At 59.1% G+C, this 56,971-nt stretch carries 56 protein-coding genes, 2 tRNA genes and 1 pseudogene (2 of these 59 only partly in view); 38 read left to right on the top strand and 21 right to left on the bottom strand.

The genetic code is table 11. The features are described from left to right. From ACZ500_RS16635 to ACZ500_RS16610, 6 genes are all read left to right on the top strand, one after another. On the top strand, positions 1–1,701 hold the 3' portion of the coding sequence (locus tag ACZ500_RS16635) for a hydantoinase/oxoprolinase family protein (protein ID WP_464228513.1). It extends 420 nt beyond the left edge of the window; the window shows 1,701 of its 2,121 coding nt (coding positions 421–2,121); the start codon falls outside the window, past its left edge; the stop codon is at positions 1,699–1,701. Positions 1,702–1,722: 21 nt separating this feature from the next. Next, a complete protein-coding gene (locus tag ACZ500_RS16630; protein ID WP_464228512.1) occupies positions 1,723–3,786 on the top strand; it encodes a hydantoinase B/oxoprolinase family protein in 2,064 nt (687 codons plus the stop codon). 191 nt (positions 3,787–3,977) lie between these two features. Then, entirely contained in the window at positions 3,978–4,916 is a 939-nt protein-coding gene (locus tag ACZ500_RS16625) for a uroporphyrinogen decarboxylase/cobalamine-independent methonine synthase family protein (protein ID WP_464228511.1), read from the top strand. A gap of 321 nt (positions 4,917–5,237) precedes the next feature. Then, a complete protein-coding gene (locus ACZ500_RS16620) occupies positions 5,238–6,560 on the top strand; it encodes a phenylacetate--CoA ligase family protein (RefSeq protein WP_464228510.1) in 1,323 nt (440 codons plus the stop codon). 43 nt (positions 6,561–6,603) lie between these two features. After that, complete coding sequence (locus tag ACZ500_RS16615; RefSeq protein WP_464228509.1) at positions 6,604–6,798, top strand: hypothetical protein; 195 nt, start codon at positions 6,604–6,606, stop codon at positions 6,796–6,798. A 194-nt stretch (positions 6,799–6,992) separates the two neighbouring features. Continuing rightward, complete coding sequence (locus ACZ500_RS16610) at positions 6,993–7,724, top strand: 2-phosphosulfolactate phosphatase (RefSeq protein ID WP_464228507.1); 732 nt, start codon at positions 6,993–6,995, stop codon at positions 7,722–7,724. Positions 7,725–7,751: 27 nt separating this feature from the next. On the opposite strand, the gene ACZ500_RS16605 is transcribed toward ACZ500_RS16610, so the two are convergent. Then, positions 7,752–8,159 (bottom strand): type II toxin-antitoxin system VapC family toxin, encoded by a 408-nt coding sequence (locus ACZ500_RS16605; RefSeq protein WP_464228506.1) that lies wholly within the window; start codon positions 8,157–8,159, stop codon positions 7,752–7,754. Then, on the bottom strand, positions 8,137–8,340 hold the full coding sequence (locus ACZ500_RS16600; RefSeq protein ID WP_296992848.1) for a type II toxin-antitoxin system VapB family antitoxin: 204 nt from the start codon (positions 8,338–8,340) through the stop codon (positions 8,137–8,139). The genes ACZ500_RS16605 and ACZ500_RS16600 overlap by 23 nt, the downstream gene beginning before the upstream one ends. Positions 8,341–8,589: 249 nt before the next feature. Between ACZ500_RS16600 and ACZ500_RS16595 the strand changes: the two genes are divergently transcribed. Then, positions 8,590–9,732: a CaiB/BaiF CoA transferase family protein gene (locus ACZ500_RS16595; RefSeq protein ID WP_464228505.1), complete on the top strand. Its 1,143-nt coding sequence runs from the start codon at positions 8,590–8,592 to the stop codon at positions 9,730–9,732. 18 nt (positions 9,733–9,750) lie between these two features. On the opposite strand, the gene ACZ500_RS16590 is transcribed toward ACZ500_RS16595, so the two are convergent. From ACZ500_RS16590 to fusA, 6 genes are all read right to left on the bottom strand, one after another. Continuing rightward, positions 9,751–11,376 carry a BamA/TamA family outer membrane protein gene (locus ACZ500_RS16590; protein WP_464228504.1) on the bottom strand — a complete coding sequence of 542 codons (1,626 nt, stop codon included), beginning with the start codon at positions 11,374–11,376 and terminating at the stop codon, positions 9,751–9,753. Positions 11,377–11,784: 408 nt separating this feature from the next. Continuing rightward, positions 11,785–12,342, bottom strand: a complete 558-nt coding sequence (locus tag ACZ500_RS16585) for a DUF4276 family protein (protein WP_464228502.1) — start codon at positions 12,340–12,342, stop codon at positions 11,785–11,787. Further along, complete coding sequence (locus tag ACZ500_RS16580) at positions 12,339–13,526, bottom strand: AAA family ATPase (RefSeq protein ID WP_464228501.1); 1,188 nt, start codon at positions 13,524–13,526, stop codon at positions 12,339–12,341. Before ACZ500_RS16580 ends, ACZ500_RS16585 begins: the two co-directional genes overlap by 4 nt. An 11-nt stretch (positions 13,527–13,537) precedes the next feature. Next, entirely contained in the window at positions 13,538–13,669 is a 132-nt protein-coding gene (locus ACZ500_RS16575; RefSeq protein ID WP_464228500.1) for a hypothetical protein, read from the bottom strand. A 638-nt stretch (positions 13,670–14,307) separates the two neighbouring features. Beyond that, positions 14,308–14,808, bottom strand: a complete 501-nt coding sequence (locus ACZ500_RS16570) for a MogA/MoaB family molybdenum cofactor biosynthesis protein (protein ID WP_464228499.1) — start codon at positions 14,806–14,808, stop codon at positions 14,308–14,310. Then, positions 14,809–16,887 carry an elongation factor G gene (gene fusA / locus ACZ500_RS16565; RefSeq protein WP_464228498.1) on the bottom strand — a complete coding sequence of 693 codons (2,079 nt, stop codon included), beginning with the start codon at positions 16,885–16,887 and terminating at the stop codon, positions 14,809–14,811. 706 nt (positions 16,888–17,593) lie between these two features. On the opposite strand from fusA, the gene ACZ500_RS16560 reads away from it, so the two are divergent. The 23 genes from ACZ500_RS16560 (at position 17,594) to ACZ500_RS16450 (ending at position 36,347) form a co-directional block, all read left to right on the top strand. After that, a complete protein-coding gene (locus ACZ500_RS16560) occupies positions 17,594–18,538 on the top strand; it encodes a tyrosine recombinase XerC (RefSeq protein WP_464228497.1) in 945 nt (314 codons plus the stop codon). A 92-nt stretch (positions 18,539–18,630) separates the two neighbouring features. After that, on the top strand, positions 18,631–19,170 hold the full coding sequence (gene hslV, locus ACZ500_RS16555) for an ATP-dependent protease subunit HslV (protein ID WP_464228496.1): 540 nt from the start codon (positions 18,631–18,633) through the stop codon (positions 19,168–19,170). A 132-nt stretch (positions 19,171–19,302) separates the two neighbouring features. Beyond that, positions 19,303–20,673: an ATP-dependent protease ATPase subunit HslU gene (gene hslU / locus ACZ500_RS16550; protein ID WP_464228495.1), complete on the top strand. Its 1,371-nt coding sequence runs from the start codon at positions 19,303–19,305 to the stop codon at positions 20,671–20,673. Next, positions 20,670–21,551 carry an acetylglutamate kinase gene (gene argB / locus ACZ500_RS16545; RefSeq protein WP_464228494.1) on the top strand — a complete coding sequence of 294 codons (882 nt, stop codon included), beginning with the start codon at positions 20,670–20,672 and terminating at the stop codon, positions 21,549–21,551. Before hslU ends, argB begins: the two co-directional genes overlap by 4 nt. A 46-nt stretch (positions 21,552–21,597) precedes the next feature. Beyond that, positions 21,598–22,827: an acetylornithine/succinylornithine family transaminase gene (locus ACZ500_RS16540; RefSeq protein WP_464228493.1), complete on the top strand. Its 1,230-nt coding sequence runs from the start codon at positions 21,598–21,600 to the stop codon at positions 22,825–22,827. 31 nt (positions 22,828–22,858) lie between these two features. Continuing rightward, positions 22,859–23,761 carry an ornithine carbamoyltransferase gene (argF, locus tag ACZ500_RS16535; protein ID WP_464228492.1) on the top strand — a complete coding sequence of 301 codons (903 nt, stop codon included), beginning with the start codon at positions 22,859–22,861 and terminating at the stop codon, positions 23,759–23,761. A 212-nt stretch (positions 23,762–23,973) separates the two neighbouring features. Beyond that, positions 23,974–25,179, top strand: coding sequence for an argininosuccinate synthase (locus ACZ500_RS16530; protein WP_464228490.1), 1,206 nt, complete (start codon positions 23,974–23,976; stop codon positions 25,177–25,179). 72 nt (positions 25,180–25,251) lie between these two features. Beyond that, positions 25,252–26,631 (top strand): argininosuccinate lyase, encoded by a 1,380-nt coding sequence (gene argH / locus ACZ500_RS16525; RefSeq protein ID WP_464228489.1) that lies wholly within the window; start codon positions 25,252–25,254, stop codon positions 26,629–26,631. After that, complete coding sequence (locus ACZ500_RS16520; protein WP_464228488.1) at positions 26,628–27,083, top strand: hypothetical protein; 456 nt, start codon at positions 26,628–26,630, stop codon at positions 27,081–27,083. The genes argH and ACZ500_RS16520 overlap by 4 nt, the downstream gene beginning before the upstream one ends. 182 nt (positions 27,084–27,265) lie before the next feature. Continuing rightward, positions 27,266–28,522 carry a diaminopimelate decarboxylase gene (gene lysA / locus ACZ500_RS16515; protein ID WP_464228487.1) on the top strand — a complete coding sequence of 419 codons (1,257 nt, stop codon included), beginning with the start codon at positions 27,266–27,268 and terminating at the stop codon, positions 28,520–28,522. Positions 28,523–28,564: 42 nt separating this feature from the next. Then, entirely contained in the window at positions 28,565–29,386 is an 822-nt protein-coding gene (gene dapF / locus ACZ500_RS16510; RefSeq protein WP_464228486.1) for a diaminopimelate epimerase, read from the top strand. Between the two features lie 128 nt (positions 29,387–29,514). After that, on the top strand, positions 29,515–30,387 hold the full coding sequence (dapA, locus tag ACZ500_RS16505) for a 4-hydroxy-tetrahydrodipicolinate synthase (protein WP_464228484.1): 873 nt from the start codon (positions 29,515–29,517) through the stop codon (positions 30,385–30,387). A 266-nt stretch (positions 30,388–30,653) separates the two neighbouring features. Beyond that, positions 30,654–31,463, top strand: coding sequence for a 4-hydroxy-tetrahydrodipicolinate reductase (gene dapB / locus ACZ500_RS16500; protein WP_464228483.1), 810 nt, complete (start codon positions 30,654–30,656; stop codon positions 31,461–31,463). A gap of 179 nt (positions 31,464–31,642) precedes the next feature. Then, positions 31,643–32,812, top strand: coding sequence for an LL-diaminopimelate aminotransferase (locus tag ACZ500_RS16495; RefSeq protein WP_464228482.1), 1,170 nt, complete (start codon positions 31,643–31,645; stop codon positions 32,810–32,812). Positions 32,813–32,876: 64 nt separating this feature from the next. Continuing rightward, positions 32,877–32,999, top strand: a complete 123-nt coding sequence (locus tag ACZ500_RS16490) for a hypothetical protein (RefSeq protein ID WP_464228480.1) — start codon at positions 32,877–32,879, stop codon at positions 32,997–32,999. A gap of 3 nt (positions 33,000–33,002) precedes the next feature. Continuing rightward, positions 33,003–33,503, top strand: a complete 501-nt coding sequence (gene folK, locus ACZ500_RS16485) for a 2-amino-4-hydroxy-6-hydroxymethyldihydropteridine diphosphokinase (protein ID WP_464228479.1) — start codon at positions 33,003–33,005, stop codon at positions 33,501–33,503. Between the two features lie 4 nt (positions 33,504–33,507). Then, complete coding sequence (locus tag ACZ500_RS16480) at positions 33,508–33,774, top strand: YHS domain-containing protein (protein ID WP_464228478.1); 267 nt, start codon at positions 33,508–33,510, stop codon at positions 33,772–33,774. Between the two features lie 294 nt (positions 33,775–34,068). After that, a complete protein-coding gene (locus tag ACZ500_RS16475; RefSeq protein ID WP_464228477.1) occupies positions 34,069–34,215 on the top strand; it encodes a hypothetical protein in 147 nt (48 codons plus the stop codon). Then, positions 34,212–34,853, top strand: a complete 642-nt coding sequence (fsa, locus tag ACZ500_RS16470) for a fructose-6-phosphate aldolase (RefSeq protein ID WP_464228476.1) — start codon at positions 34,212–34,214, stop codon at positions 34,851–34,853. Before ACZ500_RS16475 ends, fsa begins: the two co-directional genes overlap by 4 nt. Positions 34,854–34,857: 4 nt before the next feature. Beyond that, complete coding sequence (locus ACZ500_RS16465; protein ID WP_464228475.1) at positions 34,858–35,442, top strand: transglycosylase SLT domain-containing protein; 585 nt, start codon at positions 34,858–34,860, stop codon at positions 35,440–35,442. A 52-nt stretch (positions 35,443–35,494) separates the two neighbouring features. Next, positions 35,495–36,073, top strand: a complete 579-nt coding sequence (pgsA, locus tag ACZ500_RS16460) for a CDP-diacylglycerol--glycerol-3-phosphate 3-phosphatidyltransferase (RefSeq protein ID WP_464228474.1) — start codon at positions 35,495–35,497, stop codon at positions 36,071–36,073. A 73-nt stretch (positions 36,074–36,146) separates the two neighbouring features. Then, positions 36,147–36,222, top strand: a tRNA-Gly gene (locus ACZ500_RS16455). A gap of 49 nt (positions 36,223–36,271) precedes the next feature. Beyond that, positions 36,272–36,347 (top strand) — tRNA-Cys (locus ACZ500_RS16450). A 165-nt stretch (positions 36,348–36,512) separates the two neighbouring features. Here ACZ500_RS16450 and ACZ500_RS16445 read toward each other — a convergent pair. The 4 genes from ACZ500_RS16445 to ACZ500_RS16430 form a co-directional block, all read right to left on the bottom strand. Further along, positions 36,513–38,936: a glycosyltransferase gene (locus tag ACZ500_RS16445; protein WP_464228472.1), complete on the bottom strand. Its 2,424-nt coding sequence runs from the start codon at positions 38,934–38,936 to the stop codon at positions 36,513–36,515. Between the two features lies 1 nt (position 38,937). Beyond that, entirely contained in the window at positions 38,938–39,126 is a 189-nt protein-coding gene (locus ACZ500_RS16440) for a hypothetical protein (RefSeq protein ID WP_464228471.1), read from the bottom strand. Between the two features lie 144 nt (positions 39,127–39,270). Beyond that, the gene (locus ACZ500_RS16435; protein ID WP_464228470.1) at positions 39,271–39,975 is read right to left on the bottom strand and encodes a phosphatidylserine decarboxylase; all 705 of its coding nucleotides are present in this window, start codon (positions 39,973–39,975) and stop codon (positions 39,271–39,273) included. Further along, positions 39,954–40,646 (bottom strand): class I SAM-dependent methyltransferase, encoded by a 693-nt coding sequence (locus ACZ500_RS16430; RefSeq protein ID WP_464228469.1) that lies wholly within the window; start codon positions 40,644–40,646, stop codon positions 39,954–39,956. Before ACZ500_RS16430 ends, ACZ500_RS16435 begins: the two co-directional genes overlap by 22 nt. A gap of 294 nt (positions 40,647–40,940) precedes the next feature. Between ACZ500_RS16430 and pstC the strand changes: the two genes are divergently transcribed. From pstC to ACZ500_RS16400, 6 genes are all read left to right on the top strand, one after another. Next, entirely contained in the window at positions 40,941–42,329 is a 1,389-nt protein-coding gene (pstC, locus tag ACZ500_RS16425; protein WP_464228467.1) for a phosphate ABC transporter permease subunit PstC, read from the top strand. Then, positions 42,326–43,597 (top strand): phosphate ABC transporter permease PstA, encoded by a 1,272-nt coding sequence (pstA, locus tag ACZ500_RS16420; RefSeq protein WP_464228465.1) that lies wholly within the window; start codon positions 42,326–42,328, stop codon positions 43,595–43,597. Before pstC ends, pstA begins: the two co-directional genes overlap by 4 nt. A gap of 55 nt (positions 43,598–43,652) precedes the next feature. After that, positions 43,653–44,705 carry a PstS family phosphate ABC transporter substrate-binding protein gene (locus tag ACZ500_RS16415; protein ID WP_464228464.1) on the top strand — a complete coding sequence of 351 codons (1,053 nt, stop codon included), beginning with the start codon at positions 43,653–43,655 and terminating at the stop codon, positions 44,703–44,705. Positions 44,706–44,870: 165 nt separating this feature from the next. Continuing rightward, positions 44,871–45,740, top strand: a complete 870-nt coding sequence (gene pstB, locus ACZ500_RS16410; RefSeq protein WP_464228463.1) for a phosphate ABC transporter ATP-binding protein PstB — start codon at positions 44,871–44,873, stop codon at positions 45,738–45,740. 186 nt (positions 45,741–45,926) lie between these two features. Beyond that, entirely contained in the window at positions 45,927–46,601 is a 675-nt protein-coding gene (gene phoU, locus ACZ500_RS16405) for a phosphate signaling complex protein PhoU (protein ID WP_464228462.1), read from the top strand. A gap of 219 nt (positions 46,602–46,820) precedes the next feature. Further along, positions 46,821–47,108, top strand: a complete 288-nt coding sequence (locus tag ACZ500_RS16400) for a hypothetical protein (protein ID WP_464228461.1) — start codon at positions 46,821–46,823, stop codon at positions 47,106–47,108. Positions 47,109–47,214: 106 nt separating this feature from the next. Here ACZ500_RS16400 and ACZ500_RS16395 read toward each other — a convergent pair whose 3' ends face one another. From ACZ500_RS16395 to ACZ500_RS16385, 3 genes are read right to left on the bottom strand one after another with little or no spacing between them, the layout of a single operon-like run. After that, positions 47,215–48,015, bottom strand: a complete 801-nt coding sequence (locus ACZ500_RS16395) for an HAD-IC family P-type ATPase (RefSeq protein WP_464233070.1) — start codon at positions 48,013–48,015, stop codon at positions 47,215–47,217. Continuing rightward, positions 47,979–48,743: a hypothetical protein gene (locus ACZ500_RS16390; RefSeq protein ID WP_464228460.1), complete on the bottom strand. Its 765-nt coding sequence runs from the start codon at positions 48,741–48,743 to the stop codon at positions 47,979–47,981. Before ACZ500_RS16390 ends, ACZ500_RS16395 begins: the two co-directional genes overlap by 37 nt. Positions 48,744–48,747: 4 nt before the next feature. Beyond that, positions 48,748–49,305 carry a cation-transporting P-type ATPase gene (locus ACZ500_RS16385; RefSeq protein ID WP_464228459.1) on the bottom strand — a complete coding sequence of 186 codons (558 nt, stop codon included), beginning with the start codon at positions 49,303–49,305 and terminating at the stop codon, positions 48,748–48,750. Between the two features lie 297 nt (positions 49,306–49,602). On the opposite strand from ACZ500_RS16385, the gene ACZ500_RS16380 reads away from it, so the two are divergent. Beyond that, positions 49,603–50,274: an IS1/IS1595 family N-terminal zinc-binding domain-containing protein gene (locus tag ACZ500_RS16380; RefSeq protein ID WP_464228458.1), complete on the top strand. Its 672-nt coding sequence runs from the start codon at positions 49,603–49,605 to the stop codon at positions 50,272–50,274. Positions 50,275–50,499: 225 nt separating this feature from the next. On the opposite strand, the gene metK is transcribed toward ACZ500_RS16380, so the two are convergent. From metK to ACZ500_RS16355, 5 genes are all read right to left on the bottom strand, one after another. Continuing rightward, entirely contained in the window at positions 50,500–51,693 is a 1,194-nt protein-coding gene (gene metK / locus ACZ500_RS16375) for a methionine adenosyltransferase (RefSeq protein ID WP_464228457.1), read from the bottom strand. Then, positions 51,690–52,745 (bottom strand): HAD-IC family P-type ATPase, encoded by a 1,056-nt coding sequence (locus tag ACZ500_RS16370; RefSeq protein ID WP_464228456.1) that lies wholly within the window; start codon positions 52,743–52,745, stop codon positions 51,690–51,692. The genes metK and ACZ500_RS16370 overlap by 4 nt, the downstream gene beginning before the upstream one ends. Before the next feature lie 97 nt (positions 52,746–52,842). Continuing rightward, positions 52,843–54,729, bottom strand: coding sequence for a cation-translocating P-type ATPase (locus ACZ500_RS16365; protein WP_464228455.1), 1,887 nt, complete (start codon positions 54,727–54,729; stop codon positions 52,843–52,845). Positions 54,730–54,875: 146 nt separating this feature from the next. Continuing rightward, entirely contained in the window at positions 54,876–55,322 is a 447-nt protein-coding gene (locus ACZ500_RS16360) for a hypothetical protein (RefSeq protein WP_464228454.1), read from the bottom strand. 71 nt (positions 55,323–55,393) lie between these two features. Beyond that, complete coding sequence (locus ACZ500_RS16355; RefSeq protein ID WP_464228453.1) at positions 55,394–55,528, bottom strand: hypothetical protein; 135 nt, start codon at positions 55,526–55,528, stop codon at positions 55,394–55,396. A 308-nt stretch (positions 55,529–55,836) separates the two neighbouring features. Between ACZ500_RS16355 and ACZ500_RS16350 the strand changes: the two are divergent. Continuing rightward, positions 55,837–56,160 (top strand): annotated as a pseudogene (locus ACZ500_RS16350) (HMA2 domain-containing protein); the annotation flags it as partial. Between the two features lie 264 nt (positions 56,161–56,424). Here ACZ500_RS16350 and ACZ500_RS16345 read toward each other — a convergent pair. After that, on the bottom strand, positions 56,425–56,971 hold the 3' portion of the coding sequence (locus ACZ500_RS16345) for a lysophospholipid acyltransferase family protein (protein ID WP_464228452.1). It continues 1,484 nt past the right edge of the window; the window shows 547 of its 2,031 coding nt (coding positions 1,485–2,031); its start codon lies off the right edge, out of view; the stop codon is at positions 56,425–56,427.

Below are 56,971 nucleotides of genomic sequence, written 5' to 3'. Positions count from 1 at the left end.
GGGCAGGTGGTGCGTCCACTCGACGAGGAGGATGTCCGTGAGAAGATCAATTTCCTGGTGGACAAGGGGGTGAGGGGGTTCGTCGTCTCGCTCCTCTGGTCGCCTGCCAACCCGGAGCACGAGCGGCGCATCAAGGCCATCATCCGGGAGGAATACAAGGACTACTATTTAGGCTGTCTGCCGGTGGTGCTGGCAAGCGATGTGGTCGGCAGGTCCGGTGAGTACCAGCGGACCATGACGGCGGTGCTGGACGCCTATCTGTTCCGGGCGATGCAGATGGAGCTTTCCGCCATGTGGGACAAACTGCGCGAGTACGACTACCGCGGCCCCTTCATGATGGTCCACAACTCGGGCGGCATGGCCGAGGTCTTCAAGACGGACGCGGTCAGGACCTACAGCGCAGGTCCCGTGGCGGGCCTCATCGGGTCCTACCGCCTGGCGCAGGAACTCGGATACCAGAACGTCATTGCGAGCGATGTCGGCGGCACGAGTTTCGACATCGGCCTCGTGGTGAAGCAGAGCGTCCGCAACTACGACTTCCGCCCCATCCTCGACCGGTGGATGGTGGGGATCACCATGCTCCAGACCATGTCGATCGGGGCGGGCGGGGGCTCGATCGCCTGGGTGAACGAACTGCTCGGGAACAAGCTCGAGGTGGGACCGCAGAGCGCCGGCTCCTATCCCGGCCCGATCTGCTACGACCAGGGGGGCGAGGCCCCGACGGTGACCGACGCGGACCTGGTGCTGGGATACCTCGATCCGGACTATTACTTCGGCGGCCGGATGCTCTTGAATAAAGAGAAGTCCGAGGAGGCCATCCGAACTCAACTGGCCGAGCCCTTGGGGCTGAGCGTACCGGAGACCGCCATGCTCGTCCGGAAGATCGTGGACCAGCACATGGCGGCAGCCATCCGCAAGGAGATCCATCTGCGCGGGTATGACCCGCGGGAATTTGTCCTCTTCGCCATCGGCGGCGGGGGGCCGACGCATGTGGCGGGGTATATGGGCGAGATCCCGGCAGCCATGGTCTTCCCCTTCTCCCCGGTCTTCTCGGCGCTGGGATCGTCGGTCATGGACATCATGCACATCTACGAGACCTCCCACCGCTACATGGTCATGGAGCCCGTGACCAGAAAATTCAACAAAAACTACGACGACTTCAATGCCACGGTGGAGGTGCTGATCGAACGGGCGAAGAAGGAGCTTCGGGGCGAAGGCCTCGACCCGGCCCGGGCGGTGTTCAAACTGGAGCTCGACATGCTGTACGGGGGGCAGGTGCACCGCAAGCGATCGAGTTCTCCGCTCCTCTATGTGCGCTCGGAAGGGGACCTGACAGCGGTTTACAAGGAGTTCGAAAAAGAATTCAGCGAGACCTTCAGCCCCTTGGTCGTGCACCCGGCGGGCGGATGCTACGTGGAAAGCTTCGTCGTGACGGCGGTTATCCCGACGGAAAAGCCGGTGATTCCCACCTTCGAGATGGCGGGCACGGACCCCGCCGCGGCGCAAAAGGGGGTGCGCCAGTGCTATTGGGGCAACGGCGGCTTCGAGGAGACGCCCGTCTATGAATACCTGGATCTGAAGCCCGGGAATGTCGTCAAGGGGCCTTCCATCCTCGAGACGGAGTACACGACCCTGGTCATTCCGCCGGCCCTGACCTGCTCCATCGACCAGCACCTGTTTGCCCGCATCTCGCGGGGTTAACCCTAGAAGGAGGTGAGTAGCATGGCGATTCCAACCGCTGAAGAAAAACTCTCCATGATCAAGGTGGAACCCGCGGACGCGGACGAAATGCGGTGCGTGGATACGCTGAACCCCGGGGATTATGAAGTGGGTTTCGAGCGCATCAACAATATTCTCGACGAGGCGATGGAGGTGTTCATCCGCTCCTCGCGAAGTTCCATGGGGGTCGCGGGGGATTCCATGGTGGCGGTTTTCACCGCCAAAGGCGATATGGGCAATGCCAGCAGCGGCACCTACCTGCACGCCATCATCCAGCCGGCCATCATCAAGTTCATCATGAAAAGCTACAGCGAAAACCCGGGCATACGGGACGGGGACATCTGGTTTACCAACGATGCGCTCTACGGGGGGATCCACAATCCGGACTGCGTCATCGTCATGCCCGTGTTCTTCAAGGGGGAGCTTATCGCCTGGACGGGCGCGGCTTCCCACACGACGGAGACGGGTGCCAGCGAGCCCGGCGGGATGCCCATCAATGCCACCTCACGGTTCCTGGAAGGCGGCAACTTCCCGCCGATCAAGATCGGTGAGGATTTCCGAATCCGTGAGGATTTTCTCGAGCTGATGGCCGCCTTCGGCATGCGGGCGCCCCAGATGGTGGTCATCGACCTCAAGGCCAGGGCTACGGCGGCTGACCGGACCCGCAAACGGCTGGTGGAACTGGCGCAGGAAAAAAGCCCCGATTACGTCAAGGGGCTCATGCGCAAGATGCTCATCGTCGCGGAGGAAGGGGCGCGGAAGAAGATCGCCTCCTGGCCGGACGGCACCTTCACGTCGGTCAACTTCGCCGACGGCGTCGGGATGGAGGTAGGCCTCATCCGCTCCTGCTTCATGACGGCGACGAAAAAAGGCAGCCGGCTCACCATGGACTTCACCGGGACCTCCCCGGAGAATCCCTATTCCTATAACGCCCACGTGCAGGCGGTGGTGGGGCACATCTCCAACTTCATCTACGAATACATCTTCCACGACCTCCCGGTGAGCAGCGCCACGTTCGAACCCTTCGATTTCAACTTTCCCGAAGGGTCTTGCCTCAATCCCGATGCGCGTGCGGCCACCAGCTGTGCGGTCATGATCTCGACCGGCGTGATGAGCGCGCTGCACACCGTGTTCGGGAAGATGATGTTCAGCACGAAGGAGATGTGGCAGCAGACCTCGGCCTCGCAGGGCAACGCCGGGAACGCCATGGTGCTGGCTGGCCTTTCCCAGTGGAATCTACCCTTCGCGGACATGCTGGCCTATTCCCTCAACAGCGAGGGCCAGGGCGGGCGCCCCACCATGGACGGCGTCAACGCCTTCGGCTTTCCGTGGTGTGTGTTCGGACGGACGCCGGACGTCGAGGAGATGGAACTCGACCTCCCTCTGCTCGTTCCGCTTTCCAACCACTGGAAGGACTCCTGCGGGCACGGCAAGTACCGCGGCGGGGTGGGAACCGTGCAGATGTGGGTGGCCCACCATGTTCCGCAGGTCTTCTTCATGGCCATCTCGGACAACAGCAAGATCCAGACACCCCAGGGCCTCTTCGGCGGCTACGCCCCCTGCACGGTTCCGGGCATCAGCATCCGCGGCGCCGACATCATGGAACGGATGCAAAAGGGAGAAAAGGATCTCAAGCTGGAGCTGTTCGACATTTTGACCCGCAAAACCGTCGGCGGGAAGTGGCAGAACGAGTTTTTCGGGCGGCCTACCACCATGTTCCAGCAGAACGACGTGATCACGTTCGGGTTCGCGACCGGAGGCGCCGGGTATGGGGATCCCCTCGACCGGGAGCCGGACCTGGTGATTCAGGACCTGAAGGACCAGATCATTTCGGACTGGTCGGCCCTGCAGGTCTACAAGCTCGCCTATGACCCCCAGACCCTCAAGCTGGACCGGGAGGGGACCGAAGCGGCGCGGAAAGAAGAGCGCCTGGCGAGGCTCGCGCGCGGAAAGCCGTTTGACGAGTTCACCTCTGAGTGGACCGGCCTGAAGGTGGACGATGCGATCCTGAAGTTTTACGGGACTTGGCCGGAGGCGCAGTGCATCCAGCCCATCTTCCGACCATAAGAGGTGCTGAGGAATCGTTTCTGCGCCAAATGCCCACGATGTCCAACATGGAACCCTGATCGCCCTGCCGGGGGCCCTCCCGGAGGATGGATTCCAAGGGGCGGGCAGCCCCGGCATGGTCGATAGGGGATGAAACGAGATGTGACAACGGAGGCGAGGACTCGGATGGCGAGACTCAAAGGAGGATGGGTATGTCCCGGGTAAAGAAAGAAGGGCTCAAGAAGGGGCGCATCTTTGTGCCGTGGATCTTTTCCTTCGGGGCGCTGCTGGAGGACCTGCCGCTGAACACCTTCCTCCATGACCCGACCAAGGTCTCGAACGCCCTCCGCTCGATCCAGAGGCATTTCGGTCTGGAAGCTATCTTCGCTTATGGCGATGCGAAGCTTCTGCCCGACGCTCTGGTGTCCCTCTGCGGATCGGCGGCCGATCGATCTCTGAGCCCGGAAGAGTGCCACGGACTCGAAAACCGGATGGATGAGGTCCTGCGGAACGATAGACTGATGGTCGCGCTGGATGTGACCAAAAGGCTGCAGATGCTTCTGCCGGAAACGCTGCTGACCGGATGGTTGAACGGGCCCGTGACGCTTGCCGTTCGGTTGACGGGGCTTTCGGCCGGAGAGGTCATGGCTCAACCGAGGCTCCTTTCCGTTTGCACGAAGGCGGTCCTGACGTTTGCCAGGGCCTTGGGCGAGACGGGCATCGACATCATGATCGTCGCCGAGGACGCATTGCCGCCCATGGATGCGAATCTCGCGAGGGTCCTGACCCGAGTCTACTCGCCTATCTGGAATACGGCGAAGTATTACGGGTTTCCAGCGCTTCTGATGCAGAAGGAATTTGGAAAGGAGAACGTTGCGGTTCTGCGGCGGACCGTCGAGGCGTTGGTCTTTCCGGCCGATGCCGAACCGGAACTCTGGGGACCGGCGAAAAAGATCTCCTTCTCGATACCGGTGTCTGTGATGGAGAAGCCCCCTGGGGAGATCGCCGCGTATCTGGAGCGGAGCGGAGTGGGCCGGGCGCTGGATGCCGCGGATCTCTTTCTGCTGACGACGGAGGGGGAAATCCCCGCCGATGTCGACAAGGAGGCCATGATCCGCGGCATCCAGGCTATCCGCGAGTATCTCCGATAGCGGCTGACCGGTTGGCAGGAGGCCGGGGGACACAATTCATCTTTCGACATTTCTTTGTCAAGCAGGGGCGGTTTTCCGTTTTTTGAGACTTTTCAAGGAGGGCCGGCAGGTGGATGCCGCCGGCGCTCAGATCTGGCAGATGGCTTTCCGATCAAGCTGCCGGGGGCCGCAGTGGCGGCTTCGGACGGTGATGCCAATCATTTGAAAAATCTGGGATCAAGGGCGGATACGGGCTGCCGACGAGCGGTTTCGCGCGCTGCGGAACTCGGGCTTCGAGGCTGTCCTGCCGCTATGGATTCCCAGTGATGGAGGGATGCAAGGATGGGTGATTACTGGAACCAACGGTTCGAGACCATGCCATGGGCGGATGTCCACCGATACTGGCTCGAAAAGTTCAACCTCCTGCTCGACTACGTGAAGTCGAACTCGCCTTTTTACCGGAAGCACCTGGCGGAAACGAAGGCTGTTGCTTCCTTCGATGACCTGACAGCGGTTCCGGTGATGACCAAGAGCGAGATCCGTGAGGCGCAGTTGGCAGGTGACGCCGAAAACCCGCTGGGGACGATCCAGGTCGCCAGGACGGAGGACATCGTTCAGGTCATTTCGTCATCCGGAACGACGGGGCGTCCGGTTTATTACGGGATTACCCGGAAGGACCTGGAGTCCTGGCGGGAGTCGCTGGCCGCCTTCACCTATACAGCGAACATACGAAAGAGCGACGTGGCGGCGCACGTGGTGGGCATGCCCATATTCGCCGGAGGGGAGCCCTACTTCGAGGGGATGCGCCATATCGGGGCGACGGTTGTCTGGGCGGGCGGACTCGCCACGGAAAGGCTCTTCGAGACGCTGCGCAACCTGCACTGCACGGCGATCCTCGGGACGACCAGCTTCGACCTGTACCTGGCGGAGAACTGCCGCAAGTATCTCGGTGTCGACGCGAAGGACCTGGGGGTCCGGAAGATCCTCGGGGGCGGGGAGCCGGGCCTCGGCGAGGAACCCATCCGCGACCGGATCAAGGAGCTGTGGGGCGCCGAAAGCGTGCGCGAGATCATGGGGCTGGCCGACATCATGCCGGGGATGTGGGCGGAGTGCGACGAGGAAAAGGGCATGCACTTTACGGCGCAGCCCCATGTCATGGTGGAATTGACCGACCCTGAAACGGGCAAGCACCTGCCCTGGGAGCCCGGCGTCTGTGGCGAGCCCGTCTACACGACGATCACCCGCGAAGCGACCCCCATCATCCGGTACGCTTCGCATGACTTCATCCGGGTCGAGGCGGTCGAGTGCTCCTGCGGGCGAACATCGCCCAGGATGCGCTGCATCGGCCGGGTCGATGACATGCTGATCTACAAGGCCATGAACGTCTTTCCTTCGGCGATCCGCGATGTGGTGGTGACCTCCTTCAAGGACGTCCTCACAGGTTACCTCCAGGTGGTCAAGGATTCCGCCGCACAGATCCGGTTCGACAAGCCCATCCCGGTGGACATCGAGGTGCTGCCTTCGGTGGAGGACAAGGCCAGACTCAAGAAAGACATCGAAAACAAGGTCAGGGAGATCCTTGTCGTGAAGATCGAGGCCAACCTGGTTCCCCCGGAGACTATCCCGAGAACGGTCTACAAAACGCCGCTCGTGCGCGTCAGGTGAAAGGTGCGGTGTAGGTCGACGTCTATTCAGGTTCCATCCGGAAATGGTCTTTTTGGCCAATCTCGGCGTCATTCCGCACGTTTGCTTGTGGGGCGACCTGCAGGTCGCCTTTGGGCAAACGGTTGATTTCCTTGATTTCGGGCAAAAACCCTCATTTTCGGATGGATACCATTTAAGCCGTGGAATTTGCTGTCTTGATATGGTAGCGTTTCACCGGAAGACCACCGGACAGACGTGATGGAAATCCGGCGCCCCGAGCCTTCGTCATGCGTTGGGCCGGGCGGAGGAATCCGGTTCTCACCGGGTTCGGAGCAGGTGCCGGAAGCCATTTTATATGGCAGGCTGTCAAATGCTCACAGCCGGCCCGTGGCCCGGTGGATGGTCTTATGCTCATGCTGTAGGATGCCCGCCGTTCCACCCGGTGGCGGGGTGGTGGAACAGGACCGGTGGCCGGTTTTGCGTATGAAGGTGATTCGAAAACGTCTGGCGGAGGGGGCGCGGGGGGCGCGGGGCACGGTGGTCGTCATCGATGTGTTCCGGGCCTTTTCCTGCACGCCGCTCTTTTTCTATTTCGGGGCCTCGAAGGTCATGCTGGAGGCGGATCCCCTGAGGGCCGTGGAGTTGAAACGCTTCCACCCCGATGCGGTGTTGGTAGGGGAGGTTGACGAGGTCCCCATCGAAGGCGGGGACATGGGGAACTCCCCTTCCCGGATCATCGCCGAAGGCGCGCGGCGCTTCGAGGGCAGGACCGTCATCCACCGGACCACCGCCGGGGTGACCGGGGTGAGCCTGGCGGCGGCGAGCGCCGACGAGGTCATCCTGGGCAGCTTCGTAACAGCCTCGGCCATCGCGGAATACCTGAAGGGCTTGCAGCTCGGGGAAGTCACCCTCGTCGCGATGGGCGACCGGGCGCTCAGGCCTGCCCCGGAGGACGAGGCCTGCGCCGATTATCTGGAGCACCTCCTCAACGGCACCCCCTACGACCCGGTGAAGGTGTTCCGGGAGGTCGTTTTTCAACCGACGGCACAGAAATTTCTGACGCGATCGAGGCCCTATCTGCCGCCTGAGGATCCGCTCTTCTGCCTGCAGCGGGATCTGTTCGACGCCGTGCCGATCGTGGCGCGGGATGGGGACAGGCTGGTGGTCCGGCCTCCCGGGTGCTGAGTCACAGGCTTGAAGAGGGGGTGGCCGTCACCAGATCTCTTGTTGAAATGGATGATATTGCTGGATCAGTTCGAAATCCTGCCGGTTGGAATGGATCAGCCAGGCGCCGTGGGATCTCGCCGTCAACGCGATCAGGACGTCGAAATGCAGGTCGCGCAGCTTTCCCGTCGAAAAACCTCTATCGGCCCGTATCTTGGCCAGGATGTGACCGGATTCGAGCCAGTTCTTCTCTGTGGGTGTAAAAACGGGATGGTTTCTCTCCAACTCCTTGAGGAATGCCTTTTCGGCGGTCTTTGTCGCGCCGCGCCACAATTCGGCCAGGACCACGGATGACATCCTGATCAGCCCGCTCAAGGTCTCGATCCGCTCCGCGTGACGCCCAGTTCGGAGGTGATCGATGAGAACGGAGCTGTCAAAGAGGATCAGCCTGCTCATCCATCCCCTCGAAGGAGAGTTTCCCGGCATGTCTCGCCATGAGGGCCTTGAATTTCTGCAGGGCGACGATTTCCCTCAAGGCCACGTGAATGGCCTCCGTCCTGCTTTTCACACCCAGTATCTTCGCGGCTTCATCGGCAAGACGGGTATCGAGCCGGATGGATGTCACTTTTTTCGTCATGGGGTTTTATTTTCTCCAGGGACCGAAACATGTTTTGCGGTCGGTATTTCCAGGTTGCATTTATATACAAAATACATGCAAACGATATACAGTGTCAAGCGTGGCGTTCCAGTAGATCTCCAGACATGATCCAAACAACTGGGGAACAAGAGGATTGCCGACGATGATGGATGAGTGGGGGCTCGAGGGGCGGCCTGAATCGGCTTCCACCGGCCTCGGCGTTGAAAGGATACAGACGGGGAGGATGAGATGCGTCCGTTGACGGGGTGCAAAGTGATCGAGATGGCGGGGCTGGCGCCCTCGCCGTATTGTGGGATGCTGCTGGCGGATTTCGGGGCCGATGTCGTGGTGGTGGACCGGCCGACCCGCGGGGCGCCCGAGATCCCCCACATCATGGACCGCAACCCGTTTGATCGGGGGAAGCGCTCGATCCGGGTGAATCTCCGGGACGAGGCCGGGAGGGAGATCGTCCGGAGGATGATCGAGCAGGATGATGTCCTGCTCGAACCCTATCGCCCCGGAGTGATGGAGGCCCTGGGTCTTGGCCCCGATATGGTCTTCGAATCGAACCCCGGCATAGTCTATGCGCGCCTGACGGGATGGGGGCAGACGGGCCCCTACGCGAACATGGCCGGCCACGATATCGACTACATCGCCGTTTCGGGGGCCCTGTCCTTGTTCCGGCGCAAGGGCGAAAAACCGCTTCCGCCGTGCAACCTCCTGGGTGATTTTGCCGGCGGCGGCCTCCTGGCCGCCTTCGGAATCCTGCTGGCGCTGATCGAGCGCGGCCGATCCGGAAAAGGGCAGGTGGTGGATGCCGCCATGGTGGACGGCGCCTCCAGCCTCTGCACGTTCCTTTACGGCCTCATGGGCCACGGATTAATGAGCACGGAGCATGGGGTGAACGACCTCGACGGGGGAGCGCCCTACTACCAGGCCTATGAGACAGCCGACGGCCGATTCATGGCCGTCGGGGCGCTGGAGGAGCGGTTTTACCGGGTGCTGCTGCAGAAGCTCGGCCTGGATTCGGAGGCGCTCCCGCGCCAGGACGACCGATCCGGCTGGCCTTTGCTGCAGGAGCGGTTCACAGCGGTTTTCAAGACGCGGACGCGCGACGAATGGACGGCGGTTTTCGAGGGCACCGATGCGTGCGTCGCCCCCGTCCTCGAACCTTTCGAAGTGGGGGAGCATCCGCACGGCAGGGCACGGGGGCTGCTGATCGAGCGGAAGGGCCTCAAGCAGCCCGCACCGGCTCCGAGGCTTTCGAGGACGCCCGGTGCAGCGGGCGGACACCCTGGGCCGCGTGGGTCCGACACCCTGGAAATCCTGCAAGGCCTCGGTTATTCAGGTTCGAAGATCGATGCGCTGACCCGGGACGGGGTCATCGAATAGCCTCGGCATCCCTGCGGGTCAAAACCGGACCTCATTGCCGATCAGCACCTGGAAGCCGTCCGCCTCGTCCTCCTTGACGAGGGGGTAGGCCACCGTGAGGAGGATGACCCGGCCGAAGGCGCTCTTCAAGTTCCCGAGGCGCAGCCCTCCCCCTACGTCGGCGTAAATCTTGCTCCAGCCGCCCCCGTCCGGGCTGTGAATGGCGCCCGCTTCGGCGAACCCGACGAAGCCGAGTTGGACGATTCCCCAAAGGTCCCACGGGAGGACGACACGGTCTTCCAGCGCGAACACCCAGCGTGCGTCCCCTGCCCTGAAGTGGGAGGGGTAGCCTTTGAGGCCCTCCTCGGCGCCCAGGTAGATCATGTTTTCGGGGTCCATTTCGTATCCCCCGGTCAGATCCAGATTGGCCGCCAGGGTTTGAAAAGGCCATGCCTGATGGTAGCCGGTGAATTGAAGGCTCCCCAGCGCGTCGCGGAATCCGTGACTCTCCGTACGGGTGTGCCCTGTCGCTTGCGCCAGGAAAAGGGATTCCGGGTTGGGGCGCAGCCCCTTTTTCACCGAGGCCTCGAAATAGCCTGCGTGGGTTTCGCTTCCGAGTGCGGTCGAGAAGTAGCCCCCGGCGAGCGCCAGGTCCCATCCGAGATTGTAGTTCTCGGTGACGCTGACGGCCTTGAGGTTCCGGAAGGATCCGTAGCGGTCCTGGTTGAGCGAGAAATGGACGAGCGGGCCGCCGTAGGTGCGGTCGGTGAGTTCCGGGGGAGAGAACGTGGGCGTGGAGACCTGGTTCAGCTCTCCATACATTTTTTCGATGTGCCGGTATTCGACCCCTGCCCGGATCGCTGTGCGATGCCGGAAACGGAGCAGCTTCCAGACCCCGACAGAGATCTCTTGCGGGCTGAAGCGGAAATTGTAGATTTCCCGGTCGCGATCGTAAAGGGTGTGAATCTTGCTCTCATCCCGGAAGGCGAAGCTTGCCGACCAGGGGGTCGTGTATTCGAAAAAGCCTCTTTCCAGGCGGAATAGCTTGAGATCCCCATCGGACAAGTTTTCGTAGGCGGTTTCGAGGGCCCACCGCGTGTTGAAAAGGAGCGGGTCGGTGTAGAAGATCTGCTGCGTGGTCCGTTCGCTGTCTTGACCATAAGTTACGAAGAGCTCTTTGCCGTAACCGAGCAGATTGACATCCCCGAGCCTGACGCGCCAGTCCTGGTCTCCGCCTATATCGCTGAACTTCCCTCCTACACGGATGCTCCAGGCATCGTGCACCTTGACCCTGGCGGTCACCGTGCCGTCCGCCTCGGTTTCGGGCAGGATCTCGGCGTCGATCAGATAGGGCAGGTTTCTCAGGAGCCTTTCGGTTTCAGCGATGATCCGGGCATTGACGGCTTCCCCTTCCTTGAAGAGCAACGTTTTGCGGATGATCCTCTGCCGCGTGTTGATGTGGAGGACATTGGCGGTCCGCCCCAGCCAGTGGTTTTCCTTCGGGTTGTCCAGATCGAAGACGTCGTCCACTTCGATCTGGATCCGGTCCACGACGGCGCCCTTTTCCTCGAACGGGATCCAGGGGCTTTCGCCCGCCCGAACCGAGCCGTGCGTCGACAGCATGCCGATCAGGCAGATGAGAAGAACCCGCAGGGTGCAAGGCATCTGAAGCCTCCTTGTATTGGTCTGCAAGCCATTTTACCTGGAATCGGGCAAGAGCGGAAGCTCTGTTGAGGCATAAAGGGAGTATTTTAGATAGTGTCCATCGGAAATGATTTTCCTATAGAACCCAGTTTCCAATCCGGAAATGAGGATTTTTGGCCAATATCAAGGAAATCAAGCGTTTGCCCGGAGGCGACCTATAGGTCGCCGCACAAGCAAACGTGCAGATTGACGCCGAGATTGGCCAAAAAGACCATTTCCGGATGGAAACTAGATAAAACAAAAGCTTATCCCCCAGCCTGCCGCAGGGAGATCGCTGCACCAAAGGAGATGAATGAGTCGAGACTTTTCTGATCGAAGATGAGGCTCGACCATTTGCGTTGCCAAACTGTATTTGCATTGATGTCCAGACTACCTCTCCGCCAGTTTCTTGATTCCGGAAACAAGTATATTGAAACTCCTCGAGCAGTTGGTTTCCAAATTCAAGAAAGGTGCTATGGCGCGAGAACCCGCCACTTTATCATATGCGTTACCACTCAATCTCCGGAGTTCGATTGCAGGCCCATTCAACGCATCAGGATTTCTAAACTTTCGACTCTGCTGCCGTGATCTTAGATTTTTAATTCCAAGCCCTTGTTCTATAGCGGCAAGGTCACCAAGATAGAAACTTTCTAATTCCCGGCAAGCAATACGAATCAGCACACCGTCATGTCCGGCTTCTCGACAAAGATTTACCAATTTTGCCTTAATTTCTTTGCAGTCACCGGAGTCCTGATCCCGTATTACAACAAAAGTAGATTCAGGTTTTCGCCATCCACGCAGCTTTTTCAGGAGATTTTTTTCCAGGTCTTGCTTCCCTTGAAAGACAAGGTAACGTACGGCGACATCCTCAGGAAGTAAACGCGGTAGAACTCCTTGGAGCATTTCTTTTGCGGACGGTTCTTCGAGAAAAAAGGCAATGGTTCTCATCGAGGGTCCGCTCCTTCAAAAAAGCCTTGCTCCCAGAGATACCCCATTTGGTCCCCTTCGGCCATATAGGTGCGGAGCTGCTCATCATCTTTGGCCCTAAGTACTTCGGTGTACCCGTCTTTTTTAACGAGCCAGAAAACCTCTTCCAGCCGGGCCGCATTGAGAAAATCCGGAGAATGGGTGGATACAAAAACCTGTCCCCCTCTATTCGCATATGCACGGAATTCTTCGGCAAGTTCCCATAAGAGCTTTGGATAAAGTTGATTCTCCGGTTCCTCTACGCACAACAATGGATGAGGATTTGGATCATAGAGCAGGGTAAGATACGCAAGCATTTTGATAGTGCCATCCGAGACATAGCGGGCGAGAAACGGATCTTCGAAGGCGCCATCCTGAAATTTTAGAAGAACCCGCCCCTCTTCGGTAGTTTTAGATTCGACGTGGTTAATTCCAGGAACCCGCATTTTTAACAAGGCGAGTATTTTATCAAAGGTTTCCCTTCTATTGTTGTAAAGATACTCAATGACCAGAGATAAATTCTCGCCCTCACGCGACAAATGTTCAGCGTATCCGGCCTCCTGCTCCGGGCGGGCCTTGCTGATATGGAAATCCGAGATATGCCAATTTTCAATGAGATCGCCGAGTGCCATGACCGCTGGAAAACGCTCAAACTGGGCCAAACCCTTGATGGCCAAAATATCCTGTGACTTCAGGGTTTGTTCTTCTCGGTTCAATTCTTTCACATCCTTTACCGTCTCCAGCTCATTGGTGACCGCAGCACCCTTACCTCTTGAGAAGTCAAGAAAATGCCACGGCTGGCCGCTGCTGCCGCGCCGATATCTGAGAATCTCCCGTTCGACAATCGCCTTTCCATGGGCTTCATTGATCTGCAGGAAATAGGTTGTGAGTGGGCTTTCTTTTCCTGCGCGAAATTTTAATTCGATTTCAATTGCCCCTTTGGAGTTCCTGCTACGCACTTCTTTGAAGCCACGGCTCCCACCCAATTTGGCTAAAGCCGCGTTGACATTGCTGGTCATCGCATCACGTAGAAACCCAAAAACCTGAAAAATTGTTGATTTACCTGTACCGTTTGCACCCACAATCACACAAAAGTTGGGTAAATCGGCCAATTCCGCATCTTTGAATGATTTGAAATTCTTCAGACGAATTGATTCTATCTTCATAGGTGGCCTCATTATTCCATTTTCAATCGCACAAAAAATGAAAGCTGGCGATATGGTTCCGGATGATCCTTGCGGATCGGCCAATATTCGATGAGCTGGGCCGCCGTCTTTGCTGCCATGCGATTAGCAGAATGCTTGGCCACTTCGCCATTTTCTTCTAGCCCGTCATGGGCGATTAATTTTTCTTTCCACGCCAGAGGCGGTAATGGGGATGCTGGACAAAACTCCCCAAACTAAAATATCTTCTATTTAGTCAGGGTCGATTGTCAAACGCTTTCGTCCGGATAAAGGTGCAAAAGTGTGCTCACGGGGGTAACCACTGCCCGCTGGAAATTCTCTCTATGTAAAGCGGGCATGGCACCCAGTAAGTGCACACCCGGATCGAAATGCGTCTCCATTGCAATGCCTCCATCAACCGCTGATACATGCAGTGCCGCTTGATCTGACCTATGCGTCAAGACCGGTACGTTTGGCGAGCAAGAGCATGCCACGGTGGCGTGACGGCAAAAATTTACAGCTCGGCAAAAACGGTTGCGGATGGCTTTTAGGTTTGTAGCAAGGCAGGTCTCAGGGTGTCTGTGTCAAGGCGCTCTGCCAGGCATGGCGCTCAAGGCAAGTTGCCATGGATAAAAGGGTGGAAGCTGGCGGAATGGACAATGTGGTGGAAATGATGCCGCCGTATCTGGATGTGATAGGATGAACCGGAAGAATAAATGACCTTTTACATTCGGCGATTCTCCAACAGTTTCTGGACTGTGCCAAAACCAGCCGTCCCGGACGTTCAGGCCGTGGCGCAGTCGGAGGGGTCCCCCTGCAGTTTGGCGAGGGCGTGGGGCAGGGCGGGGAGGAGGACCTCCAGGTTTTCCCGGGCCCCCCTGGGGCTGCCGGGGAGGTTGACGATCAGGCAGGATCGGCGGACGCCCGCCTTGGCGCGCGAGATCATCGCGTGCGGGGTCTTGAGGAGGCTGGCGGCCCGCATGGCCTCGGCCATGCCCGGGACCTCGTAATCGAGGACCGCGTCCATGGCCTGAGGGGTTACGTCCGTCGGACTCAGGCCGGTGCCGCCCGAGGTGACGACCAGGGCGAGATTTTCGTTGTCGGCCCAATCGGTGAGGGTGCCGCGGATCTGTTCGACATCGTCGGGGACGATGCCTCGCTTTACGACTCGAAACCCCGACTGCTCGAGGATGCCCGCAACGACTTCGCCGCTTTCGTCGGTTCGGTCGCCGCGGGAACCCTTGTCACTGATCGTCAGGACGCCGGCCTTGAAGGTCTGCTGCATCTACTCCTCTGTCTTGAAGGCCGCCACGATCTTATCGGCCAACTGGGCGGGCACTTCCTCGTAGTGGGACTGCTCCATCCGGAAGGTGCCGCGTCCGCCCGTCAGGGAATTGAGGTCCAGGGCGTAGGTCAACACCTCCGCCATGGGGACCTGGGCCTTGATGACCTGGTAGCGCCCTTCGCTGTCCATCCCGAGCACACGGCCGCGCCGGCTGTTGAGATCCCCCATGACGTCGCCCATGTAGTCTTCCGGCACCACGATCTCAAGCTTCATGATCGGTTCGAGCAGGGTGGGGCTCGCGTCCTGAACGGCCTTGCGCAGGCACATGATGGCGGCGATCTTGAAGGCCATTTCAGACGAATCGACCTCATGGGATTTGCCGTCGTAGAACCGGACCTTCAGGTCCACGACGGGAGCTCCGGCCAAGGCCCCTTTCTGGATGGCCTCCTGGAGCCCCTTTTCAACCGCCGGAACGAAGTTCCGGGGTACGTTCATGCCGACCAGGGCCTCTTCGAACTCGAACCCCGCCCCTCTCTCGAGGGGCATGACATCGAAATGCACCTCGGCGAATTGCCCGCGGCCGCCGGTCTGCTTTTTGTGGCGGTAGACGACCTTGGTGACGGGCTTCTTGATCGTTTCCCGGTAGGGGATCTTGACCGGTTTCAGATTGACCTCCACCCCGAACTTACGCTGGAGCTTGTCGCAGGTGGTCTCGAGGTGGATCTGCCCCGCGCCCGAAAGGATGATCTCCGCTGTGGTCTGATCCCTCTCGAGCCGGAGTGTAGGGTCTTCTTCCAGCAGGCGTGCAAGTGAGCTGAAAAGCTTGTCTTCGCTCCCTTGCACCTTCGCTTCGACGGCATAGGAGATGACGGACGGCAGCGGCTGCACCGGCTGGTAGACGATCGGATCGCTCTCTATGCAGAGGGTGTCGCCGGTGGTGGTCTCTTTGAGTTTGGGAATGGCCACGATGTCTCCCGGACCGACCATCTCGAGAGGCTGCTGTTTTTTACCTTCCATGAGCAGCAGTTGCCCGAATTTTTCTTTGGCGTCTTTGCCGGGATTGTAGATGGTGCTGTCGGCTTCCAGCGTGCCGGAAAAAACCCGGATCAGGCTCAGTTTCCCGGCGAAGGGATCGGCGATGGTTTTGAAGACGAGGGCCGAGAAGGGGCCGTCTGCGGAGGGAGTCCGCTCGATCGTCTCGCCTGTTTTCGGGGACGTGCCCTTTTTGGGTGTCTTCTGAACGGGGGAGGGCAAGCCCTGAACGATAAGGTTCATGAGATGCGGTACACCCATGTTGAGGGTTGCCGATCCGCACAAGACGGCGACCAGTTGCCCGGAGTTGACGCCCCGGATGAACGTCTCTTCGATTTCCTGAGCGCTCAAGGCCTCGCCTTCCAGGTATTTTTCCATCAGTTCGTCGTTCACCTCGACGACGTTTTCGACCATCTTCTCGCGGTATTCCTCGGCCTGATCGGCTATGTCAGCCGGTATGTCGACGGTTTCGAAACCGCCGCTCGTGTCCTTGCTGTACAGATAGGCCTTCATCCTGACGAGATCGACGATGCCGCTGAATTTGTCCTCTGCGCCGATGGGAAGGAAGATGGGGGTCATTTTGGCCTGCAGGATATTTTCCGCTTCTTCGAGGACCTTATAAAAATCGGCACGCTCCCGGTCGAGCTTGTTGATGAAAACCACCCTGGGGAGGGCCTGCTCTCCCGCGAACGCCCAGACCTTCTCGGTTCCGATCTTGAGGCCGGCGGTGGCGTCGATCAGAAGGACGGCCGAATCAGCCGCCTGGAGGCACAATTTTGTATCGGAGAGGAAGTTGTCGTCGCCCGGTGTGTCGATCAGGTTGATGATATTCTTCTTCCAGGCACAATGGTGAAAGGCGGTGCTGATCGTAATGCTCCTCTTGATTTCCTCGGGCTCGAAATCCAGATTCGAGGTGCCTTCATCCACTCTGCCCAGCCGGGTGGTCGCCTTGCCGTTGAACAGGATGGCTTCGGCCAGAGACGTTTTCCCCGAGCCCCCATGTGCGATAAGGGCGACGTTACGAAGTAGTTCGGATTTTCTCTCCATACTTTAACCCTCTCCTGATGAATCTTATAGAAATGAATTGGTTCCTACCCCAAAATGGGCTTCTCGTCCAATTTCGGCGTTTGCCGCCCCTTGGCCTGCAATGGGGCCCTCAGGCTGCCTGGGAGCAACCGCCTGAGTTCCTGAATTGTGGCCATACCGCAACCCGCCCGGAAGGAGTGGGACTGAACAGGCGGAGCGGGTGGAGGTAGCCCTCATTCCAGGACGGAACACGAAGGATCGATGCCCCCGGGTTCTCTTTGCTGAAGGGCCCGAAATGGGTGCGGCTGCATTCCGTTTGCAGGCGAAGACAGCCATAAGGCCTTTCTCAGGCACCCCATTCTCCGAGCCATGCCGTTATGGGCAACCGTTAAGCATGCAAACGCTGAAAGTGCCCGCAAAAGCGAATGCCGGTAAAGGCTTCTTCGTCCGGTTTTTTCCGCCGGTCGGGGCGTAAAGATAAGACGTTTCCGGAATCGGGCCTCGGTTCTCCGGTGCTTATGCACCGCGGTTCAGGGCCGGAATTTTCAGCCTGAGGTGAAAGGCTAAGAAATTAAGGCGTTTGGTCTGGGAAACTACATCAATGCCCGGTTCAAAGTCAAGCTCAGAATGAGCGTCCCTATTTTTTAATTGCCAATTCCGCGAAAGATGTTAATATACACATTTTTTTAGAAAAAATGAAACCGCCGTGGGTGGGCGGCGGATTTTGATGGAGCTGAGCGTGTCGATCAGGGAGCTGAAAGCGCGTTTTCTGGATTATTTGCGGGATCAGAAGGGGTATTCCCCTCATACCCTGCGAAACTATGCGATCGACCTGGATCAGTTTCTCCAATTTCTCGACAAGGAGCAGGGCGGCGGGCCGAAGGGTGAACCGGGCCGCTCTTCTGAAGCCGTTTGGGTCGACCCGGATCTGCTGCGCCGCTATGTGGTCAGAATGCACGGCCGCCTCAAGAGATCCAGCATGGCAAGAAAGCTTTCGAGCGTCCGGTCCTTCTTCTGTTTTCTCGAGCGGCATGGCCATCTCCAGGAGAACCCGGCCGCCGATCTTTCCACGCCCCGGATGGAAAAGCGCATCCCCAATTACCTGCCGGTCGATGCCATGTTCAGGCTCCTCGAAAACGCCGCCGTGCCGACCCCTCTGGGGATGCGGGACTTGGCCGTTCTGGAGGTGCTTTATTCGTGCGGGCTCCGGGTGAGCGAACTGGCGGGTCTGAATATCGGGAGCCTGGATGCCGCTGAGCGTCTGGTGAAGGTCATGGGCAAGGGGGGCAAGGAGCGGATCGTCCCCATTGGCCATCAGGCATTGCGGGCCGTGGAGCGCTATCTTTCGGCCGCCGGACCTCTCAGGAAAGAGCGATGGGAGGATGATCGCAGGGCGCCCCTCTTCGTCAACGCCCGCGGGGGCCGGCTTACGGCGCGGAGCGTCGGCCGGATCGTCAAACACTATGCCCTCGAGGCCGGCCTGCCGGCGGAGATCAGCCCGCATTCGATGCGTCACAGCTACGCCACGCATCTACTGGACGGCGGGGCCGATCTGCGGTCCGTTCAGGAGCTGCTGGGCCACGCGAGTCTTTCCACCACTCAGCGCTACACGCATGTCAGCCTGGACAAGCTGATGGAAACCTACGACAAGGCGCATCCCCGGAGCCGCTGACGATCCGCTGTCGGACCGAAAATGCCGGGCTTTTTGAAGTGGGGATGCCCCACGGTGTGGAGGCGGATCCCGGGGACGTGAATGGAGCCTAGATGAAAGACATACGAGCGACAACGATCCTGGCCGTTCGAAAAGACGGCCGGGCTGTGATGGCCGGCGACGGACAGGTGACCCTCGGGGACACCATCATGAAGCACAAAGCCAACAAGGTGCGGCCGATGTACGACGACCAGGTGCTGGTTGGTTTCGCCGGCGCGGCAGCCGATGCCTTCAACCTGTTCGAGCGGCTGGAAGGCAAGCTCGAGGAGTACCGCGGGAATCTCACGCGCGCTGCGGTCGAACTGGCCAAGGACTGGCGCACGGACAGGATCCTGCGCCGCCTGGAGGCCCTGCTTCTGGCCATGGACGAGGAGCACACCTTGATTATTTCGGGAACGGGCGACGTGATCGAGCCGGACGAGGCGGTGGCCGCCATCGGTTCCGGCGGACCCTATGCTTTGGCTGCCGCCCAGGCTCTGGTGAAGCATTCGCCGCTGGACGCAAAGACCATTGCGATGGAGTCGATGAAGATCGCTGCGTCCATCTGTCTCTATACCAACGAACAGATCATTGTGCATGAACTTCAGCCCTGATACGGCCGGGGCGAAGCGGGCATGGACGGGTCGCCGGAAAGCTGTGGAACGCCGGGCGGGCGGGTGCGCACAGGTTTCGAGCGGTCTTCGGGGGAACCGGGCGATAGGATGAGAGGTCGAAAAGATTCGAGGATGAAAGTGCTCACGCCGAGAGAGATCGTTTCCGAACTGGACAAGTATATCATCGGCCAGGATCAGGCCAAGCGCTCGGTGGCCATCGCGCTCAGGAACCGGTGGCGCCGTCAACAGGTGCCGCGGGACCTCCGTGACGAGATCGCACCCAAGAACATCATCATGATCGGTCCGACGGGCGTGGGGAAGACCGAGATCGCCCGGCGCCTGGCGCGGCTTGCCGATTCACCCTTTCTCAAGGTGGAGGCGACGAAGTTCACGGAGGTGGGCTACGTGGGCCGCGACGTGGAATCCATCGTGCGTGATCTGACCGAGCTCGCCGTCAATATGGCCAAGAAGCAGGAGCAGGAAAAGGTCAAGAGCAAGGCCAGGGAACTCGCCGAAGAGCGGCTCCTCGACATGCTGCTCCCCAAACGCAAGGAAGAGGTGCGCGAAGAGGAGGGCGAGAAGGAAAAGATCCTCGAGGTGGTCCGGGTGGACAACTCCGAAAAGTCCTCCACTCGGGAGAAACTGCGCCGAATGCTGCGGGACGGCAAGCTCGACAAGCGCTACGTGGAGCTGGAGGTGCAGGATACCCAGCTTCCGATGGTGGAGATCTTCTCGAGCGGCGGGATGGAGGAGATGGAATTCAATATCAAGGAGGTCTTCGGCAACCTCTTTCCGGCCAAGAAGAAGAAACGGCGGGTCAAAGTCCCGGAGGCCCTGGAGATCCTCTTCCAGGAAGAATCGCAACGCCTGATCGACATGGACAAGGTCATCGAGCAGGCCGTGCGGATGACCGAGCAGAACGGGATCATCTTCCTGGACGAACTGGACAAGGTGGCGGGTTCGGAGTCGGGTTACGGACCGGATGTGTCGCGCGAAGGCGTGCAGCGGGACCTGCTACCCATCGTGGAAGGTTCGACCGTGATCACCAAGTACGGGATGATCAAGACCGACCATATCCTGTTCATCGCGGCCGGGGCCTTCAACGTCAGCAAGCCCTCGGATCTCCTCCCTGAGCTGCAGGGCCGGTTCCCCATCCGCGTGGAGTTGGATTCCCTTTCGGAGGAAGACTTCTACCGCATCCTGACCGAGCCCCGCAACGCCCTCATCACGCAGTACAAGGCCCTTCTCGAGACCGAGGGCATCGAGCTGCAATTCGAGGACGACGCGATCCGTGAGATCGCTTACATGGCCAACCGCGTCAACGAGCAGATGGAGAATATCGGTGCGCGGCGCCTGGCGACGATCATGGAAAAGCTCCTGGACGAGATCTCGTTCGAGGCGCCGGACATGGAGGAAAATTCGGTCACCATCACCAGGGAAACGGTGAGCGAAAAACTTGCTGACATCCTCGAAGACGAAAACCTGAGCAGGTACATCCTATGATTACCCAGTCGGATCGCGCCAAGGTTCTGATCGAGGCCTTGCCTTACATCCAGCGCTTCAACGGCGCCACCATCGTCGTCAAATACGGCGGGCACGCCATGGTGGACGAAAAGCTGAAGCGCGATTTCGCGCTCGATATCATCCTGCTCAAGTACGTGGGGTTGAACCCGGTCGTGGTCCACGGCGGCGGCCCCCAGATCGGCGAACTTCTGAAGCGTCTGTCGATCGAGCCGGTCTTCGTCGACGGCATGCGGGTCACGGACCCTCAGACGATGGACGTGGTGGAGATGGTCCTGGTCGGGAAGGTCAACAAGGAGATCGTGACCCTCATCAACACCAACGGGGGGCGCGCTGTCGGGCTTTCCGGCAAGGATGGGCAGCTGGTGACGGCCGAGCGCATGAAATACCTGAAAAGCCGGGGGGAGGATCAGCCCCCCGAGTTGATCGATATGGGGCTCGTCGGGGAGATCACCGCGGTGGACCCCATGATCCTCCTGAAGCTGATGGAGGATGCCTTCATCCCGGTCATCGCCCCCGTGGGCGGTGGGGCGGAGGGGGAGACCTTCAATATCAACGCCGACCTCGTGGCCGGTGCGGTGGCCTCGGCCCTCAGGGCCCGGAAGCTGATCCTCCTGACCGATACCCCCGGGGTCCTGGACCAGTCGGGCGGCCTCCTTTCGACCCTGAAAGAGGGCGAGGCGCGTGAGCTGATGAGCCGGGGGGTGATCAAGGGAGGGATGATCCCGAAGGTCAACTGCTGCCTCGGCGCCCTCAAGGGCGGGGTCCGCAAGACGCATATCATCGACGGGCGCCAGGAGCATGCGATCCTGCTCGAGATCTTCACCAAGGAAGGGGTGGGGACGGAGATCGTCCCCTGACCCGCAACGCAAACCAACCAAACGGAACGAACTGAAAGATCGGAAGATGACCATGTCAGGCACGGAAGAGAACAAAAAGGAACAGCCGACGATCGCTTTGGCCGATCGGTACATGTTCCCGACCTACGCCCGGTTTCCTATCTGCCTCGTGCGGGGGGAAGGCTGCCGGGTCTGGGACGAGGCCGGGAAGAGCTATCTGGATTTCGTGGGCGGCATCGCCGTCTGCGCTCTTGGGCACAGCTCGCCGCTGGTGGCGCGGGTCCTCGAGGAGCAGTCCCGAAAGCTGGTGCATGTATCCAACCTCTATTACACGCAGCCGCAGACGGAACTGGCGCAGCTGCTGGTGGAGCACAGCTTCGCGGACCGGTGCTTTTTCTGCAACAGCGGGGCCGAGGCGAACGAGGCCGCCATCAAGCTTGCCCGGCGCTGGGCCCATGAAAAATACGGCCCGGAGCGCTATCACATCGTTTCGATGGCCAACTCCTTTCACGGGAGGACCATGGCGACCCTCTCGGCCACCGGCCAGGCCAAGATCCAGAAGGGGTATGACCCGCTTCTGCAGGGATTCAAATTCGTTCCCTTCAACGATCTGGAGGCCCTCTCTCAGGCTGTGGACGAATCGGTCTGCGCGGTTATTATCGAGCCCATCCAGGGCGAGGGCGGGGTGGTGGTGCCGGCGCGGGTCTATCTCGAAGGGGTGCGGCGCCTGTGCGACGAGCGGGGCGCCCTTCTGATCTATGACGAGGTTCAGGTCGGGATGGGGCGGACCGGCAGGCTTTTCGCACACGAGCATTTCGGGGTCACACCGGATATCATGTCGCTTGCCAAGGCCCTCGCCAACGGCCTGCCCATGGGGGCCATGCTGGCCCGCGAGGCCCTGACACCCGCCTTCGGCCCGGGCAGCCATGCCACGACTTTCGGCGGCACCCCGCTGGTGTCCGCGGTCGCCAGGGCCGTTCTCACGAGCATCCTCGAAGATGGTTGGCTCGATCATTGCCGTGAGGTGGGGGACTATTTCAAGGGACGGCTCGAAACCCTGCGGGGCAAGTACGGATTCGTCAAGGAGGTGCGGGGGATCGGGTTGATCGTCGGAATGGAACTCGATGTTCCGGGCGGCCCGATCGTCAAGGCCTGCATGGATGAGGGTTTTTTGATCAACTGCACCCAGGACAAAATCCTGCGGTTCGTCCCGCCGCTGATCGTAAAGAAAGAGGAGATCGACCAGCTGGTCGAGGCCCTTGACCGCATCCTCGGAAGCGTGGCGTCACCCGGTTAGGACAGCCAGGTCATTTACGGTGGACAAACAGATGAAAAAAAAGGATTTTCTGACCATCAGGGATTGGACCCCGGACGAGATCATGGCCGTCGTCCAGCAGGCCCTGACGTTGAAGCAAAGCGGCCGGGATCTGGCTCGCCGGCCGCTGGAAGGTTATACCCTCGGCCTCATGTTCGACAAGGCCTCCACACGGACCCGCGTTTCGTTCGAAGTGGCCATGCTCCGCGCGGGGGGAGGAACGATCTTCCTGAGCCGCCACGATACCCAGCTTTCCCGGAACGAGGCCTTGAAGGACACCGCCCAGGTCCTTTCCAGGTACCTGGATGTCCTGGCGATCCGGACCTATTCGCAGGAGTGGGTGGAGGAGGTGGCACGCTGGGCCGATATCCCCGTGATCAATGCCCTGACGGACCTCTATCACCCGTGTCAGATCCTGAGCGATCTCATGACCGTCAAGGAAAAGAAGGGTTCGGTCAGGAACCTCAAGATCGGCTGGGTGGGAGACGGCAACAACGTCGCCCATTCCTGGATCCACGCCGCCCGCAAACTGGGCTTCGAACTGGTGCTGGCCTGCCCCCCGGGGTATGCGCCGAAACCGGAGGTTCTGGGGGAGGGTGCGCCCAATATCCGGCTTACCACCGATCCGGCCGAGGCGGTGCGGGGTGCGGACGTGCTGAACACGGATGTCTGGACCAGCATGGGGCAGGACGCCGAACGGGAAAAAAGGCTGCAGGATTTCAGTCGTTTTCAGGTCAATGAGGCGCTTGTGGCGCTCGCGCGCCCGGATGTCATCGTCATGCATTGCTTGCCTGCCCACCGTGAGGAGGAGATCGCATCGGGGGTCCTCGACGGGCCCCGGTCGGTGGTCCTGGACCAGGCCGAAAACAAGATGTATCTGCACCAGGCCCTGCTCGAAACCCTGCTGCTCGCCTGAGACCTCTGGCGGGGGTGGGGTTCTCGCTGTTCCGGGCGGCGCCCGAAGGTGCCTTGGAAGGGGTTGCCGCCCGGTTCACTGGATCCTTTTGCGGATGGCGGCGATTCGGGTTCGATGGCGGATCCGGGCGGTTGAGAATCCGTCAGCCGGAGAGATGAAAGGGTGGATGATAACCGCCGCTCCAAGCGGCTGTGATACAAGGGAGAACGACTTTGGGTAAGGATATCGAAAAGATCGTCCTGGCCTATTCCGGGGGGCTCGACACCTCCGTGATCCTGGCCTGGCTCAAGGAAACGTATGGGTGTCCGGTGGTGGCCTATGCCGCGGATCTGGGACAGGGAGAGGAACTCGGCGGGATTCGGGAAAAGGCCCTCAAGACCGGCGCCGACGAGGTGATCATCGAAGACCTGCGGGAGGATTTCGTCAAGGGGTACGTCTGGCCCGCCCTCAGGGCCAACGCGATCTATGAGTCCTCCTATCTTCTCGGTACCTCCCTCGCGCGGCCCCTCATCGCCCGCGGGCAGATCGAGGCGGCCCGCCGGACGGGCGCCGACGCCGTTTCCCACGGGGCCACCGGCAAAGGCAACGACCAGGTCCGGTTCGAACTCGCCTACATGGCGCTCGAACCCGGCATGCGGATTGTCGCCCCGTGGCGCGAGTGGGGGTTCAGAGGGCGTGAGGATCTGATCGATTTCGCCCGCAGCAAGGGGATCCCTGTCCCGGTGACGAAGGAAAAGCCTTACTCGAGCGATCGGAACCTGCTCCACATCAGCTTCGAGGGCGGGATCTTGGAGGATGTCTGGAGCGAGCCGCCCGAGGACATGTTCGTGCTGTCGGTGTCGCCGGAAAAGGCGCCCGATAGATCCACCTACGTGGAGATCACCTATCGGGAGGGAGATGCGGTGGCGGTGGACGGCGAGGCCATGACCCCGGCCGGCCTCCTGGCGCACCTGAACGATATGGGCGGGGCGAACGGCGTTGGCCGGGTGGACCTGGTAGAAAACCGCTACGTCGGGATGAAGTCGCGGGGCGTCTACGAGACCCCCGGCGGGACGATCCTGCGGGCGGCGCATCTGGCGATGGAGTCCATCACGCTCGATCGGGAGGTGATGCACATCCGCGACGGACTCGTTCCACGCTACGCGGAGATGATCTACTACGGGTACTGGTTCGCTCCGGAGCGGGAGATGCTCCAGCAGATGATCGATCTTTCCCAGAAGCGGGTGAGCGGGGTCGTCAGGCTGAAGCTCTACAAAGGCAACTGCACGGTCGCGGGAAGAAAGTCCGAGGCGAGCCTGTACCATCCGGATTTCGCGACCTTCGAGGGAGACGAGGTTTACAACCAGAAGGACGCGGAGGGTTTCATCCGCCTGAACGGGCTGCGTTTGAAGATCGCGCGCCTGCTGGAGAAACGCTGATCGAACGGCCTCCGGCTGTGGCATGACGCCGGCCGGGGGCGCGGGAGACGATTCGAGGGAGGAACAGCCGTCATGGTTCGCAAGACCTGGGGAGGGCGGTTCAAGGAGGAGACCGACGCCCTCGTGAACCGTTTCAACGCCTCCATCGGTTTCGATCGCCGTCTCTACGCCCAGGATATCCTCGGGAGCATCGCGCACGCGCGGATGCTCGCCCGGCAGGGGATCATCCGGGAGGAGGAGGCCGCACGTATGATCGAGGCCCTGGGGGAGATCAAGCGCGGCATCGAGCGCGGGGAGATCCCTTTCAGCGACGATTTCGAGGATATTCATACGCTGGTGGAGAAGAACCTGATCGAGCGGATCGGCGCCCTCGGGGAGAAGCTTCATACCGGCCGGAGCCGGAACGACCAGGTGGCCCTGGACATCCGACTTTACGTGCGGGACGTCATCCAGGAGGCCATCGTCCTGATCGGCCGGGTTCAGGAAAGCCTGATCGAGCTCGGCGAGAAGAACGTCGGCCTGATCATGCCGGGCTACACGCACCTGCAGCGGGCGCAGCCGGTCCTGGTGGCGCACCACCTGCTCGCCTATGTCGAAATGCTGGGGCGGGACCGGGCGCGCCTGGCCGAAGGCCTTCGGCGGGTGAATGTGCTGCCTCTCGGGAGCGCCGCCCTCGCCGGCTCCACCTTTCCCCTGGACCGGGAGGGCGTGGCGCGGGAGCTCGGGTTCGAAGGTGTCAGCCGCAACAGCATGGACGCGGTGAGCGACCGGGATTTCATCCTGGAGTTCCTGTTCGCCGCGGCGACCGTCATGATGCACCTGAGCCGCATGAGCGAGGAGTTGATCATCTGGTCGAGCCAGGAATTCGGGTTCATCACCATCTCCGACGGCTTCTGCACCGGGAGCAGCATCATGCCGCAGAAGAAGAACCCGGATGTGCCGGAGCTGATCCGCGGCAAGACCGGCAGGGTCTACGGCCACCTTATGGGGCTCCTGACCACCATGAAGGGGCTGCCGCTCACCTACAACAAAGATATGCAGGAAGACAAGGAAGGCCTCTTCGACGCCGCCGACACCTTGACGCTCTGCCTGGAGATCATGGCGAGGCTGCTGAGGGAAGTGACCTTCAACGCCGAGCGACTGAAGGCGGCGGCTGCGGAAGGGTATCTGGTCGCGACCGACCTCGCCGACTATCTGGTCGGCAAAGGGGTCACGTTCCGGGAGGCCCACGGTGTGGTGGGGAGGATGGTCCTGCACGCCATGGAGCGCGGCCTCGAACTCCACGAGCTGCCGCTCGAGGAGATGAAGAGCTTCAGCCGGGTGATCGACGAGCAGGTCTACGGGTGGCTCAGCGCCGAGGCGTGTGTGGCGCGGCGGAAGCTGACCGGCGGCACGGGTCCCGAGCGCGTGCGGGAGGCCTTGGCCGCCGCACGGAAGGAGTGGGTGTCGTGAAAGGGGTTTTGAGACCGTTTCTGTTGCTGACCTTTTTGACGGTGATCCTGGTTGGTGCGGCCTGCGGCAAAAAGGGGCCGCCTTTTCTGCCCAAGGCCCCCTTCACCCTCGTGGTGATCCAGCCCGAGGCCGTCTGGCAAGACGGCGTATTGATCCTGACCGGAGAGGTTCCGGTGCAGGAGGGGCAACCTCAGCCCGAGTGGACGGCAGGCTGCCGCGTACATTATGCCCACTTCGCTTCGGATGCCGCGCCTTGCGAGGGCTGCCCGGTTTCCTACCACGGGTACCGGGAGATCCGGGGCAGCGTTGTCAAAGGACAGACCTTCGAGAGCCGGGTGAACATCCCCCCGAGCGTGGGTGTTCACTATTTCGAAATTCAGTTGATTGCCCCGGACGGCCGTTTGGGTCCGGCATCGGAGCGGCTGAAGATCGCACTGCGGGACGCCGAATAAAAAACCTTCGGATTCGGCCCCCGGCCCTTGCCCGGTCGGCGGATTCATGGGGGGTGTTTCTCGTCACGGCCGGTTGTTGAGGGAACCCGCCAGACTCTCTCCGTACGCAATCAGGCGGAGGGCCTGTCGATGATGAACCGGGGTGTGCTTTGGGGCGTCCCCCAGAAAGACGCAGAGAGCGAATGCATCATTTCAACTATGTCCAGGATGAACTGTTTTGCGAGGAGGTGCCTGTCGCCCACATCGCCGAGGCGGTGGGGACGCCGTTCTACCTCTACTCCCACGCCACGCTGAAGCGGCACTTCAGGACGTTCGACGGGGCCTTCGCCGGCCTGAAGCACCTGACCTGTTTTTCCATGAAGTCGAACTCGAACGGGGCGATCCTGAACCTCTTCGCCCGGGAGGGCGGCGGGGTGGATATCGTCTCCGGGGGGGAGCTTTACCGTGCACTGCGTGCGGGGGTCGAGCCCGGGCGGATCGTCTATTCCGGGGTGGGCAAGAGCGAGGAAGACCTGGCCTATGCGCTGGAGGCCGGGATCCTCATGTTCAACGTGGAATCGTCCCAGGAGATCGACCGCCTGAACGAGGTGGCCCGGCGGGCGGGCAAGAGGGCCCCCATTTCCCTCCGGGTCAATCCGGATGTGGACCCCAAGACCCACCCGTACATCTCGACGGGTCTCAAGGAGAACAAATTCGGGATCGACATCGACGATGCGCCCGCCGAGTATGCCCGCGCGGCCTCCCTGGTCCATCTCGAAGTGATGGGGATTTCCTGTCATATCGGCTCCCAGCTGACCCAGGTCCTGCCCTTTGTGGACGCCCTCCGGAAGGTCCTCGGGCTGATGGATGCCCTCCGGTCCTCCGGGATCCGGATCCGGTGCCTCGACATCGGAGGGGGGCTGGGGATTACCTACGATCGGGAGACGCCGCCGCCTCCGGAGGAATACGCCGCGGCGCTCAAGGAAACCCTCGCGGGCTCCGATGTGACCCTGATTTTGGAGCCGGGCCGCGTAATCGTCGGGAATGCCGGTATCCTGGTGGCACGTGTGCTCTACACGAAAACGACCGGGCTGAAGCATTTTTTCGTGGTGGATGCCGGGATGAACGACCTGATGCGGCCGAGCCTCTATCAATCATACCATGCCATTCAGCCTGTTTTCCGCCGCGAGAGGCCGAGGCTGACGGCCGACGTGGTGGGCCCCATCTGCGAGTCGGGGGATTTCCTGGCCAAGGGGCGGGAGCTGGAGGCCTTCGAGCCCGGGGACCTGCTGGCTGTCATGAGCGCCGGTGCGTACGGGTTCAGCATGTCATCCAATTACAACTCGCGGCCGCGGCTGTGCGAGGTGATGGTTCAAGGCGGGATCTTTCACGTCATCCGCCGGCGCGAGACCTTCGAAGACCTGATCCGGGGCGAGAGCCTCCCCGGGGAGGCGGCCTGATCCGGAGGGAACGGAACGTGGCATGCGGTGCGTCCGAGAGCTATGAACACGATCGAATTCTGGAAAATGAGCGGCAGCGGAAACGACTTCATCCTCATCGACAACCGCGAAGGGGTGGTCGCTGAAGCCGAGATGGGCCGCCTGGTGGAGCGTGTCTGCCGCCGGCGGGAGTCCGTCGGAGCGGATGGGGTGATCTTCGTGGTGCCTTCGAACCGGTACGATTTCGCCTGGCGCTTTTTCAACGCCGACGGCGGGGAGGTGGAAATGTGCGGCAACGGCGGACGGTGCGTCTCCCGTTTCGCGCATTTAAAGGGGATCACCGGCCCGCGGATGACCTTCGAGACGCTCGCCGGCCCGGTTTCGGCCGAAGTGAGCGGCCGTACGGTCAAGGTCCTGATGCCCCGGCCGAAAGGGCTGACCCTCGATGTCGCGATCGATCGGCTGCCGGGATGGGAGCGCGCGGACTTCGTCAACACCGGGGTGCCCCACGTGGTGGTGCGCGTGGAAGATCTCGAGCGGCACCCCGTGGTCGAGCATGGGCGGGCGGTCCGCTATCACGCGCACTTTGCGCCGGCCGGTACGAACGCGAATTTCATGCAGGTGCTCGGGCGCCACAGCGTGAGGCTCAGGACCTACGAGCGCGGTGTGGAAGACGAGACGCTCGCCTGCGGGACCGGGGCGATCGCCTCGGCCATCACGGCGGCGGCGCGCGGGGAGGTCGCCTCCCCCGTCGAGGTGACGACCCGCGGGGGAGAGATCCTGACCATCCATTTCGAGCGGCAGGGGGATGTTTTCGAAAGGGTCTGGCTCGAAGGGAACACGGCCGTCATCTACCGCGCCACCCTGGATGCGGAGGCCCTCTGACCCCCGGTTTCGGGCGGCCGCAGCCGGCGTGCGCATCACGTAAAGGCTCGGACACAGGGGGGACAAGACAGACTGCGTGTCCGTCCATCGATCATTTTCAGGTACTGTAGATTTCTAGGAGGAGAGCCATGTTTCAGGGATCCATCGTAGCGATCGTGACACCCTTCAAAAACGGCAAGGTGGATGAAGACGCCTTTCGGCGGTTGATAGAATTTCAGATTGAAAACGGGACGAGCGCGATTGTCCCTTGCGGCACGACCGGGGAATCGGCCACACTGAATGTGGAAGAGCACAACCGCGTGATCGATATCACCATCGAGGCGGTCGACAAGCGCGTTCCGGTCATCGCCGGAACCGGGGGCAACAGCACCATGGAGGCCGTCGAGCTGACTGCGCACGCGAAGCGGGCGGGCGCCGACGCCTCCCTGCAGGTGACCCCTTACTACAACAAGCCCACCCAGGAAGGGCTTTATCGGCATTACAAAACCATCGCCGAGGCCGTGTCCCTGCCCATGATCCTCTACAATGTGCCGGGCCGGACGAGCGTCAATCTGCTGCCGGAGACCGTGGCGCGGCTGACGGAGTTCCCGGAGGTGGTGGCCATCAAGGAGGCCTCGGGCAACCTGGCCCAGATGGCCGAGATCGTCGAGCTGGTGGGAGACCGGATCACCCTGCTTTCCGGGGATGACAACGTGACCCTGCCGCTTCTCGCCCTGGGAGGGAAAGGGGTCATCTCGGTGGCTGCCAACATCGTGCCGAAGGACACCGCCGGCCTGATCAAGGCCTGGGAGACGGGGGACATCCCGGGGGCGCAGGAGCTTTTCTACAAGCTGCTGCCTCTGTGCAAGGCCATGTTCTATGAGACCAACCCGATTCCGGTCAAGACTGCCCTGGCGATGATGGGGATGATCGACGAGGAGTTCAGGCTGCCGTTGTGTCCGATGGCCCCGGCCAACCGTGAAAAGCTCAAAAAGGCCCTCGAGGCCTATGGGTTGATCTGAGGGGTGGATCCCGAAGCGGCCGGCCGGTTTTCCGCTTTTTTATTGGGGCCGGCGGTCCTCCGAGGACGAGCGAGGCGCGCCGGGTATTTTCTTCCGTGGAAGAATGCGTTCCGGCCGGAGTCTGCGAGATCGGCCGTATCGTGTGAAGGTGCTCGGCCCATCGCTGCACAAGCGGTGGGGCGGGACGGCCTTGGCGTGGGCCGAACAGACCGTCTCCGGACGGAGAGGAGTCAACCCCGGATGGGGTTCAGAAGGAGTCGAGGAAGATGATTCAGGTAATCGTCGCCGGCGCGGCCGGCAAGATGGGAAAACGCATCGTCCACATGATCCACGAAGACCCTGACGCTGTGTTGGCCGGAGCCTTCGAGCGGCCTGATCATCCCGACCTGGGCGCCGATGCCGGCGCTGTAGCCGGCTTGGGTGAGATCGGGATCCCGATCGCCGGATCCCTCGAGGCGGCCGCGGAGCGCGGCGAGGTCCTGATCGATTTCACGGCCCCTGAGGGGACGCTTGCCAACCTGCGCCTTGCGGTTTCCAAGGGCCTGGCCGTGGTGATCGGGACGACGGGGATTCAAGGCGCCCAACTGGCCGAAGCGCAGGATCTGGGACGCCGGACGCGCACGGTCATGGCCCCCAACATGAGCGTCGGGGTCAATGTGATGTTCCGCATTGCGGGCGAGATGGCCCGCATCCTCGGGAAGGGCTTCGACTGCGAGATTCTCGAGGTCCACCACCGGCTGAAAAAGGATGCGCCGAGCGGCACGGCGATGCGCCTTGCCCAGGTTCTGGCCGATGCAAAGGGAAAGGACCTCGAAAAGGTCGCGGTCTATGAGCGCAAGGGCATCGTCGGTCCGCGCACGGATGACGAGATCGGCATCCAGACCTGGCGCGCCGGTGATATCACCGGCGAGCACACCGTCATGTTCGGCGGGATCGGTGAACGGCTCGAGTTGACGCACCGGGCGCACAACCGCGACAATTTTGCCAAGGGGGCAGTCAGGGCGGCCCACTGGGTGGTGCGTCAGCCCCCGGGACTTTACGACATGCAGGACGTGCTGGGGCTGAGAGTCCATTAGATTCTTGGTACGCGGCGGTCTGCAGCGGATCTTCGACTGGATGGATGGAGGGTCCGTGCCCCTTCCATAAGGCGGTACCCTCGGTCCGCGTGAACCATAGGGGTGAGGATGGGGGTACGCCCCTTTCCCGGGAGGGCCGGGGATGATGTGAATCTGCAGGGAATGGAGTTTTTTCGATCATGGAACGATTTGAAAGGGCGGAGCGCCTCAAGCGCCTCCCGCCTTACCTCTTCAAGGAAATAGACCGCAAGAAGGCCGAGGTGAAGGCCCGCGGTGTCGATATCATCGATCTCGGCGTCGGGGACCCCGACCTCCCGACACCCCCGCACATTATCGAGGCCCTGAAGAAGGCCGCTGAAGATCCCGGTAATCATCGTTATCCCTCTTATTCAGGGATGGGCGGCTTCAAAGAGGCAGTGGCCGAGTGGTACGGGAGGCGCTTCGGTGTTCGGCTGGATCCGAAAAGCGAGGTGGTCTCCCTCATCGGGAGCAAGGAAGGCATCGCCCATTTCCCCCTGGCCTTCATCGACCCAGGGGACGTGGCGCTCGTTCCCACGCCGGCCTATCCCGTTTACCATATCGCCACGATGTTTGCGGGCGGCGAATCATATTTCATGCCCCTGGTGAAGGAAAACGACTTTCTGCCGGATCTGGAGGCTATCCCCGACGATGTGGCCGCACGTGCCCGGGTGATGTTCATCAACTACCCGAACAATCCCACCGCCGCCGTGGCTGACAGGGCGTTTTTCGAGCGGGTGGTGGCCTTCGCGAAGGAGAAGGACATCATTGTCTGCCACGATGCGGCCTACACCGAGATGGGCTACAACGGGTACCAGCCTCCGAGTTTTCTGGAGGTCCCCGGGGCAAAGGATATCGGGCTGGAGTTTCACTCCCTTTCGAAGACTTACAACATGACCGGCTGGCGGATCGGCTTCGCGGTGGGGAACCCGGAGGCGGTGGACGGGCTTGGCGCAATCAAGAGCAACATCGATTCGGGGGTCTTCCAGGCGGTGCAGATGGCGGGGATCGAGGCCATTGCCGGGGATCAATCCTGTGTGGGCGAGATGCGGGCCGTTTACACCCGCCGGCGCGATCTGATGGTCGAAGGTCTCGAGGCGGCGGGTTTCAGGCTGCGCGTGCCGAAGGCAACCTTTTATCTGTGGGTCGAGGTGCCCGCTGGTTACACTTCGGCCCGACTGGCTACCCGGTTGTTGGAAGAGGCAGGTCTGGTGGTGACGCCCGGAAACGGTTTTGGTGAGCCTGGCGAGGGGTACTTCCGCATCGCTTTGACCCAGAACCGTCAGCGGCTCGCCGAAGCCATCGAGCGCCTGCAGAAGCTGAATCTTTGATGGGGAGTTCCCCTTGCGGCAGTGGATCCACCCGGCGCGGCCATCGATCCGTTGAGAATACCCTTTGTTCTTTGATACGGGTATCCGGACGCTGATGGAGGCTGTAACGATGCTCCGGTGGGAGGCCCGCTTGCCTGTCTTCCTGAAGGGGCGGGGGATCGGCGGTTTATCCGGGACGGAGAGTTGAGATATGTCTGGTTCCAGAACAGCTTTCATCGGCGTGGGATCGAACCTGGGTGAAAAGGCCGGGCAGTGCCGCATGGCCATCGAGCGGATGGACCGTATCCCCGGGTGCCGGGTCGTGGCGGTCTCGCCCTTTTTTCGTTCGGAGCCGGTCGGTGTGGACGGTCAGGACTGGTATGTCAATGCCGTTATAGAGCTGCGGGTCGGGATATCTGCGCGTAAACTTCTTGAGGTCCTCTTGGCGATCGAGGCGGACATGGGGCGTGTGCGGTTGAAGAAGTGGGATTCCAGGCCGATTGACCTCGATATCCTTATCTTCGGGGAGGAGATCGTCGACGAGGAAGATCTTTCGATTCCCCACCCGCTGATGCACATACGACGGTTTGTGCTTGCCCCGCTCGCGGCGCTTGCGCCTGCCTGGGTGCACCCGGTGCTGGGCAGGACCGTGCAGGAACTCCTGGATCGGCTGCCGCCCGACGAACAGGCCGTTTCTGCGCTTGAGGAGTGATCCGATGCGCATTTTGCTCCTTGCATTACTGCTTTATATCCTATACCGTTTTCTCCGGAAGCTGATTCAGGCGCCGGTTGAAAAAGCGACCAAGTATGACGCCCCTGCCGGCCATGTCGACGAGATGGTGCAGGACCCTTTTTGCGGCACCTATGTCCCCCTGCGCGAAGCCGTGAGGCGCACCATTGGAGGCAAGGATCATTTTTTTTGCAGCGAGTCCTGCGCGGATCTTTTTGAAAAGGAGCAGAACAAGGCAGAAAGATCCCGGTAGTTCGGTTTGCTGTGGTCTTCGCGGCTGCTACTGGTACGGATCTTGCTTTCTGCTTATCCGGGAATGATTGTCCAGCTCGACCAAGTTTCCGATCCGCGAATAAGGTTTTTTGGCTAATATCGAAAAGAATCAACTGGTTGTGCTTAGGTGGCCTGGTGGTCGCCGCACAAGCAAACGTGCAGATTGACACCGAGATTGGCCAAGAAGCCCTTTTTCCAGATGGAAACTACCCTAGTATCCATCGGGAAATGATTTCCCTATAGAACCCAGTTTCCAATCCGGAAATGATGATTTTTGGCCAATATCAAGGAAATCAAGCGTTTGCGCGGAGGCGACCTAGTGGTCGCCGCACAAGTAAACGTGCAGATTGACGCCGAGATTGGCCAAAAAGGCCATTTCCGGATGGAAACTACCTTAGAAAGTGAAGGAGATACTGAATGAAGTTTTTTATCGATACGGCGAATATTGACGAGATCAAGCAGGCCCATGCCTTGGGCATGGTGGACGGGGTGACCACGAACCCGTCTTTGGTGGCCAAGGAGAAGCGGGAGTTCAAGGGATTGATCAAGGAGATCTGCTCCATCGTAGAAGGTCCCGTAAGTGCCGAGGTCATCGCCGTGGAAAAGGACGGCATGCTCAAAGAGGCGCGGGACCTGGCCAAGATCGCCGACAATATCGTGGTCAAGATCCCGATGATCGAAGAGGGGCTGAAGGCCGTCAAGATCTTGTCGGCCGAGGGGATCCGCGTCAATGTGACCCTCTGCTTTTCGCCCGTGCAGGCCTTGATGGCCGCGAAGGCCGGGGCGGCCTTCATCAGTCCGTTCGTAGGTCGGCTCGATGATATCAGCCATGTCGGGATGGACCTGGTGGAGCAGATTGTCACCATTTACGACAATTACGGCTACGAGACCGAAATCATCGTTGCCAGCATACGCAATCCGACCCATGTCGTGGATGCGGCGCTGATGGGAGCGGATATCGCCACGATCCCTTTCAACGTGATCAGACAGCTCATCAAACACCCCTTGACGGATATCGGGTTGGAGAAGTTTCTGGCAGACTGGCGCAAGATGGGGTAGGCGTATGAGAACGTCCTGGAGGGCCGGTGCACTCGTGGCAGGGATCGTCCTGTTTCTGGCAGGGGGCGGTGCCGCCTGGGCGGACATCTACCGCTACGTCGACAAGAAAGGGGTCGTGCACTTTACGAACGTCAGGACGGACCCCCGATACAAGCCGTTTATCCGCAGCGGAAAACGCGTCGCCGCAAAAGGCCCTCAGAATTTCGATCCCATCATCCGGCGCGCGGCTGAGCGGTTCAATCTGCGGCCTGCGCTGATCAAGGCCGTCATCAGGGCCGAGAGCAACTTCGATTCCCGGGCGGTTTCCGACAAAGGGGCTCAGGGGTTGATGCAGTTGATGCCGCCGACGGCGGTGGATCTGAACGTCCTGAATCCGTTTGATCCCGAACAGAATATTTTCGGCGGGGTGCGTTATCTGAGCGAACTGCTCAAGCGTTTCAACAACGATACGGTTCTCGCGCTGGCGGCGTATAATGCGGGGCCGGAAAAGGTGGCGGCATGCCAGGGCGTGCCGCCCTTCAAGGAAACCCACGATTTCATTGCGCGTGTCAAGAAGTTCTACATGCAATACGGGAAGGCCGGAGACTGAGAGCCTCTTCAGAGGGTGATCTCCTGTCGGGGACTGTCAATATTCCAAAGGGATGAACGTGCAAGCCGAGGCCGAAAAAAGGATCATGAATCTGCCGAACGCCCTGACCGGGTTTCGGATCGCCTGTATCCCGCTGGTGGTTCTCTGTCTGCAGTTCCAGGGCAGGATGGCGGCGTTTCTGGCCGCCGCCTTTTTCGGTCTGGCTTCCATCACGGATTTTCTGGATGGTTTTCTGGCCCGTAAATACGGGAATGTAACGATTTTCGGCAAGTTCCTGGACCCGCTGGCGGACAAGATCCTGATCTCTCTGACCATGATCGCACTGGTTCCGCTGGACAGAATCCCACTCTGGATCGTGATGCTCATCATCGCAAGGGAGATGGCGATAACGGGCCTGCGGGCGATCGCGGTCAGCGAGAACATTGTCATCCAGGCAAGCCAGCTCGGCAAGTACAAGACGATCTTTCAATCCGTGTCCCTGGTGGGCCTTTGCCTCCACTACTCCTACCTGGGCATTGATTTTCATTTTCTCGGCCTGATTTTGCTTTATGGTGCGCTGATTTTGACGCTTTGGTCCGGATGGGACTACTTCAGCCATTTCAAAAGGCTGTTCATCCGCTCGAAGGGTTGATTTTCGAAGGCGCGCGGGGCGCAGATTTTTTGTTGACAAACGTCCCCTGTAATGTAAAATAAAATTTCACCAAGCGGGAATAGCTCAGTTGGTAGAGCCTCACGTTGCCAACGTGATTGTCGCGGGTTCAAGTCCCGTTTCCCGCTCCAGCGTAAGCGACGGGGCTGATCTAACCATCAGCCCTTCTGTCTCTAATAGGGCGGCATAGCCAAGTGGCTAAGGCAGCGGTCTGCAAAACCGTTATTCACCGGTTCGAGTCCGGTTGCCGCCTCCAGTGAAATCAAGGACTTAGGGAGACCCCTTAAGTCCTTTTTTATTGGTGGGTCCTGCTGGGTGCACAGATTTGGGTGAGGTTGACTTGGGAGTGGCCACGCTTTGTTGAATTTGCCCGGCGTGCAACCCGTGATCGGGCGCCATCTATGTAACGCGCATACTGCGGTCAATTCCGGTAGCTGTTCCACTGATCGAGGTAAGCCGATTCAAATGACCGATTTTTCATGTATGCACGGGCCTTTGCCCTCATGGTCTCCAGCTTGGTACGGTCGTTTACGATCCCGAGTATCGCATGCACGAACGTCGTGCAGTCTCCGGCCGGTACGACGTAGCCGGTTTCTCCGGGTATCACGTTTTCCTGCGGGCCTCCGGAGTCCGTAACGATGACGGGCAGCCCGGATGCCTGCGCTTCGAGGACCACGTTGCCAAAGGTGTCCGTCGTCGATGGGAAGAGGAAGACGTCGCTCGACGCATACGCCTGCTCCAGGTCTTCCCCTTCCAGATAGCCTGTGAAGGAAGCGTTGAAGCCGGCAAGCGCACGGCGCATCTCCGGCAGGTAAGGACCGTCTCCGACCACCACGAGATGAGCGTCCTCCCTTTGGGCGGCCACACGTTTGAAGACCTCGACGAGGAACGGGAGATTTTTTTCCCGCGACACCCGCCCGACATACAGTAATTTGATGGTGTCGGCCGTCAACCCCAACCGCTTCTTGAAAAAACCGTTGCGTTTCGAAGGATGAAAGCGCTCGATATCGATGCCACGGTCGTATAAGCGCAGCTTTTCACGTGGAATGCCATGAGCGGCGAGTTCCTCACCGGTGGCTTTGGATGGGACATAGATGGCCTCCATCTGGTTGTAATACCAGATCATGTACCGCCACATCAGATCTTCCATTGCGTTGTCCTCTGTCAGGTGCATCACATATTGGGGCAGGGCGGTATGGTATGTGCCGTGAAAAGGAAGGCGCAGAATGCGTGCGATCACCAGTGCCGCCAGGCCCACGGGACCAGGTGTCGCTGAGTGGATATGGGTGAATCCCTGCTCGAAGCAGGCGTTGAGCATCTTCAGAAGCGGGGGGTAATACAACTTCAGCTCAGGGTATTCCGGCATTTCATAGACGCCGATAGGCGCGAAGTTGACGACGCCTGATGCGTCGGGCCTGAGGTCGCAGGTGATGATCGTCTGTTGTTTATGGTTCTTGAGGGCCATTTGAAGCTGCATCTGCAGGGTCAAAGCCACACCATTCACCTCATAGAACGTATCGGTGAAATGGGCGATCTTCAATCGCTGCCGATCCTTCTTTCGGTGTTCGAAAAGATCGCTCTGGCATAGGCGCGCGAACTCTCTGTCTTTGGTAAAGAGGGAATAGGATACGAAATAGGGCGCCAAGAGGGTGTAAAGGGATCCGGCAGAGCCGATCATCTGAAAGATATCGATGACATTCGCTCCTGAGAGATTGTCGAAGATCGAATCGGCCAGTTTCTTGATCACCTTTTCTGAGATCTGGTTGACAAAGCTGAACCATACCTCGTCCATCTGCTCGAGATGAATGACATCTCCCTCCAGAACCTGTTTCAGTACACGGTCCTCGAAGATCACCTCTCTGGCCTCTTTCAGGAGCAGGTCCTGAAGCCTCGTTGTCCCGGAAATCATCCGTGCGCCGGGCCGGCGCAGATTCCAAGCGGCCTGCTTCAGGCGCTGCAGGAACCCGTCCTCCGACCGGTCCCGTTTGGGCGTGAGCACGTGGTCCGTGAAGCGTAGAAAGGGCTCATGACTTACGGCCTTGTGAAGGTTGAACCGACTTCCGTAATACTGGTAGCCTATGCTGTAAAGGTTGTGCCCCATGGTCTTCGGAGTTGAGACGCGCTCCACAACGGTGATATTTCCCATGCGGATCGAATCGAGAAAGATCTCTTTGGACCATGCCCCTGTCACTTCGGAATAGGTGCGTGCGATCGTGAGGGAAGAGTGGTCATCCGACCCGCCTATCAGGACCTTTTTCCAGGGCTCCCTCCCAATGGGTTTTATCCCGGTTTTATTCGCAAGGCGCTCCATATCCATTTTGCCGATTTTTTCGACGATCGCCTTGACACTGTCATTCTGATGGCGATCCCTCGATCCGTTGATCTCGAAATGCGTGAAGAGCAGCATCAGTTTCTCGATCGTTTCCAGGCTGAGCCGGTCGTTCACGGCATAGAGCGGATGGGCGAGCGCATGCAGAATACCCGCTTTGTCCAGATAGGCGACCAGATCATAGACATTTTCCCTGAGGCGGGAAATATCCGCGTGCTGTACCTCGGTCAGGTCATAGGCAAGTACGTGCAATTTGCAGCGATCTTCGGGGAAATAGGTGGTTATTTCTTCGCTGACGAACGTCCCTTCCAAGTGGGCGATTTCCAGGCTCCCGGACAGCGTGTTGTGGTCGGTAATCGTGACAAAATGCATGCCTCTTTCACGGGCCGTTCGGTATAGTCGGTGCGGGTCGGTGTAGCTCTCGGAGCAGCCGATCTTACGTAGGATCCATTCGGAAGGCCGTTTTGAATATTTAGAGTGAACATGCAGATCAGCCCTCATTGTCATCGGTTCCATTTCAATCCTCCCTGGTTTTTATCCGGAAAAGGTCTTTTCGGCCGATCTCGGTGTCAATCCAACCCTTTGCTTGTACGGCGACTTGTGGATTGCCTCCGGGCAAACGCTTGATTTCCTGGCGATCGGCAAAATGGGACCTGGCGCGAAGCGGTGGGACCAGGCGGCGAAGCCGGTGAAGAAACATCCTCATTTCCGGATTGGTAACCGGCTCGTGCTGGATAAGGCATCTCCGGAGGGATGCTCCCCGATATACCTCAGAGACCAAAACGATGTAGGAGTCGACTTTATGCGTCGAATTGCCCCCCCTGCATCAAAAAACAACCCTGAGCGCAATCTAAACGATGAAGACGGTCTCGCCGGCCCGGACTCTATCGCCGGGTTTGACGAGTATCTTCATGCTGTCGTTCCAAGTCACGACCAGATCGACTTGCGATCCGATGCGAATCATTCCAAAGACCTGCCCTTTTTCCAGATCTTGGCCTTCATAGAAAAATTGGTCGATTCCTGAGACCGAACCGCCGGCGATCTGAACGACATAACACGAAATAGGCATCTCTTTGAGGGATCCTCGGATCACCGTGACCGTTCTTTCATTTTCAACGATATGAAGACTGTTTGCATAAAGCGGCAAACGTTTGAAAAGAGTTCGCAGATGCATCGATCCCATGTGAAAATTTTTGCGTTTGGCGGGATGATGCCGAATCAACTCGATATTCCCAGAAATGGGAGCACGATTATAGTGCACATCGAATGGACTCATGAATACGCCGATAATGACTTTCGTATGCTCAAGATCCTCCTTGACGATTTCATTCACACTGACGCTGTGACCTTGTTTAATACAAATGATGGGTTCTGAAGGAGAAATTTTTTCCACATACACAATCGTTCCGTCCGCGGGACTCACCACATTCAGGCCGGCCGGCGTTCGCCGAGGGGGATTTCGAAAAAACCAGACATAGCGCCAAAATGCGAAGGCGCCCAGGAATGTCCCCAACAAGAGGGAACCGGCCAAGGCTATTCGGGTAAATGCTTCCATGCCTCGACCTTCAGTATGCGTGCAATCGCCACCCCGGATGAATAGGGGAAATCGACCAGCTCGAAGTGCTTATTGTCTCTCACACATTTCAACCACCTCTTGACCCCCGTATTCCTTATAGCTTCCCGCATATACACATTGGTGTCGTGCAGAAGAATATAACTGTTTTTCTTGGACCTTTTCAGAATATTTGTAAAATCGAAACGGACATTTTCAAATGAGTGATTACCATCGATGAATGCTAGATTTATTAAAGGCAACTTATAATTATCATATTGTCTGAAAAAATATTCAGATGTCATTTTGTAATGTTTTACAATATTTTCTACATTGAACTGACTCAGATGTGCATGCACAGCTTCTGGATTATCCCAATTGCCACGCCCACCAATCGTTTTTATAGGGCCATCTTTAATTATGTTATAGGATGGATCTATAAAGCTCATTGCGCCAAACCCATTGTCTTTCATTGCGATAGCCATGCAGACAACACTGAATCCATAACCGGAACCTATGACAACAGCATGTTTAGGACGCAGACATCTCACGAGTCCATAATATAAAAATCCGAATCCAAGGTTCAGACTGTTTTTATCTGTGTAATGTCCGAGGGGTTTTGCTTGGGTTAGGATTTTTAAAATAGTATCTTTATCTATGCTGAAACTTTGCAATCCAGTCTCCTATTAAGCATTGAATTGTATGCAATCTTATATATGAATTGTTTTACTGGTATAAGGAGTTGGAAAGATTTGTGTTTAAATCACTCGGGCTAGAAATTTTCGCAAATTCGCTCGGTTCGTTTTGAATGAATTTCTTACGGGAACATCATCCGATGCTAATCAAGCGGACGTACCTTAACCCCATAGAAGGCGCGGTGCACGCATCGAAGGCCGGATGTGTCGTTCCTGTCCGACTGCTGCCGCTCCGCGCCGGAATCCGAAGCAAAAGGGGATTCTCCGCGAATCATGTCAACAAAGGGCCTCTTCATCATCCTGCTTGCGCTTTCAGCCGCCGCCTACTGGCTCGGTCTGCGGCGGTCCCAAACCGTCGCCCGGCGCGCAGGGGCGATGGGGGGCCTTCATTCCAGGCCCGTTTACTACGGTCTGCTGACCGCGCTTTGGTGCGGGATTCCGGCCCTTATCGTTTCCGGCGTCTGGTTGAGCGCGCAGACCGGCATCATCACCCATCTTGTCGTTGCGCAGCTGCCGGAGGAGATCCGAGCCTTGCCTGCCGATCGGTTGAGCCTTGTTGTCAACGATATCCGTAATCTGGTGTCCGGTAACATCCTATCGGGGCAGGCCGACCCGGTCATGGAGGCGGCCGCCGCCCATTACCTGGATTTGAAGGACACCAGCAGCGCCGCCCTGAGCGTCCTCGCACTCCTGTTGGCGATCGGGAGTGCGCTCATCGTCCTGCGTGCCATCTCTCCCCGCCTCCGCGCCCGAAACCAAGTCGAGAGCGTGCTCAAGGCGATCCTGATTGTCTGTTCGACTATCGCTGTTTTCACCACTATCGGGATTGTCCTTTCGGTGCTTTACGAAGCGATCCGGTTTTTCAAGGCGGTTCCCGTCACGGAGTTTCTCTTCGGACTCGAATGGAGCCCGCAGATGGCCATCCGGGCCGACCAGGTCGGGTCGTCCGGGGCCTTCGGCGCCGTCCCCGTGTTTCTCGGCACGGCGCTTGTCTCGGCCATCGCTATGGTGGTGGCGGTGCCGATCGGACTCATGTCGGCCATATACCTTTCGGAATACGCCGGCAAACGGTTTCGCGCGGCTGCAAAACCTCTCATGGAAATCCTGGCGGGCATTCCGACCGTGGTCTATGGGTTTTTTGCGGCCCTCATGGTGGCGCCCCTCATCCGCGAAAGCGGCTCCTTCCTTGGGCTGGCCATCTCATCTGAAAGCGCCCTCGCGGCGGGCCTTGTCATGGGCGTCATGATCATACCGTTCGTCTCGTCCCTTTCGGACGACGTCATCAACGCCGTGCCCCAGTCGCTGCGGGACGGAGCCTATGCCATCGGCGCCACGCGATCGGAAACCATCCGCCAGGTCATCATTCCCGCCGCCCTGCCGGGGATCGTTGGAGGGATCCTGCTGGCGGTCTCACGGGCCATCGGTGAGACGATGATCGTTGTGATGGCCGCCGGGCTTTCCGCCAACCTGACGATGAACCCGTTCAAGACCGTCACCACGGTTACGGTCCAGATCGTGACCCTTCTTGTTGGCGATCAGGAGTTCGACAGCCCGAAGACCATGGCAGCCTTTGCCCTGGGGCTGGTCCTCTTTCTAGCAACCCTCTGCCTGAACGTCATAGCCCTGCACGTGGTGCGCAGATATCGGGAGCAATACGAATGAACCTGAATGGATCGCGGACCATCGATATCGTCAATCAGGGTCTTCGACGACGTTACCGCGCGGAGCGGCGTTTCCGCTTCTATGGCATCACGGCGATTGTTTTCAGCCTGGCCTTTCTCTCTTTTCTATTCCTCTCCATCATCAGCAAGGGCTACACCGCCTTCAGGCAGACGGTCATCCAACTCGACGTTTTCTTCGATCCCAATCTGGTGGACACCGGTAATCCGGCCACGGACAATTACCCGGCCCTTGTTCGCGGCGCTCTGCACAGACAATTTCCCGAGGTGCAGAGCCGCAGCGAACGGCGTCAACTGGCGGCCCTCATGAGTTCGGGGGCAGGCTTTCTCCTGCGCGATCTGGTCCGGGAAGATCCGGATCTGATGGGGCAGACCCTTCCTGTGTGGCTGCCGGCGGATGACGATGTCGACATGTTCTTCAAAAGTCCATCCAGCCGAAGCGTTCCCCAGAGCGGGCGGCGTCTGAGTGACCGTCAGATCGAATGGCTCGATCGCCTGGCGGACGATGGCCGTATCCGCTCCCAGTTCAACAAGACCTTCTTCACAGCCGGCGATTCGCGCGAACCGGAACTCGCCGGGATCTGGGGCGCCGTCTGCGGTTCCTTCTTCACCCTCGTGGTGACCCTGGTGCTGTCCTTCCCCATCGGGGTGGCCGCAGCCGTCTATCTTGAGGAATTCGCACCCAAAAATCGGTGGACCGATCTCATCGAGGTCAACATCAACAACCTGGCGGCCGTGCCATCCATCGTCTTTGGACTGCTCGGGCTCGCCGTTTTCCTCAATTTCTTCGGATTGCCCCGCTCCGCGCCCATCGTCGGGGGCCTGGTCCTCACCCTCATGACCCTTCCCACCATCATTATCGCCGGGCGCGCCGCACTCAAGTCCGTGCCGCCATCCATCCGGGAGGCCGCTCTCGGTATCGGGGCATCCAAGATGCAGATGGTTTTTCACCATGTACTGCCGCTTGCCATGCCGGGCATGCTGACCGGCGCCATCATCGGGATGGCCCAGGCCCTCGGGGAGACCGCACCCCTGCTGATGATCGGCATGGTGGCCTTTATCGCGGACATCCCGCAGGGGCTGAACGATCCGTCAACGGTTCTGCCCGTGCAGATTTACCTCTGGGCCGACAGCCCCGAACGCGGTTTTGTCGAGAAGACATCGGCCGCCATCATGGTCCTGCTCGCATTCCTGATATCCATGAATGCGCTGGCCGTTGTGCTGAGGAAGAAGTTCGAGCGGCGCTGGTAAATTGCCCGCGCCATGGGAAACCCAAAACATTCAGACAGAAAAAGGAGACAGAGGTATGTTCAGGAAAATCGCTACACTTGGTACAGCATTGGCAATGGTTGGAAGCATGGCGGTTGCGCAGGTCCATGCGGCGCGAGATTACATCAGCATCGTAGGATCCTCGACGGTATACCCGTTCAGCACCGTGGTGGCGGAACAGTTCGGCAAGGCCACCTCGTTCAAGACCCCGAAAATCGAGTCCACCGGGTCGGGCGGCGGCTTCAAGCTGTTCTGCGAAGGCGTCGGGGTCCAGCATCCGGATATCACCAACGCCTCCCGGGCCATCAAAAAGAGTGAGTGTGAAACCTGCATGAAGAACGGTGTCACCGAGATCGTCGAAGTGAAGATCGGCTACGACGGCATTGTCATCGCCAACTCCAAGCAGGCGCCGGCGCTGAAGCTCACGACGAAAGACCTCTTCATGGCCCTTGCCAAGGAAATTCCCGATCCGCAGGGAAGCGGCAAGCTCGTCCCGAATCCGTTCAAGACCTGGAGGGAAGTCAATCCCGAATTGCCCGACAGCCGGATCGAGGTCATGGGCCCCCCTCCCACCTCCGGGACGCGGGATGCCTTCGTCGAGCTGGTCATGGAGACAGGCGGGCTGGAGATGCCCATGCTGGCGGACCTGAAGAAGGCCGATAAAAAGCGGTTCAAGTCCGTCTGCCATACCCTGCGCGAGGACGGGGCCTACATCGAGGCCGGTGAAAACGACAACCTGATCGTTCAAAAGCTGGTGTCCAATCCGAAGGCCCTCGGCATCTTCGGCTTCAGCTTCCTCGATCAGAACATGGACAAGATCCAGGGGGCCTTCGTAAACGGTGTCGCGCCCTCCTTCGAAGGTATTGCCTCGGGTGAGTATCCTGTATCGAGGCCGCTCTTCTTTTATGTGAAGAAGGCGCACGTGGATGTCATCCCGGGCATGAGGGAATTCCTGGCCGAGTTCACCAGCGAAAAGACCTGGGGACCCGAAGGCTATCTGGCCGAAAAGGGGCTGATCCCCATGCCGGATGCGGAACGGCAGAAATACACTGGAGCGGTCAAGGCTTTGCAGACCTTCTCCTGTGAATAGCGGCGCCCCACCCCCCTCGCCGCAACGGCCGGGACCCGGGAAACCGGGGCCCGGCCACTTTCGAAAAAGCAAGGATTGGGCTGCGATCAAACATCTGCTGTTTGACCTTTTCTTTTCGGATCGGACCTTGAAGAAAACCGCCAACCCTCCAGCACCGAGGCTTGCATGAAGAACCAGGCCGCCCTGCCGTTTCGGGGAAAACGCGACCAAGGGCCTGCAACGGCAAACGAGACCCAGGACCCGAAGGCGTTCCGCACCATTGGGGATATTCACGTGCCGAACGCGCGCATGACCTGTCGGGATGTGGATGTGTATTACGGGACGAAACAGGCCATCTTCAACGTCTCCCTCGACATCGGCCGCAATGAGGTGATCGCCATGATCGGGCCGTCCGGCTGCGGCAAATCCACGTTTCTGCGCTGCCTGAATCGGATGAACGACACGATCGAAGGCTGCCGTGTCACGGGGAACATCCGGCTCGACGAAACGGATATCTACGATCCCGCCCTGGACGTGGTTCCTCTGCGTGCACAGGTCGGGATGGTCTTTCAAAAACCGAACCCTTTCCCCAAATCCATCTACGACAACGTGGCCTATGGGCCCAAGATCCACGGCCTGGCGGAAAAGCGGGTGATGCTTGACGAGATCGTCGAGACCGCGCTCCAAAAGGCGGGTCTCTGGGAGGAGGTGAAAGACCGCCTCGACCAGCCTGGAACCGGGCTTTCCGGCGGGCAGCAACAGCGGCTGTGCATCGCCAGAACAATCGCGGTGAGCCCCGAGGTCATCCTGATGGACGAACCCTGCTCCGCCCTGGACCCCATCGCGACCGCCCGCATCGAAGATCTGATCGATGAACTGCGCAGCCATTACACCATCGCCATCGTGACCCATTCCATGCAGCAGGCATCCCGCATCTCGCAGCGCACCGCCTACTTTCACCTCGGATATCTGGTCGAGATCGGTCCCACCCCCGAGATGTTCACCAAGCCCAAGCACCGGCTCACCGAAGACTACATCACCGGCCGCTTCGGCTGATGGAACATCGTGATCCCGGGTGAGACGCGCGCAGGACTTTGCGAGGACTCTTCAAGAAGACCTTCCCTTCGGCGCAGACCGCCCTCCCGGTACCGACGCAGGTCCGGTCCGGTGGCCCGCCTGACGTGCAGGCCGCTTGGAGGAATACCCTTTTGATGGCCACCGCTGAGCAAAGTGAGAAAATCCATGGACAAACGACATATCGTCAAGGCATACGACAGAGAACTCGAACTGCTGAAATCGAAGGTCCTTGAAATGGGCCAGGCCTGCGGCCGGCAGTTCGCTGGCGCGATAGAGGCCTTCAAACGCCGCGATACGGATCTGGCCGGCAGGATCTTTCGAGCGGATGCGGGCATCAACGCCCTCGAAAGCGAGATCGACGCGTTCACCGTGTACTTGTTGGCCAAACGACAGCCCATGGCCGTCGATCTGCGGCAGATCATCGGGGCGCTGAAGATCGCGGGCGATCTCGAACGGGTAGCCGACTATGCCGCCAATATCGCCCGACACCTTCTCGAATTGAATGACCTGAACGTCCAGGCGCCGCTTCGAACGATCATCGAGATGGCGGAGATGGCCTCGGCCATGCTGCATGATGTGCTTCGCGCCTACGCTGAGCTGGATGTGGCGCAGGCCATCGAGGTGTGGCACCGTGACCAGCGCATAGATCAGGCCTACGCCGGCCTTCTCTCGGAGCTTCGGGGGGTGATGTCGGAGGATCTGGAGAGCATCAAGGCCTGCACGACCCTCCTTTTTATCGCCAAATCCTGCGAGAGGATCGGCGACCACCTCATGAATGTCGCCGAAAACGTGCACTTTATATCCGTGGGGAACCCATACCGCGGCGAGGGTCAGGGATGAATGAGCTGTCCTGAACCGGGGCGCGGTGCCCACGCGCAGAGAGCGGGAGGGTTGACATCTAACAGAATTCTAACAGTACCGCCGTTCGATCTGTGGTATGAATAGATTCAGGGGGAGTATGTCCTTCAGCGGCTTTAAGACCAGCTAAAGCAGCCGCGCAAGGGGCTGATCCACTCGTCGGCCTTTTGCAGCGTATTTTGTGTGATAGGGAGAAGCGACATGATTTCAGAGTCTTCTGACTTGGAAAGCTTCATCGATGCCATCAAGGGAATGGACTTTGAAAGCATCATTCTTGCGGCGGATAAAGAGGCCCTCGAAGCCTGGCGGGAGGCAAGAAGGTGCTTGAGCCGCGAGCGGGCTGATCGACATACCGCCCTCACGGAATATGAGGCGAATCTGAAAAGATTGGTAGCCTTCCTGCGTTACAGTGCACGCCGCGCTCCAGGACATAATGGCGAGTTGTTGTTCCGGAGACTTTGCACCGATTTGAATACGAAAAAAATGTAAGGTATTGCAGCGGCGGTCGTTCGCTGATTCGTGCCCACCCAAACGCTGTTTCCAACAGGGCGGCGTTCCATCGCTTTTTTCAGAACAGCAGCCGGCTACAGATGTTTCAAGGCACTCGAGAGGCTTTAGCCCATGTGCCCGGCAAAAGAAGACTGCAGGCTGTGACAATGGATACGTCAAGGAAGCGGTTTGCTGCACGATCAAATGAATGACCCCAACCAGGCAGCATCATGGATGTGATCCGCATACCCAGTCCTCCCAACAGGCTCATGAACAAGAGGGGGTTCCTTTCTTTCCGATAGGGGCTTCCATGGTGATCGCTGCGGCAGATCAGCGCGTAAAGCATCTGATTGATAAGCACGCTGTTCAGAAAAAGCCCGCCTGCCGTTGTTCCCCATCCGTATCGCAGCACGCCGTATGCGCCCGCCGGCAGAGCAGCGGCGCATAAAGCAGCGGAATGCCAAAAGCTCATTGAAACCTCCTGATCCGTGAGCAGGTGTTTGCCGTACTCTCGGGCTGGTTGCATGGATGCAATCGGTCCGGGAGTGTCGTAGGCGAGTCCGAGAGCCAGAAGGTTGGTCGGGATGCTGGTCCAGGCCCCGACGGTTGGACGGAGTAGACCAGCCCCTGCCAGCATTTCGAGCCCGAGGTCGACCTGGTTCACCGTCATCGTGAATCGGAGAGCGTTGCGTGTGTTGTTGTAAAAGGCCCTGCCATCCAACACCGCCGTCATCACGCCTTCGAGATGGTCGTCCTCCAAAACGAGATCCGCTGTTTCCTGCGCAAGCATGGAGCCTTGGCGACCCATGGCGATCCCCACATCAGCGACCTTGAGCGCCAGCACATCGTTGACGCCGTCGCCGACCATGGCTACATGAAGGCCGGCTCTCTGGTAAGCTTGAACAATTTGGAGTTTTTGGGTGGGATTGAGCCTTGCGAAGACGTGGGTACGCTTGACGAGGGTTTCCAGGGTCCCCCGGGGGGATGGCCTTCCAGATCGGCCGAATCGAGAATCCGTAAAGGCTCGTCCCCGCTCAATTGCAGTTGCTCCGCAATGTGCTGCGCTGTCAGGCTCTGGTCACCTGTAATCAAAACCGTCCGGATACCGGCTCGATGAAGATTTTGAACCAGCCCGTGCGCTCCCTCTCTCACCGGGTCCACAAGCTCCGCAAAACCGGTCCAAATGAACCCTGCCTCTTCCCTGCCGGTTTCACCGGGGTCGCCACCTGTTTCGAACTGGTATGCGAAGGCCAACACACGAAGCCCGGCGGCGGCTGCGGAGGCGTTCTCGATCTCGATGCGCCGTCGCCCTTCCTCCGTCATGGGGAGGATGTGGTTGCTTTTGCGAAGATGCCCGCATCGAGCCAAAACCTCCAGCGGACTGCCTTTGACGACGGTCAGAACGACTTCACCATCCGCAAGATGGCTCGTTACCATCAGCGGCAGGTCCGATACGCGCCCCGTACTGCGCAATAGGGGATATTTCGTCCGCACACCCTCTATATCGACTCCGCCTCTTTCAACCATCTCGAGCAAGGCCTTTTCGGTCGACGAGCCTTCGATCGATTGCACGTGTTCGGGTGTTTCCAGCGCTGCCTCGTTGCAGAGCGCAGCAAGGATCAGAAGCCATTCCATCTCGTCACCGGGGTTGGATAACCGTTTGCCGGTTACATCGGTGAAGCCCTCTCGGCTGATCCTTCAGATAGAGATTATGCGCCTCGATCACCCTGGCATCCGCGGGAATTCGACTTCCCGGGGTCAAATCCACGACATCTCCTGGAACGACGTTCTCAAAGGGAATTTGCAATAGACGCCCGCTGCGCAACACGCAGGCGTTAAGCCTTATGTTCATCCGGGTTGCTTCGAGATCCCGGTCGGCCTTACGCTCGGCATAGAAACCGACCGCCGCATTGATCGACACCACAGCCAGGGTCACGAACCCTTCGATGATCCGGCCGGTGAAAATAGACAGTGTTGCGGCCATCCCCGCCAAAGACATCGGCACCGGGGAAAATTGATCCTTCAGAACGCGGTACGCTGACCGCGTCGCAGCACCAGGTAAGAGATTCCCCCCGTAGATTTCGAGCTTTTTGCGGGCTGCCGCAGGCGACAAGCCCTTGGAGCGGGAGGAGCGGAAATGGGCCAGCGTTTCGGCCGTTGTCCGGCGATGCCATGGCTCTTCCTCATCTGTCCGCAACAGCGGCTTTCCGCGTTGTCTCGCTCTTTCAGATTTCTTTTCGTTCCCGTGCCTTTTCCTGGCAGCTTCGACCGAGGAACCGCAGGCCTCTTCGAACTCGCCGCAAAAAACAATGATGTGCTTCCGGACTTCATCGAAAGACCAGCGCTTGTCGAATTGGACAAGGATATTTCCTGTCCATGCACTTGCGGAAACGTTTCTTACCGGACTACAATCCAGGAGTCTGCCTTCAAGATAACGTCCTAGTTTTTCACATTTTTTCAGTCCAATGACATCGAGTCGCACTCTACCAGGCAGATGGTGCAGGATTCTTCCTGCAGGTTTCTTATCCGCATTCGATTCACGATGTCGAGTCAAGGCGCCCTCAGATCTTTTCGACGTTCAGCGTATCGGTGCCAATGCTACCCTTTCCATTTTCAGTGGTACTCAATGAAGAATCAAGGTTTATCCACCTTCCGATCCATAACCCCTCTCATAGGAAGGCAGGCGGGAACCATTAGGTCCGAGGGAGGGATACCCCGACCAGCCCGAGGTAACGTGCCGATCGCCATTCTCAGATGGACAGAGATGGACGAAGAATACTCTCGGATCTATCTGACGGATATTCTTGCCCGAAAAATTAATTCAAGGCTAATCAAAATCAAATATTCAGGGATCATCCTCATCAGCATGCGAAAGCAGGAAAGGTTGTGCCAGGCGAATATCCAATGCCCCCGGTGCGGGTCAAATGCTTTGAACCGCTACGGAAGGTCTCCTCAGGGAAAAGAGAGGTATATCTGCCTTGTCTGTAACCGTCAGTTCGTCCCCTCAACGAACCGGGGGGTGACGAATGACCGTCCGCAATGCCCGCTATGCGGAAGTTCGATGCATATCTACATGCGGGAGCCGGGTTTTATCAGGTTTCGCTGCTCACAGTATCCGGCCTGCAGAGGTTATTCTAAACGTGAGGAGGAGATTCCGGAAAAATGACTCTTTGGGCGCAGGTGTCCCTCGCACATTGCGCGTAAGGGATCCGGACATCAAAAATCGACAGGGGCCTGTGCACAGGCAATTTTTCAACACGCGCCAAGGGCGATGTTCGGCAGGCCCTTTTTCGGTTGGGTGGTAGAGAAAGTTCTGAGGTTGCAGGTCTTTCCTTTCGGGTGGCATGGATCTGAACCTGCAGGAGCGTTCAGATTTTTCCACGGACCGGTTTTATATGTCCCCTTTTAAAATCTCCACCTTGTCGGTTTTTTCCCAAGGCAGATCGATATCGGTTCGGCCGAAATGGCCGTAGGCAGCAATCCGTTGATAAAATCCTTCCGGATGCGCAGCGGGCAAATGCCTCAAATTGAACTGCCGCAAAATGCCGGCGAGCCGAAAATCGAAATTTCTCCGGACGATTTCCCCAAGATCTTCATTTGAATATTTGCCGGTGCCAAAGGTCTCTACCTGAAGGCTTACCGGTTGAGTAATGCCGATTGAATAACTGAGTGCAACCTCACACTCCGTTGCAAGCCCGGCTGCGACAACATTCTTGGCGGCGTACCGGGCTGCATAGGCCCCGATCCGATCGATGCGCATGGGCCCCTTTCCGCTCAGGGCATTTCCGCTGTGGCGTGAAAAATTACCGTAGGTGTCGACAGCGTTCTTCCGTCCGGTCAGGCCAGAGTGATGCGAAGGGCCTCCTGTAAACACACCGTCAGGGTTGATGAAAAGCTTCGTTCTATTCAAGGGCTTGATCTCTTCATCCTCAAAGCTCGGTCCGATCACACGCTCGACGATATCATCGCGCAGCATTTTCTGGGCGGGCGATTTAGGGTCTCTCTGGCTGGCGGTCACAGCGATGCTGTGAATACCAAAAGGCCGGCCCTTTTTAAACTGGACGCCGATCTGGACCTTTCCATCCGGCATGAGATAGGGCAGGTCCTGATTTGTCCTCGCTTGGGTCAGGCTGTAAGCGAGTTTATGAGCCAACACGATGGGCAGCGGCATCAGGACGGATGTTTGATCACAGGCAAAACCAAACACCGTACCCTGTTCTCCCGAGGTAATGCGATCGATTTCCGCCTCGGTAAGGGCATGCTCGTCAAAGAGGGCCTTTTTTTCGGGCGGTCGGCCTTGAGGCGCTGTCAGGATGCTGCAGGTCTTGGAATTGAAATCGGGTTGGTCATAGCCGATTCGTTTGATAACCTTGCGTGCCACGTGCGGAAGATCCACCTTGGCGCTGGTGGCGAAATGCGCCCCGATGAAAAGAATGGCGCTCGATACGGCGCACTCCGCCCTGACAAGGACACAAGGATCCTGCACGAGGAAGTGGTCGACGATGGCGTCGCTGATCTGGTCGCAAAGTTTATCGGGATGCCCCTCGGTCACAGATTCCGAAATGAATGTATAGTCTTTTCTCATGGCTCTTCCGCCTTCTTTCGGCCCTTGGCCGTTTCATTGACAACCAACGGGATCACCGCACTGCCCATGACAACGGCGAGATCCGCGAGTCCCAGGGTCGCCACTCCGAGGAAATTCCTCAGAGGCGGCACGAAAAGTGTCATGGCCTGCAGGAGAAGGGACCCCCCGAGTGCAATTGCAAGATAGGGGTTCGCCGGCATCTTATCTTGTCCCGACAGGTGACTCGATTCGGAACGGCAACTGAGGGCGTGCAGCAGTTGGCCGATGGTCAGGCTTTGAAAAGCGAGCGAGGCGGCCCGAATACCCATGCCATATCGAAGAATTCCAAAGCCATAAGCTCCCAATGACGCTGCACTGATCACAGCGGATTCCCGGACCATCTGTTTGAAGTCGTTTCTGTCGAACAGCGGCGCCTGCGGGTCCCTGGGGGCCTGTTGCATGACATCCTGCTCGGGCGGTTCCATCGACAAGGCCAGCCCGGGAAAAATATCCGATATGACGTTGATCCAGAGCAGTTGCATCACGCTCAGGGGAAACCCGATTCCAGCGGCTACGGCCAGGAACATCACCATGATCTCGGTCAAATTCGTAGAAAGAAAAAAATGCACGGATTTTCGTATGTTTCGATAGGTTGAACGGCCATCGGCAATGGCGATGACAAGCATCCTCAAATCATCACCCTCCAATACGACATCAGCCACCTCCCGTGCAACGTCCGTCCCGCTCTCACCCATGGCGATGCCAAGATCGGCGGCCTTCAACGCAGGCCCGTCATTGATGCCATCCCCGGTCATGGCCACCACGCGTCCGGCGCCCTGCAAGGCCTGGACGATCCGGAGCTTGTGGGCCGGGCTGACCCGGGAGTAGACATGCACCTTCCTTGACAGGGCCTGCATGAGCTTTGGATCGATCTTGACCAGTTCGATCGAGTCGAGAATACCCAATGGACCTTCCTCATTGAGGTTCAGCTGCTCCGCGACCGCGTAGGCCGTTGCGCTTTGATCCCCGGTAATCATGATAGTCCCGATACCGGCTCGATGAAACACTCTCATCAATTGTGCCACCCCGTCCCGGATAGGATCGGCCATCCCCACGAGACCGAGCCACACCAGACTGCCGTTTTCGGCCGGCTCCGGCGGAATACCGTCGTCATGGAGGGCATAGGCAACCCCCAGTACGCGCGCGCAACGTCTGACCGGCCATCCGTTCGTTTTCCATCTCGATCCGGCTGCGGGCGACCTCGTCCAATGGGACTATCTCTCCCCTCATGAACTGCCGGCCGCAAAGATTCAGGACCTCGGCCGGGCTTCCCTTGACCGCCAGGAGATGCCCCGCAACCGGCCTCTTGTGGAGGGTGGTCATGTACAAGCGTTCATCCGACCGGTAGGTGATCTCGAGCAGGGCATGGTCTTGACGGAACTGGACGGGGTCAACGCCGGCAATCCAGGCTAGACGGATAAGCGCTTGCTCGGTGGGCGACCCGTTGAGTTCGAAACCGCCGGTCGACGGATCGACGGCGATCCGGGTCTCGTTGCAGAGCGTACAGATTTCGATCAGCTTCCTGAGGGCGCTCCCTTCCTGAAAATTCACTGTGCCGGTTTCCGCAGCGGGCCCTTGTTTGCGGATATGAACTTTTTCGAAGGCTGCGTAGGTTTCGGTGACGGCGATGCGGTTGAGCGTAATGGTACCCGTTTTGTCCAGACAAAGGGTCTGTATAGCCCCTAGGGTTTCAACCGCCTGCAGATGGCGGATCAGAACGCCGTGTTTCCGCATCTTGTTGATGCCCATCGCAAAATTAATGGTTGCGGCGGCAGGTAGTCCTTCCGGCACAGCGGCTGCGGCCAGCGAGACGCCCGTCCGGAGCATCTGCAGAAATCCGTAGCCTCGCAGGAAACCGATCAAAAAGACCGCGCCGCAGATCAGCCCGCAAAGAATCACCAGTTGATCGCCCATGACCCGCAGCTGTCTCTCGATCGGTGTTTCGGGCCGCTCGGTTTCATCGAGAAGGATCTGAAGACGGCCGATCTCGGTGTGGGCACCCGTAGCGACCACCACGGCAAGTCCCTCACCGCCTGTCACCAGCGTTCCCATATAGGCCATGTTGAAACGCTCGGCCAAGGGGACACTCTCGAGGGTAACGGCATCGGGCCGCTTCTGGACAGGCATGCTCTCACCGGTCAAGGCCGACTCGTCGATGCTCAGATGGGTGACTCGGACAATGCGGCTGTCTGCCGGTACGTATGTTCCGGGTTTCAGAACCACGGCGTCCCCGATCACGACCTCTTCGATGGGCACTTCGGCGGGCTTGCCTTCTCTCAAGACCGAAGCGACCGGGTGTACGATCCGTTTGAGCGACGCGATGGTCTTCTCGGCCTTGCACTCGGTTACATATCCGATGATGGCATTGGCAACCGTTACGCCGGCGATCACCAGAGCGTCCAGCAGGCCTCCGGTCACCAGGGCGATGCCGGCGGCACCGCCGAGCAAGGCCACCGGGAGAGAAAGAAACTGTCCGGACAGGATATCCCACCTCGAACGCGGTTGCGATTCCGGGAGGGTGTTGGGGCCGTATAATTTCAGTCGCCGCGCGGCTTGTTCGCGGGAGATCCCCTTTTCTCCGCTTTCGAGGATCGTCCATACCGCCGCTGCATCCAGTGTGTGCCAGGGTCTTGAAGGCTGCGCCTCTTCGGAGGGGAGGAATTCGCGGATTTTGTCCTTCACTGAGCGAACGATCCCGGATGCGAGGCCTGCCGTTCGGGAGCGCTCTGTTTCCCTGCATTCCCCCGCGCTGCAATCCAGTGTTCCAGAGATAAGCGAAACGTTCTCGCCGCGGGCGTGGCCGACGAACGCTGCCAGCAAATCGGCTGCATCCCGAAAGTCGAGATCGGCGCTGAATTGGAGCAGGATGTTGCCGGTTACCGAGTTGGCCGATGCCGAGAGCAGCTTTGGATGGGCATTCAGATGGGATTCCAGGAACCGCTTCAGGGCTTCGGAACCTCTCAGTCCGTCCACCTTTAAGCGCGCCCTCCCAGGCACCTTCGTATGCAAGGGATGGATCATGGAATCGTCCGCAGATTGGTTTGCGCCCGATGCGTCAGACAACAAACCCTTGCAATCGCCTGACGACTGCAAGGGTTGAAGACCGTGATCCGGCCGCCGGACACGCGCTTTAGACCGCTTGATTATTCATCGCCGTGCATCTTGTCGACGATGGATTTCGAGAAGATGCCCATGGCGTACCAGAAAGCGGTGTACCAGGGGGGCGCACGCAGGTTGCCACGCAGGATCTGCACAATGCCCACGGCAAGGAGGGCCATGAAAGCCAGTCCCGGTAGATCCACCTCGCCGCGCGTGAAACGCCTGACCGACCGGCTGAGGTCTCCCACGGGTTCCACCAGCCGCCGGGAGATGGGAACGCGCCATTCAGCCGTCGAAAGGAGCTGAAAAAGCCCGGCCTGAGAAGCGATATCACCGATCCTGCCGGCCTCCACAGTTTCACCTTTGAAAAGCAGGCTGCCGGTCAACGGATTGACCTCCAGCGTGAGGTCTTTCGTCTTGGCGGCAAACACCTCTTTTACCCGGGCAAAATACGAATGATCCCCAGTTCTGGAGGAGACCTTGATCCGCATTCGACCGGGTGTCTTATGCGTGAGGCAGGCCTCGGGGATGGCAGGTAGAAGGTCCGGCACCGGCGGCCCCGCTATGTCGTTGTGACGGCCTTTTTGGCCTTGGCAACCGGAGCGGCCTGCTCCCCGGCCAGTTCGGATTTGGCCTCGGCGGTCAGATCCTCGAGGGTTTCCTTGGTTTCTTCCGTGCCTATCCGGTTAACTCCCAAAGCATGCTCTTTCCAAGTTTTGGCCCATGCTAAAGCCGGAAGGCAGACCGGATCAGCCTCGCTCTGCCATAGGAAATGGCAAAAGAACCCTTAAATAAAGGCAAATCTCTTGCCGTACACGGGCAAAAATTCTTCTTCCTGCCATTGAACACCAGCCTGCTTCCACGGTTGCTGGGAAGAGTTTGTTTTGGGTGCCAACCGGATAGGCATGGATTTTTGATCATTGCAAGGGGATCACTTGGTTGAGCGAAGGGTTTTCCAGGTTGCGTCCAGACCAACCGCACGGATTGGCGTCGCTACCGGGAAAAATGATCATCAGAGGTCGCTCGTCCGGAGGTGACGTTCGAACGACTCTGATCGAAAAACGATCGCTCTTTGCAGTGAAACGGGAGGGCGCGATCATGAAGAAATTTGTACGTATCAAGGTGTGCCACGCTGTCCCGGGGCGGTTGCGGCTGAAAGTGCCTTTCGTAAGCAATGTCATCGGCGCCCGCGACAGGTTCGAAGGGCATCTCGAGCAAGTCCCGGGTGTCCAGCGCATACTGATCCGTTCCGGGACCGGAAGTCTCATCGTCTTCTACGACAGTGCCGTCTATACAACGTCCCAGATGTTGGATTGCATCGAGCGACACCTGTCCTCCTCCTCTGCAGCGGCGGAGTGTCCCTCCGCAACGCGCCGGGAACGCTCCCAAAATGCCCTGCAGCCGTCCGCGTATCGTGGGTTCATCGGCTGGAGCCTTTTCAACGCCCTCGCTTTGACCGCTTTTATGGGGTATTTCTTTTTACGCCGTTTGTTTACCGGCGCAGTGCCCGGCCCGGGGCTTTTCAGCGTGACCGGCTTCGTCGCCGCGGGGTCTGCCTTACCGCTTTTAATCAGGGGTGTCAAAGAGGCTATATCAACCCGCAGGATGGGCCTTTTTCCATTCCTCAGCGGCGCCTTGATCCTGGCGGTCGTTGCAGGTCAGGCCTGGACCGCTCTCGAGATCCTCTGGATTCTCAGCATCGGGCTGCTTCTCGAAGAAAGCGCTGCCGAACGGGCGCGCAGGCTGATACGGGATCTTCTTCCCATCCCGCCTGAGCGGGTTCTTGTCGTCGAAGAGCCTCGCAGCTTGATAGTCTCTGAAGCTGGAATAGCCTTCGACGCCCATGTACCGCTTGAGGAGAGCCGGCTCTGTCCTGAAGAGGTTAACGAGAATCAACCCGTCGAGAGCATTTCCGAAACAGCGGTCAAGATTGAAGCACAGGAGATTTCCTCCGAGTTTGAGGTACTGGCGCAGGAGGACCGGCAGGCCCTTGCCGTCGGGTTCGATCTCGGCGATCCAACTCGACAGGTCTTCGATATCGACCGGCCAGGTTTTGCGACGGCGACCTCTCCGGCCCTGAAGCAGCCGGGCCTTGTACTTGAAGGGTGTACGGGGCTGGACCAACTCCGAGAGTTCGTTG

The sequence above is a fragment of the Desulfatiglans parachlorophenolica genome (assembly GCF_055394735.1).
The sequence above is the reverse complement of the archived record's forward strand: the minus strand, read 5'-3'. Positions and strand labels throughout refer to the sequence as shown.

Coding starts and splice junctions, on each gene's coding strand:
- ACZ500_RS16560 (WP_464228497.1), top strand. CDS start 17,594: ATGGAGCTGAGCGTGTCGATCAGGGAGCTGAAAGCGCGTTTTCTGGAT.
- ACZ500_RS16590 (WP_464228504.1), bottom strand. CDS start 11,376: ATGCCTTGCACCCTGCGGGTTCTTCTCATCTGCCTGATCGGCATGCTG.
- pstB (WP_464228463.1), top strand. CDS start 44,871: ATGAAGAACCAGGCCGCCCTGCCGTTTCGGGGAAAACGCGACCAAGGG.
- ACZ500_RS16585 (WP_464228502.1), bottom strand. CDS start 12,342: ATGAGAACCATTGCCTTTTTTCTCGAAGAACCGTCCGCAAAAGAAATG.
- pstC (WP_464228467.1), top strand. CDS start 40,941: ATGTCAACAAAGGGCCTCTTCATCATCCTGCTTGCGCTTTCAGCCGCC.
- ACZ500_RS16435 (WP_464228470.1), bottom strand. CDS start 39,975: ATGGAAGCATTTACCCGAATAGCCTTGGCCGGTTCCCTCTTGTTGGGG.
- argF (WP_464228492.1), top strand. CDS start 22,859: ATGAAAAAAAAGGATTTTCTGACCATCAGGGATTGGACCCCGGACGAG.
- ACZ500_RS16445 (WP_464228472.1), bottom strand. CDS start 38,936: ATGGAACCGATGACAATGAGGGCTGATCTGCATGTTCACTCTAAATAT.
- ACZ500_RS16625 (WP_464228511.1), top strand. CDS start 3,978: ATGTCCCGGGTAAAGAAAGAAGGGCTCAAGAAGGGGCGCATCTTTGTG.
- ACZ500_RS16380 (WP_464228458.1), top strand. CDS start 49,603: ATGGTGCAGGATTCTTCCTGCAGGTTTCTTATCCGCATTCGATTCACG.
- ACZ500_RS16620 (WP_464228510.1), top strand. CDS start 5,238: ATGGGTGATTACTGGAACCAACGGTTCGAGACCATGCCATGGGCGGAT.
- pstA (WP_464228465.1), top strand. CDS start 42,326: ATGAACCTGAATGGATCGCGGACCATCGATATCGTCAATCAGGGTCTT.
- ACZ500_RS16465 (WP_464228475.1), top strand. CDS start 34,858: ATGAGAACGTCCTGGAGGGCCGGTGCACTCGTGGCAGGGATCGTCCTG.
- ACZ500_RS16570 (WP_464228499.1), bottom strand. CDS start 14,808: ATGCAGCAGACCTTCAAGGCCGGCGTCCTGACGATCAGTGACAAGGGT.
- dapA (WP_464228484.1), top strand. CDS start 29,515: ATGTTTCAGGGATCCATCGTAGCGATCGTGACACCCTTCAAAAACGGC.
- ACZ500_RS16605 (WP_464228506.1), bottom strand. CDS start 8,159: ATGAGCAGGCTGATCCTCTTTGACAGCTCCGTTCTCATCGATCACCTC.
- dapF (WP_464228486.1), top strand. CDS start 28,565: ATGAACACGATCGAATTCTGGAAAATGAGCGGCAGCGGAAACGACTTC.
- ACZ500_RS16580 (WP_464228501.1), bottom strand. CDS start 13,526: ATGAAGATAGAATCAATTCGTCTGAAGAATTTCAAATCATTCAAAGAT.
- ACZ500_RS16615 (WP_464228509.1), top strand. CDS start 6,604: ATGGTCTTTTTGGCCAATCTCGGCGTCATTCCGCACGTTTGCTTGTGG.
- ACZ500_RS16360 (WP_464228454.1), bottom strand. CDS start 55,322: ATGCGGATCAAGGTCTCCTCCAGAACTGGGGATCATTCGTATTTTGCC.
- dapB (WP_464228483.1), top strand. CDS start 30,654: ATGATTCAGGTAATCGTCGCCGGCGCGGCCGGCAAGATGGGAAAACGC.
- fusA (WP_464228498.1), bottom strand. CDS start 16,887: ATGGAGAGAAAATCCGAACTACTTCGTAACGTCGCCCTTATCGCACAT.
- fsa (WP_464228476.1), top strand. CDS start 34,212: ATGAAGTTTTTTATCGATACGGCGAATATTGACGAGATCAAGCAGGCC.
- ACZ500_RS16415 (WP_464228464.1), top strand. CDS start 43,653: ATGTTCAGGAAAATCGCTACACTTGGTACAGCATTGGCAATGGTTGGA.
- argB (WP_464228494.1), top strand. CDS start 20,670: ATGATTACCCAGTCGGATCGCGCCAAGGTTCTGATCGAGGCCTTGCCT.
- argH (WP_464228489.1), top strand. CDS start 25,252: ATGGTTCGCAAGACCTGGGGAGGGCGGTTCAAGGAGGAGACCGACGCC.
- hslV (WP_464228496.1), top strand. CDS start 18,631: ATGAAAGACATACGAGCGACAACGATCCTGGCCGTTCGAAAAGACGGC.
- ACZ500_RS16480 (WP_464228478.1), top strand. CDS start 33,508: ATGCGCATTTTGCTCCTTGCATTACTGCTTTATATCCTATACCGTTTT.
- ACZ500_RS16440 (WP_464228471.1), bottom strand. CDS start 39,126: ATGAGGATGTTTCTTCACCGGCTTCGCCGCCTGGTCCCACCGCTTCGC.
- ACZ500_RS16370 (WP_464228456.1), bottom strand. CDS start 52,745: ATGAGAGTGTTTCATCGAGCCGGTATCGGGACTATCATGATTACCGGG.
- ACZ500_RS16600 (WP_296992848.1), bottom strand. CDS start 8,340: ATGACGAAAAAAGTGACATCCATCCGGCTCGATACCCGTCTTGCCGAT.
- ACZ500_RS16630 (WP_464228512.1), top strand. CDS start 1,723: ATGGCGATTCCAACCGCTGAAGAAAAACTCTCCATGATCAAGGTGGAA.
- metK (WP_464228457.1), bottom strand. CDS start 51,693: ATGAGAAAAGACTATACATTCATTTCGGAATCTGTGACCGAGGGGCAT.
- hslU (WP_464228495.1), top strand. CDS start 19,303: ATGAAAGTGCTCACGCCGAGAGAGATCGTTTCCGAACTGGACAAGTAT.
- ACZ500_RS16495 (WP_464228482.1), top strand. CDS start 31,643: ATGGAACGATTTGAAAGGGCGGAGCGCCTCAAGCGCCTCCCGCCTTAC.
- phoU (WP_464228462.1), top strand. CDS start 45,927: ATGGACAAACGACATATCGTCAAGGCATACGACAGAGAACTCGAACTG.
- ACZ500_RS16595 (WP_464228505.1), top strand. CDS start 8,590: ATGCGTCCGTTGACGGGGTGCAAAGTGATCGAGATGGCGGGGCTGGCG.
- lysA (WP_464228487.1), top strand. CDS start 27,266: ATGCATCATTTCAACTATGTCCAGGATGAACTGTTTTGCGAGGAGGTG.
- ACZ500_RS16390 (WP_464228460.1), bottom strand. CDS start 48,743: ATGGAATGGCTTCTGATCCTTGCTGCGCTCTGCAACGAGGCAGCGCTG.
- ACZ500_RS16540 (WP_464228493.1), top strand. CDS start 21,598: ATGACCATGTCAGGCACGGAAGAGAACAAAAAGGAACAGCCGACGATC.
- ACZ500_RS16400 (WP_464228461.1), top strand. CDS start 46,821: ATGATTTCAGAGTCTTCTGACTTGGAAAGCTTCATCGATGCCATCAAG.
- pgsA (WP_464228474.1), top strand. CDS start 35,495: ATGAACGTGCAAGCCGAGGCCGAAAAAAGGATCATGAATCTGCCGAAC.
- folK (WP_464228479.1), top strand. CDS start 33,003: ATGTCTGGTTCCAGAACAGCTTTCATCGGCGTGGGATCGAACCTGGGT.